This is a genomic window from Methylobacterium sp. D54C (assembly GCF_053345595.1).
On the sequence record NZ_JBKFAK010000024.1, the window covers coordinates 1 to 53815 of the forward strand.

The 53815-nt window shown below is 73.7% G+C and carries 60 protein-coding genes (1 of these 60 cut by a window edge); 24 read left to right on the forward strand and 36 right to left on the reverse strand.

The features are described from left to right. Window positions 1-88 precede the first annotated feature (88 nt). The gene (locus tag ACLBYB_RS27330) at window positions 89-289 is read right to left on the reverse strand and encodes a hypothetical protein (RefSeq protein ID WP_447700653.1); all 201 of its coding nucleotides are present in this window, start codon (window positions 287-289) and stop codon (window positions 89-91) included. Window positions 290-725: 436 nt separating this feature from the next. Here ACLBYB_RS27330 and ACLBYB_RS27335 point away from each other — a divergent pair, with 436 nt between their 5' ends. Then, complete coding sequence (locus ACLBYB_RS27335) at window positions 726-953, forward strand: hypothetical protein (RefSeq protein ID WP_091925947.1); 228 nt, start codon at window positions 726-728, stop codon at window positions 951-953. A gap of 27 nt (window positions 954-980) precedes the next feature. Here the strand turns inward: ACLBYB_RS27335 and ACLBYB_RS27340 are convergent, their stop codons facing one another. The 3 genes from ACLBYB_RS27340 to ACLBYB_RS27350 all read right to left on the reverse strand — a co-directional run bounded on the left by ACLBYB_RS27340 (window position 981) and on the right by ACLBYB_RS27350 (window position 2850). Beyond that, window positions 981-1337, reverse strand: coding sequence for a hypothetical protein (locus ACLBYB_RS27340; RefSeq protein ID WP_091980280.1), 357 nt, complete (start codon window positions 1335-1337; stop codon window positions 981-983). Window positions 1338-1499: 162 nt separating this feature from the next. Continuing rightward, window positions 1500-1748, reverse strand: a complete 249-nt coding sequence (locus ACLBYB_RS27345) for a hypothetical protein (RefSeq protein WP_020095196.1) — start codon at window positions 1746-1748, stop codon at window positions 1500-1502. A gap of 79 nt (window positions 1749-1827) precedes the next feature. Then, a complete protein-coding gene (locus ACLBYB_RS27350; RefSeq protein ID WP_447700654.1) occupies window positions 1828-2850 on the reverse strand; it encodes a hypothetical protein in 1023 nt (340 codons plus the stop codon). A gap of 199 nt (window positions 2851-3049) precedes the next feature. Here ACLBYB_RS27350 and ACLBYB_RS27355 point away from each other — a divergent pair, with 199 nt between their 5' ends. From ACLBYB_RS27355 to ACLBYB_RS27370, 4 genes are all read left to right on the forward strand, one after another. Further along, a complete protein-coding gene (locus ACLBYB_RS27355; RefSeq protein WP_447700655.1) occupies window positions 3050-5065 on the forward strand; it encodes a hypothetical protein in 2016 nt (671 codons plus the stop codon). Between the two features lie 97 nt (window positions 5066-5162). Beyond that, window positions 5163-5432 (forward strand): hypothetical protein, encoded by a 270-nt coding sequence (locus ACLBYB_RS27360; RefSeq protein ID WP_447700656.1) that lies wholly within the window; start codon window positions 5163-5165, stop codon window positions 5430-5432. A gap of 84 nt (window positions 5433-5516) precedes the next feature. After that, window positions 5517-5717, forward strand: coding sequence for a hypothetical protein (locus tag ACLBYB_RS27365; protein WP_020095200.1), 201 nt, complete (start codon window positions 5517-5519; stop codon window positions 5715-5717). A gap of 76 nt (window positions 5718-5793) precedes the next feature. Next, entirely contained in the window at window positions 5794-6507 is a 714-nt protein-coding gene (locus ACLBYB_RS27370) for a YidB family protein (RefSeq protein WP_447700657.1), read from the forward strand. A 7-nt stretch (window positions 6508-6514) separates the two neighbouring features. On the opposite strand, the gene ACLBYB_RS27375 is transcribed toward ACLBYB_RS27370, so the two are convergent. The 6 genes from ACLBYB_RS27375 to fabD form a co-directional block, all read right to left on the reverse strand. Next, window positions 6515-6856 (reverse strand): DUF6883 domain-containing protein, encoded by a 342-nt coding sequence (locus tag ACLBYB_RS27375; RefSeq protein WP_447700658.1) that lies wholly within the window; start codon window positions 6854-6856, stop codon window positions 6515-6517. Next, window positions 6853-7104, reverse strand: coding sequence for a DUF4926 domain-containing protein (locus tag ACLBYB_RS27380; RefSeq protein WP_447700659.1), 252 nt, complete (start codon window positions 7102-7104; stop codon window positions 6853-6855). Before ACLBYB_RS27380 ends, ACLBYB_RS27375 begins: the two co-directional genes overlap by 4 nt. A gap of 346 nt (window positions 7105-7450) precedes the next feature. After that, a complete protein-coding gene (fabF, locus tag ACLBYB_RS27385; RefSeq protein ID WP_447700660.1) occupies window positions 7451-8713 on the reverse strand; it encodes a beta-ketoacyl-ACP synthase II in 1263 nt (420 codons plus the stop codon). Window positions 8714-8896: 183 nt separating this feature from the next. Next, window positions 8897-9136, reverse strand: coding sequence for an acyl carrier protein (locus ACLBYB_RS27390; RefSeq protein ID WP_007559070.1), 240 nt, complete (start codon window positions 9134-9136; stop codon window positions 8897-8899). A gap of 332 nt (window positions 9137-9468) precedes the next feature. Beyond that, the gene (gene fabG, locus ACLBYB_RS27395; protein ID WP_447696861.1) at window positions 9469-10206 is read right to left on the reverse strand and encodes a 3-oxoacyl-[acyl-carrier-protein] reductase; all 738 of its coding nucleotides are present in this window, start codon (window positions 10204-10206) and stop codon (window positions 9469-9471) included. Between the two features lie 30 nt (window positions 10207-10236). Then, window positions 10237-11181: an ACP S-malonyltransferase gene (gene fabD / locus ACLBYB_RS27400; RefSeq protein WP_091682547.1), complete on the reverse strand. Its 945-nt coding sequence runs from the start codon at window positions 11179-11181 to the stop codon at window positions 10237-10239. 329 nt (window positions 11182-11510) lie between these two features. On the opposite strand from fabD, the gene rpoZ reads away from it, so the two are divergent. From rpoZ to ACLBYB_RS27415, 3 genes are all read left to right on the forward strand, one after another. Next, window positions 11511-11921, forward strand: a complete 411-nt coding sequence (gene rpoZ, locus ACLBYB_RS27405; RefSeq protein ID WP_010685409.1) for a DNA-directed RNA polymerase subunit omega — start codon at window positions 11511-11513, stop codon at window positions 11919-11921. A 205-nt stretch (window positions 11922-12126) separates the two neighbouring features. Continuing rightward, window positions 12127-14400 (forward strand): RelA/SpoT family protein, encoded by a 2274-nt coding sequence (locus ACLBYB_RS27410; RefSeq protein WP_091682570.1) that lies wholly within the window; start codon window positions 12127-12129, stop codon window positions 14398-14400. A gap of 361 nt (window positions 14401-14761) precedes the next feature. Next, window positions 14762-15403, forward strand: a complete 642-nt coding sequence (locus ACLBYB_RS27415) for a LabA-like NYN domain-containing protein (RefSeq protein WP_447700661.1) — start codon at window positions 14762-14764, stop codon at window positions 15401-15403. 4 nt (window positions 15404-15407) lie between these two features. Here the strand turns inward: ACLBYB_RS27415 and ACLBYB_RS27420 are convergent, their stop codons facing one another. From ACLBYB_RS27420 to dapA, 3 genes are all read right to left on the reverse strand, one after another. After that, window positions 15408-15977, reverse strand: a complete 570-nt coding sequence (locus ACLBYB_RS27420; protein ID WP_091925962.1) for a peroxiredoxin — start codon at window positions 15975-15977, stop codon at window positions 15408-15410. Between the two features lie 220 nt (window positions 15978-16197). Beyond that, on the reverse strand, window positions 16198-16671 hold the full coding sequence (smpB, locus tag ACLBYB_RS27425) for an SsrA-binding protein SmpB (RefSeq protein ID WP_020095208.1): 474 nt from the start codon (window positions 16669-16671) through the stop codon (window positions 16198-16200). Between the two features lie 15 nt (window positions 16672-16686). Next, entirely contained in the window at window positions 16687-17586 is a 900-nt protein-coding gene (gene dapA, locus ACLBYB_RS27430; protein WP_447700662.1) for a 4-hydroxy-tetrahydrodipicolinate synthase, read from the reverse strand. 200 nt (window positions 17587-17786) lie between these two features. Here dapA and ACLBYB_RS27435 point away from each other — a divergent pair, with 200 nt between their 5' ends. Together ACLBYB_RS27435 and ACLBYB_RS27440 are read left to right on the forward strand one after the other, a co-directional pair. After that, window positions 17787-20156 carry a transglycosylase SLT domain-containing protein gene (locus ACLBYB_RS27435; protein WP_447700663.1) on the forward strand — a complete coding sequence of 790 codons (2370 nt, stop codon included), beginning with the start codon at window positions 17787-17789 and terminating at the stop codon, window positions 20154-20156. Between the two features lie 197 nt (window positions 20157-20353). Then, complete coding sequence (locus ACLBYB_RS27440) at window positions 20354-21340, forward strand: catalase family peroxidase (RefSeq protein ID WP_056523911.1); 987 nt, start codon at window positions 20354-20356, stop codon at window positions 21338-21340. A gap of 59 nt (window positions 21341-21399) precedes the next feature. Here ACLBYB_RS27440 and ACLBYB_RS27445 read toward each other — a convergent pair whose 3' ends face one another. Beyond that, window positions 21400-21654 (reverse strand): hypothetical protein, encoded by a 255-nt coding sequence (locus ACLBYB_RS27445; protein ID WP_447700664.1) that lies wholly within the window; start codon window positions 21652-21654, stop codon window positions 21400-21402. A gap of 168 nt (window positions 21655-21822) precedes the next feature. Then, window positions 21823-22320 carry a thermonuclease family protein gene (locus ACLBYB_RS27450; RefSeq protein WP_447700665.1) on the reverse strand — a complete coding sequence of 166 codons (498 nt, stop codon included), beginning with the start codon at window positions 22318-22320 and terminating at the stop codon, window positions 21823-21825. 112 nt (window positions 22321-22432) lie between these two features. Between ACLBYB_RS27450 and ACLBYB_RS27455 the strand changes: the two genes are divergently transcribed. Genes ACLBYB_RS27455 through ACLBYB_RS27465 form a run of 3 tightly spaced genes read left to right on the forward strand, consistent with a single transcriptional unit; the run spans window position 22433 to window position 24783 of the window. Continuing rightward, window positions 22433-22750, forward strand: coding sequence for a PepSY domain-containing protein (locus ACLBYB_RS27455; RefSeq protein ID WP_447700666.1), 318 nt, complete (start codon window positions 22433-22435; stop codon window positions 22748-22750). Window positions 22751-22762: 12 nt separating this feature from the next. Continuing rightward, window positions 22763-23431 (forward strand): response regulator transcription factor, encoded by a 669-nt coding sequence (locus tag ACLBYB_RS27460; protein WP_447700667.1) that lies wholly within the window; start codon window positions 22763-22765, stop codon window positions 23429-23431. Continuing rightward, on the forward strand, window positions 23428-24783 hold the full coding sequence (locus ACLBYB_RS27465; RefSeq protein WP_447700668.1) for an ATP-binding protein: 1356 nt from the start codon (window positions 23428-23430) through the stop codon (window positions 24781-24783). The genes ACLBYB_RS27460 and ACLBYB_RS27465 overlap by 4 nt, the downstream gene beginning before the upstream one ends. Before the next feature lie 196 nt (window positions 24784-24979). On the opposite strand, the gene cysC is transcribed toward ACLBYB_RS27465, so the two are convergent. From cysC to ACLBYB_RS27500, 7 genes are all read right to left on the reverse strand, one after another. Continuing rightward, window positions 24980-25639: an adenylyl-sulfate kinase gene (gene cysC, locus ACLBYB_RS27470; protein ID WP_100252015.1), complete on the reverse strand. Its 660-nt coding sequence runs from the start codon at window positions 25637-25639 to the stop codon at window positions 24980-24982. A gap of 91 nt (window positions 25640-25730) precedes the next feature. Then, on the reverse strand, window positions 25731-26825 hold the full coding sequence (locus ACLBYB_RS27475; protein ID WP_447700669.1) for a hypothetical protein: 1095 nt from the start codon (window positions 26823-26825) through the stop codon (window positions 25731-25733). Window positions 26826-27403: 578 nt separating this feature from the next. Beyond that, the gene (metW, locus tag ACLBYB_RS27480; RefSeq protein WP_447700696.1) at window positions 27404-28123 is read right to left on the reverse strand and encodes a methionine biosynthesis protein MetW; all 720 of its coding nucleotides are present in this window, start codon (window positions 28121-28123) and stop codon (window positions 27404-27406) included. 29 nt (window positions 28124-28152) lie between these two features. Further along, a complete protein-coding gene (gene metX / locus ACLBYB_RS27485; protein ID WP_447700670.1) occupies window positions 28153-29358 on the reverse strand; it encodes a homoserine O-acetyltransferase MetX in 1206 nt (401 codons plus the stop codon). A gap of 162 nt (window positions 29359-29520) precedes the next feature. Continuing rightward, entirely contained in the window at window positions 29521-29700 is a 180-nt protein-coding gene (locus tag ACLBYB_RS27490; protein ID WP_020095221.1) for a hypothetical protein, read from the reverse strand. 121 nt (window positions 29701-29821) lie between these two features. After that, window positions 29822-29989 carry a hypothetical protein gene (locus tag ACLBYB_RS27495; RefSeq protein ID WP_020095222.1) on the reverse strand — a complete coding sequence of 56 codons (168 nt, stop codon included), beginning with the start codon at window positions 29987-29989 and terminating at the stop codon, window positions 29822-29824. A gap of 170 nt (window positions 29990-30159) precedes the next feature. Further along, the gene (locus tag ACLBYB_RS27500) at window positions 30160-30453 is read right to left on the reverse strand and encodes a hypothetical protein (RefSeq protein ID WP_056523934.1); all 294 of its coding nucleotides are present in this window, start codon (window positions 30451-30453) and stop codon (window positions 30160-30162) included. A gap of 191 nt (window positions 30454-30644) precedes the next feature. Here ACLBYB_RS27500 and ACLBYB_RS27505 point away from each other — a divergent pair, with 191 nt between their 5' ends. After that, the gene (locus ACLBYB_RS27505; protein ID WP_091682520.1) at window positions 30645-31760 is read left to right on the forward strand and encodes a pyridoxal phosphate-dependent aminotransferase; all 1116 of its coding nucleotides are present in this window, start codon (window positions 30645-30647) and stop codon (window positions 31758-31760) included. Beyond that, the gene (locus tag ACLBYB_RS27510; protein WP_447700671.1) at window positions 31753-32712 is read left to right on the forward strand and encodes a prephenate/arogenate dehydrogenase family protein; all 960 of its coding nucleotides are present in this window, start codon (window positions 31753-31755) and stop codon (window positions 32710-32712) included. The genes ACLBYB_RS27505 and ACLBYB_RS27510 overlap by 8 nt, the downstream gene beginning before the upstream one ends. A 147-nt stretch (window positions 32713-32859) precedes the next feature. Here the strand turns inward: ACLBYB_RS27510 and msrA are convergent, their stop codons facing one another. Continuing rightward, the gene (gene msrA, locus ACLBYB_RS27515; protein ID WP_447700672.1) at window positions 32860-33588 is read right to left on the reverse strand and encodes a peptide-methionine (S)-S-oxide reductase MsrA; all 729 of its coding nucleotides are present in this window, start codon (window positions 33586-33588) and stop codon (window positions 32860-32862) included. A 142-nt stretch (window positions 33589-33730) separates the two neighbouring features. Between msrA and trpB the strand changes: the two genes are divergently transcribed. After that, window positions 33731-34972, forward strand: a complete 1242-nt coding sequence (trpB, locus tag ACLBYB_RS27520) for a tryptophan synthase subunit beta (RefSeq protein WP_447683188.1) — start codon at window positions 33731-33733, stop codon at window positions 34970-34972. Window positions 34973-34981: 9 nt separating this feature from the next. Here the strand turns inward: trpB and ACLBYB_RS27525 are convergent, their stop codons facing one another. The 3 genes from ACLBYB_RS27525 to ACLBYB_RS27535 all read right to left on the reverse strand — a co-directional run bounded on the left by ACLBYB_RS27525 (window position 34982) and on the right by ACLBYB_RS27535 (window position 35981). Beyond that, window positions 34982-35389 carry a type II toxin-antitoxin system HicB family antitoxin gene (locus ACLBYB_RS27525; protein WP_447700673.1) on the reverse strand — a complete coding sequence of 136 codons (408 nt, stop codon included), beginning with the start codon at window positions 35387-35389 and terminating at the stop codon, window positions 34982-34984. Between the two features lie 11 nt (window positions 35390-35400). Continuing rightward, window positions 35401-35595, reverse strand: coding sequence for a type II toxin-antitoxin system HicA family toxin (locus ACLBYB_RS27530; RefSeq protein WP_447700674.1), 195 nt, complete (start codon window positions 35593-35595; stop codon window positions 35401-35403). Window positions 35596-35669: 74 nt separating this feature from the next. Further along, on the reverse strand, window positions 35670-35981 hold the full coding sequence (locus ACLBYB_RS27535) for a helix-hairpin-helix domain-containing protein (RefSeq protein WP_427508057.1): 312 nt from the start codon (window positions 35979-35981) through the stop codon (window positions 35670-35672). Between the two features lie 473 nt (window positions 35982-36454). Between ACLBYB_RS27535 and ACLBYB_RS27540 the strand changes: the two genes are divergently transcribed. After that, window positions 36455-38278: an ABC transporter ATP-binding protein gene (locus ACLBYB_RS27540; protein ID WP_447700675.1), complete on the forward strand. Its 1824-nt coding sequence runs from the start codon at window positions 36455-36457 to the stop codon at window positions 38276-38278. 85 nt (window positions 38279-38363) lie between these two features. Beyond that, a complete protein-coding gene (locus tag ACLBYB_RS27545; RefSeq protein WP_091682508.1) occupies window positions 38364-39263 on the forward strand; it encodes a cell envelope integrity EipB family protein in 900 nt (299 codons plus the stop codon). A 9-nt stretch (window positions 39264-39272) separates the two neighbouring features. Here ACLBYB_RS27545 and ACLBYB_RS27550 read toward each other — a convergent pair whose 3' ends face one another. Next, the gene (locus tag ACLBYB_RS27550; RefSeq protein WP_307188484.1) at window positions 39273-39575 is read right to left on the reverse strand and encodes a DUF3572 domain-containing protein; all 303 of its coding nucleotides are present in this window, start codon (window positions 39573-39575) and stop codon (window positions 39273-39275) included. Between the two features lie 74 nt (window positions 39576-39649). Between ACLBYB_RS27550 and ACLBYB_RS27555 the strand changes: the two genes are divergently transcribed. The 5 genes from ACLBYB_RS27555 to ACLBYB_RS27575 all read left to right on the forward strand — a co-directional run bounded on the left by ACLBYB_RS27555 (window position 39650) and on the right by ACLBYB_RS27575 (window position 44722). After that, window positions 39650-40021, forward strand: coding sequence for a response regulator (locus tag ACLBYB_RS27555; protein ID WP_007560977.1), 372 nt, complete (start codon window positions 39650-39652; stop codon window positions 40019-40021). Window positions 40022-40191: 170 nt separating this feature from the next. Then, window positions 40192-41565, forward strand: coding sequence for a PleD family two-component system response regulator (locus tag ACLBYB_RS27560; RefSeq protein WP_091682506.1), 1374 nt, complete (start codon window positions 40192-40194; stop codon window positions 41563-41565). 130 nt (window positions 41566-41695) lie between these two features. Beyond that, window positions 41696-42904, forward strand: a complete 1209-nt coding sequence (locus tag ACLBYB_RS27565) for a DUF2252 family protein (protein ID WP_447700676.1) — start codon at window positions 41696-41698, stop codon at window positions 42902-42904. A gap of 127 nt (window positions 42905-43031) precedes the next feature. Beyond that, window positions 43032-43994 carry an acetyl-CoA carboxylase carboxyltransferase subunit alpha gene (locus tag ACLBYB_RS27570; RefSeq protein WP_447700677.1) on the forward strand — a complete coding sequence of 321 codons (963 nt, stop codon included), beginning with the start codon at window positions 43032-43034 and terminating at the stop codon, window positions 43992-43994. Then, entirely contained in the window at window positions 43991-44722 is a 732-nt protein-coding gene (locus ACLBYB_RS27575) for a papain-like cysteine peptidase (RefSeq protein ID WP_447700678.1), read from the forward strand. Before ACLBYB_RS27570 ends, ACLBYB_RS27575 begins: the two co-directional genes overlap by 4 nt. Before the next feature lie 57 nt (window positions 44723-44779). On the opposite strand, the gene ACLBYB_RS27580 is transcribed toward ACLBYB_RS27575, so the two are convergent. Further along, complete coding sequence (locus tag ACLBYB_RS27580) at window positions 44780-45031, reverse strand: DUF1640 domain-containing protein (protein WP_447700679.1); 252 nt, start codon at window positions 45029-45031, stop codon at window positions 44780-44782. Window positions 45032-45472: 441 nt separating this feature from the next. Here ACLBYB_RS27580 and ACLBYB_RS27585 point away from each other — a divergent pair, with 441 nt between their 5' ends. Continuing rightward, entirely contained in the window at window positions 45473-46999 is a 1527-nt protein-coding gene (locus tag ACLBYB_RS27585; RefSeq protein ID WP_447700680.1) for a L,D-transpeptidase family protein, read from the forward strand. Window positions 47000-47003: 4 nt separating this feature from the next. Here the strand turns inward: ACLBYB_RS27585 and ACLBYB_RS27590 are convergent, their stop codons facing one another. The 8 genes from ACLBYB_RS27590 to ppsR form a co-directional block, all read right to left on the reverse strand. Next, window positions 47004-47177, reverse strand: a complete 174-nt coding sequence (locus ACLBYB_RS27590; protein ID WP_012318839.1) for a YqaE/Pmp3 family membrane protein — start codon at window positions 47175-47177, stop codon at window positions 47004-47006. A gap of 125 nt (window positions 47178-47302) precedes the next feature. After that, complete coding sequence (locus ACLBYB_RS27595) at window positions 47303-48919, reverse strand: cytochrome c (protein WP_447700681.1); 1617 nt, start codon at window positions 48917-48919, stop codon at window positions 47303-47305. A gap of 21 nt (window positions 48920-48940) precedes the next feature. Beyond that, window positions 48941-49312 (reverse strand): hypothetical protein, encoded by a 372-nt coding sequence (locus ACLBYB_RS27600; RefSeq protein WP_020095241.1) that lies wholly within the window; start codon window positions 49310-49312, stop codon window positions 48941-48943. Next, window positions 49312-49809 (reverse strand): TspO/MBR family protein, encoded by a 498-nt coding sequence (locus ACLBYB_RS27605; protein ID WP_447700682.1) that lies wholly within the window; start codon window positions 49807-49809, stop codon window positions 49312-49314. Before ACLBYB_RS27605 ends, ACLBYB_RS27600 begins: the two co-directional genes overlap by 1 nt. Beyond that, window positions 49806-51032 carry a geranylgeranyl diphosphate reductase gene (locus ACLBYB_RS27610; RefSeq protein WP_020095243.1) on the reverse strand — a complete coding sequence of 409 codons (1227 nt, stop codon included), beginning with the start codon at window positions 51030-51032 and terminating at the stop codon, window positions 49806-49808. The genes ACLBYB_RS27605 and ACLBYB_RS27610 overlap by 4 nt, the downstream gene beginning before the upstream one ends. Before the next feature lie 4 nt (window positions 51033-51036). Next, on the reverse strand, window positions 51037-52368 hold the full coding sequence (locus tag ACLBYB_RS27615) for a BCD family MFS transporter (RefSeq protein WP_020095244.1): 1332 nt from the start codon (window positions 52366-52368) through the stop codon (window positions 51037-51039). Next, a complete protein-coding gene (gene chlG, locus ACLBYB_RS27620; RefSeq protein WP_091682495.1) occupies window positions 52368-53252 on the reverse strand; it encodes a chlorophyll synthase ChlG in 885 nt (294 codons plus the stop codon). Before chlG ends, ACLBYB_RS27615 begins: the two co-directional genes overlap by 1 nt. 348 nt (window positions 53253-53600) lie before the next feature. Continuing rightward, on the reverse strand, window positions 53601-53815 hold the end of the coding sequence (ppsR, locus tag ACLBYB_RS27625) for a transcriptional regulator PpsR (protein WP_020095246.1). 1231 nt of this gene lie beyond the right edge of the window; only the last 215 of its 1446 coding nucleotides appear in the window; the start codon falls outside the window, past its right edge; it ends in the stop codon at window positions 53601-53603.

Here is a 53815-nt window from a genome sequence, read left to right on the forward strand (position 1 = left end):
GGCCCTCCGCGGATCGTCCGTCCGCTCAAGAGCCTGATCTTCGTTCCTGATCATCTCGACCTCCTCGCTCTTCGAGGGGGTCAGGTCCTCATGGCGTCAGGGGGTCAGTTTGCCGTGTCGCCCGACAGGGCGTGGTGGTCAGATCGTGGATCGCGCGGATCTGCTGGGCGGGCCGGGCCTGATCGCGATAGAGCGGCGGCGTCAGGTGCAGGCGGTCGTCGGCGGCGGCGAGGCCCGTGAAGGCCGCCGAGGTGAGCGCGGCCGACGCGAGGATGAGGATCGTGCGCATGGTGCGTCTCCGGTTCGATCGCGGTGTCGACCGCGGGATGCGATCGACCAGCGCATGAGACCACGGATTTGTGCGTCGCGGCATGCATTTATCGCATTGCACCATATCGCCATGGCGGCACGGTATTGCAGTGTTTCCTGGGAATTCTCAGCCGTGAATTCAGGCGTCGATCCCGAGCGGCATGCATTCGATGCAAATGAACTAAACTTCCACCGACGCGTTCTCAAATCAAACTTGAGGAGCGGGTGATTTGTTTTTCGCGCGCGCCCCCGGACCGATCGAAACCGCCGGGCGAGCGCGCGCGTTGCTGGCGTCGCGGCCCGTGGCGCGAATCGGAGACCGCGGCGCCAGATCCGCGTCACACAGGCACGCACACAGGCACGGTAGAACGCCCACATCCCGCCGAAGCACCCTGCGAAGCACCACGAGAGCGCCGATGACGCCCTCCGACCTCGACAGACGAGCCGAACTGACCATCTGGCCCAAGGGCACACCGGCCCGCGCCGCGGAGGGGCGGCCGTTCGCGACCCTGCGCGAGGCCCTCGCCGTCGCGATCGCGGCGATGGAATCCGGAGAGGCCCAGCCCTGGATCATCACCGAGGCCGGCGACATCCTCTCGCCGCGCTGGATCCAGGCGAATTCCCGAGCGCGGGCGCCGCACTAACCGGCGCCGCGCCGGAGGCGGATCGGATCAGCAGCCGATGCAGATGTCGCGGACCACGTGCTGGTGACGCTGGCCGGTGCGCTGGTTCGGGAGCTGCCCGTCGATCGACGAGAGCCCGCTGCCCAGGCCCCGGAACCGGCGCTCGACCGCCGGAACGGAGGCCGCCCTGACCGGAGCGGGCGGCTCCGCGGCCGCGGCGGGGGTCGGTGCCGCCGTCGGAGCGGGCGCGGGCGCCCCGTTGGCCATGCCGGGATCGGGCAGGGTCAGGGCCATGCCCGGCACCGGCGGGACCTGCGCGAACTCGCCCGCGCGCCCCGGCAGGGGCGCGACGACCAGAAGCGCGACGGCCGGGATCGCGACGACGCGCCGGTTCAGCGGATGCATCACACTCTCCTGCCTCGGGAGCCGGCACGCCACGGACCCCGTGCCTCTGGGCCATCGCCGGATCGGCGCCCGCTCCGATGACGGAACGGGGCCGGCCCCGGTTGTGCGCGGCGGAGCAGGGCGCCGCCACTCATCCATTCGGCGGAGCGTGCGCCGGGCGGCTCAGTAGGCCCGACCGTAGAAGGGCTGCGAGACCGGGCGATAGCGGTCGCTCACCGGCCACGTATAGGGCTGCTCCTTGCCGGTGCGCAGGTCCGAGCGGAATTTCGGCTCGTTGAAGCCGATCCCGTGCAGGCCGGCCGTGCCCTTGGCGCCGTGGGCCTTCGGCCCGGCATCGCGCGCCAGGGCAGCGCCCGAGACGCCGATCACGAGAGCGGCCGCGAGCGAGACGCGGCCCAGCATGACGTTCATCTCTGTCTCCTGTCCCGGCCGAGGTGCCGGCACAGAAGGAACGGCAGCGGTTCGGCGCGGTTCCGGCCCCTGAGGCCGCTCAGAACTCCTGGCCGAGGCAGGCTTCGGCGAAGGGCCCGCCGCAGGTGTCGCCGGTCCGGACCGTCGCGGCCGCAGCGCCGCCGATCCCGGCACCGCCGATCGCCCCGCCGCCGGTCGGCAGGGTGCGGGCCGCCTGGGCGGGATCGTCCGCGGGCAGCCCGGGCGTCCCGGCGATCCCGGCGCCGCCCGTGCCGGCGCCGCCCGTCCCGGAAACCGTCGCGGCCGTGGCCCCGCTCGCGGCCGTTCCGGTCCCGAGCCCGAACAGTCCGAACAGCCCGAACAGACCGCCGGGGGACAGGGTGGCGCCCGTCGCGCCGATGCCCGACGCGGCCACGCCGCTGCCGAGACCGGCCGACGCGACGCCGGACGAGCCGGTCGCGAGCGAGGAGCCGAGGCTTCCGGCAGCGTTGAGGCGCGTGCCGACACCTACTCCAACGCCTGCGCCGGCACCTGCGCCGACACCTGCGCCGACACCTGCGCCGAGGCCGGCTCCCGAGAGCCCGGTGCCCAGGCCGGGGGACAGGCCCGACCCACCCCCGAGACCGCCCGTTCCGAGGGTCGGTGTCAGGAGGCTCCCCGCGGTCGAGCCCAGGCCCGTGCGGGACGCGCCGCTGAGGCCGCTGCGGGCACCGGTGGCGCCGATCGTCCCGCCGGTCCCGAGGGTCGTGCCGGTGACGCCGGCACCGCCGGTCGCGGTGGATCCCAGGCCACCGAGCTGGCCCGCCCCGCCCGAACCGGCGGTCGTGGCGCCGAGCGTCGTCCCGGCCGAGAGGCCGCCCGACGCGCCGATGCGGCCGCCGCCACCGCCGCCGCCCCCGCCGAAGCTCAGCTGGCCGGCATTCACGAGGCCGCCGGTCTGCGCCGAGACGGTCGGGAACGGCCCGGTGGTGGAACTGCCGCCGAGGCTCAGCTGGCCCGGATTGGCGACAGGGGTGATCGGCTCCAGCGATGCCGACAGGCTCTGGGCCCCGGCCGGGACGGCGATCGCCGGCAGGAGGGCGGCGGCGAGGATGGATCGCATGGCACGCTCCTCAGCGGGGACGGGGTCTGGCTCGGAAACCGGAGGGCGTCCGGCCGGTTCCGGCGGCGCGGGGACGCGGCGCGGCGCTGACCCGTGGGAGAAAGGAGGCCGCCGGCCTTCATGCTGCCGGAAAGACGGTGTGCTCTCGGCACCGGATCCGCCTGCCCCCACGTCCCGACCCGCGCCCGAACCTGCGACCGTGCCGTTGCCCGAAACTCTCGCCCAAGGCCTGCGCGGCGCCGGCTGGCTCGCCGGCCTTCCGGCCCTCGCGCTGATCTGGGCGAGCGCGACCCTCTACGCCGCCCCGCGGATCGCCGACGGCCTCGCGGCGGAGGGCGCGGCGATCGCCGCCGGCACGGCCACCGCCACCGGCGAGCCGTGGCTGCGCCTGGAGGCCGTCGGGCGCGACCTCGTGGCCGCCGGCGAGGCGCCGGACGTCGCCGAGCGCGCCACCGTGCTGTCCCGCCTCGCGGCCCTCGACGGCCCGCGCCGCATCGTCTCCGAACTCGGCATCGTGGAGACCGCCGCGCCCTTCCAGTGGGCGGCGATCCGCACGGGTCAGAACCGGATCGCCCTCGAAGGCAGCCGCCCGGTGGAGATCGGCCGGCGGGCCCTGGAGGCGCGGATCGCCAGCGCCCTCGATCCCGGCACCGGCCTCGACGACACCGCCCGGGCCGCCCGGGGCGCGCCGCCGGATTTCGCCGGCGCGGCCGCGTTCCTGGCGGCCCGGCTCTCCGGTCTCGCCAAGGGCGGGCGGGCGGCGCTCAGCGACACCGTGCTCAGCCTGTCGGGCGAGGCCCTCGACGTGCCGGCCTACGAGGCCCTGCGGGCCGCCCTGTCGGACCCGCCGGAGGGGTTCAGCGTCGGGCGGGTCGAGATCCTGCCCCCGAAGGTGGCCGCGTACCGGTTCGCCGTGGAGAAATCGGGCCGGGGCATCGTCCTCGACGGCTTCGCCCCCTCGGCGGCCGACCGCGAGGCCGCCCTGCGCGCCGCCACCGAGGCCGCCGCGGGCGGTACCGTGGAGGACCGGCTCCTGGCCGCCCGGGGGCTCGACCCGGCGATCGACCCGAAGAGCCTCATCGCCTTCGCGTTCAAGCTCGCCGAGCTGATCCAGTCCGGGCAGGTCGTGTTCCGGGACGGGGCGGTCTCGGTGACCGGCGACGCCATCGACGGGCAGGCGCTCCCCGACGCCGAGGCGCTGATGCGCGAGGGCCGGCCCGCCGGCGTGGCGGCCGGGCGGGTGGCGCTCACGGCGCGGCCGCTCTCGCCCTACCGGGTGGCGATCCGCCGGACCGCCGACGCCGTGACCCTCACCGGCCACCTGCCGGACGCCGCGACCCGGGAGCGGGTACTGGCCGCCCTGCGCCCGCGCCTGTTCCGGGAGCCGGTCATCGACCGCACCCGCCTCGCCGACGGCGCCCCGCCGGATCTCGGGGACGCGCTGGCCGCCGCCGCCCCGCTGGTGACGAACCTCGCGGACGGGACCGTCGCGGTCTCGGACCGCGCCGTGACGCTCACCGGCGAGAGCCTCTACCGGGAGGGCGCCGCGCGCACCCCCGACCGGCTCGCCGAGGCGCTGCCCCCGGGCTGGACCGGTCAGGCCAGCGTCACGGCCCGGGACGCGGCGGAGCGGCGCGACCCCGCCACCTGCCGCGCCGACTTCACCGCCGCCCTGGCGGGGGCGGACCTGCACTTCCCCGCGGGCGGCGCCGTGCTGACGCCCGCCTTCTACCCGACCCTCGACGCGCTGGCCGCCCTGGCGAAGACCTGCCCGTCGCTGCGCGTCGCGGTCTCCGGCCCCGCCGACCCGGCGAAGCCGCCCGCGACCCCGGCCGCCGGACCGGCACCGGGGGAGGGCGCGACCGCCGAGCCGACCCGGGTCGCCGACGCCGCCAAGCCGGCCACCCCCGCGCCGCCGGCCCCGGCGCCCAAGGAAGCCGCGACGCACGCGGCCAAAATCGCGGCCAAGGACGCGGCCAAGGACGCGACGAAGGATCGGAGCAAGGCGGGCGCGGCCAGGAAGGAGCCGGCCGGGCCCGGCAAGGCGGCGGCGAAGAAGCCCGCCGAGGCCCCCGATGAGCCGCCGGTCGACCTGCCGCGCCTGCGCGCCCAGGCGGTGGTGGAGTACCTCCTCCAGGCCGGAGCCCGGCCGGAGCAGGTCACGGCCGGGCCGGACGGGCCGGCCGGCCCCGTCGTCTTCGCGCTGCTGCCGTGAGGGAGATCCGCTCCGCCGCGCGTCCGCCAGCCGGGCCGCGCCCATCCGCGCGCCCGGCCGCGCGCCACCATCGCGCCCGCAGGGAGGCCGAACGGCCGTGACGCTGCTGCTCGCCGGATTCTGGCCCGGGCTCGCCGGGGCGGCCGCGCTCGGCCTCGTGGTCGGCGCGCTGGTCGGCTGGCCGGACCGCCTCGCCGCCTCGCTGGGGCTCTGCGTGGTCGCGGGGTTCGTGGCCGCGGCGGCGATCGCCGGGTTCGTGCCCGGGCTGCCCGGCCTGTGGCTCGACGGCGCGGCCCTGATGCTGCCGGTCTACTGCGCGGCCTGCCTGCTCGGGGCGCTGGGACGCCGCCTCGCCGGCCGGACCTGACGGCGCGGGAACCTCTCCGCCCCCCGACGGCGTTTTTCCGGCAGAAAGGGCCCCAGGGCCCGCCCCGAACCCGGAGAGGCCGCGATGCCCAGGACCGTCGACCGTCCCCATCCCGCGCGACGCCGCGCCGTTCGCCTGCCGCGCCCCCGCGCCGGCGCCGCCGCCACCGGCCTGTTCCTGGCCGGACTGATCCTCTCGGCCGCGACGGTGCCGCTGGTCGAGCCCGCCGACGCCACGACCGGTGGCGGCACCGCGCAGGCGGCGCTCGCGACACCGGCCCGCTGAGCGAGGCAACCCCCGCCCGCCCCGGAATGTTGTTCGCCCGGGCCCGTCCGGCCCGGGCCTACGGGGGGAGACGCGCATGGGACTGCTCGAATCGGCGATCGGCGGCGTGCTCGGTCAGGTGTTCGGCGGGCAGAAGCAGGGGGCCGGGGGCATGTCGCCCCTGGTCAAGGCACTCCTGATGCTCCTGCTGGCCAAGGGCGCCAGCGGCGGCTTCGGCGACATCTTCGGCCGCGGGCGCCAGGGCGAGCCCGGCCCCGAGGCCGACCGCTCCGGCGGCGCCGGACCCTACGGGCGCGATCCCGGCCAGCACCCCGCCGATGCCGGCGGGCGCCGTCCTCCGGAAGAGGGCGGCGATATCGGCGGCTGGGACCAGTACGGCGGCCGCCGCGACGGCGGCCCGGGCGGCCCGTCGGACCCGTCCCTGCCGCCCGGCGACTTCTCGGACCTTTCCGGCATGCTCGACGGCCCCGGCGACGCCCCGCCGCCGAGCCGCGCCGCCCCGGACGGGCAGGGGGATCTCGGCGGCCTCGACGGGCTGGTCGACCGCTTCCGCCAGGGCGGCCTCGGCGACGTGATGGAATCCTGGATCGGCCACGGCACCAACCGCCCGGTGGCCCCGGACCAGCTCGCCCGGGCGCTCGGCCCCGACACGGTGGACACCCTCCAGCAGCAGACCGGGATGGACCGCGAGACGCTGCTGTCGCAGCTCGCCCAGGCGCTGCCGGAGGTGGTGCACGCGCTCACCCCGCAGGGGCGGGTGCCGGGGGAGGCCGAGCGGCGGGGGTGGTAGCGCGCCTTCAGGGCTTCCACGGATAGGCCGTGAGGAAGCGCAGTTGCACGGGCGCGGTCTCCTCCCACACGCCGCGTAGCGACATGGAGCGGCCGTCCGGCGCTCTCACGGGTCCTTCGAAGATCAGGCGCGGTTGCCCGATCGGGGGCAGTATCCGGCGCCCGGGCCAGTGGGCGACGGCGTGGCTCACCAGATCGTCGGCCAGCCGCTCGGGTGCATTGACCGTGTAGCCGAACGCGAGAAGATATTTTGTCTTGGAGGCGCCGTCCGTGTGTGCGGGATTGAGCAGATAGCCGACGATCTTGGACCGCTCGACGGTCCAGGCAACGGCCGCGACGTCAGTCGTCACATCGGCGCGCGTTCGATGCGCTTCAGGTCGCCGGGCCGAACCGTCGCCAGGGCGCCGAGCGGATTGGGAAACTCGACGACGTAGGCCTCCCCGTCGCGATAGACGCTGACGATGGTGCCCTCCGTGCCGGGTGGGAGCGCGTCGCCGTCGTCGCTGACCACGGCGACCGTCAGCGCGACGCGATCCAGATCCCGAAGGTCCGATCGCGGGTCGTCGTGGCGGAACTGATAGGCACGAGCCAACACCATGGTGGGAGGATATGTGCCGGCCTCGGGTTTGCAAGCGTTCGTGGATCCGGAAACCGGCGCGCGCTCTGGCTCAGGCGATTGATGGTGCTGTCCGTCGGCGGCCTCGACGGGCTGATCGACCGGTTCCGCCCGGGCGGCCTCGGCGACGTGATCGAGCCCTTGATCGGCCGCGGCACCTACCGCCCGGTGGCCCCGGACCGGCTCGCCCGTGCGCTCGGCCGCGCACGGTGGACAGGATCACGCCGAAGGGGCGGGTGCCGGGGTAGCCGGACACGGGGTCGGGGCGGCGCGCGGTCAAATCCTGCGGAAGACCCGGGCCGCGAAGCGGAGCGAGACGGCGACGCGCCTACGCGACCCGCCGCATCACCAGCGACGCATTCGTCCCGCCGAACCCGAACGAGTTCGACAGCACCACGTCGACCTGCTTCCGCTTCGCCTCGAACGGCACGAGGTCGATCTTGGTCTGGACGGAGGGGTTGTCGAGGTTGAGCGTCGGCGGGATGACGTTGTCGCGCAGGACGAGGATGGAGAAGATCGCCTCGACCGAGCCGGCGGCGCCCAGCAGGTGGCCGACCGAGCTCTTGGTGGACGACATGGTCGCGTTCGCGGCGGCGTCGCCCAGGAGGCGCTCCACGGCCTTCAGCTCCAGCTCGTCGCCCATGGGCGTCGAGGTGCCGTGAGCGTTGATGTAGCCGATCTCGGACGGCGAGATCCCGGCGCGCTTCACCGCGGCGGTCATGCAGCGGAAGGCGCCGTCGCCGTCCGGGGAGGGGGAGGTGATGTGGTAGGCGTCGCCCGAGAGGCCGTAGCCCACCACCTCGGCGTAGATCTTCGCGCCGCGGGCCTTGGCGTGCTCGTATTCCTCCAGCACCACGATGCCGGCACCCTCGCCCATGAGGAAGCCGTCGCGGTCGCGGTCGTAGGGACGCGACGCCTTCTCGGGCGTGTCGTTGAAGCCCGTGGTCAGCGCCCGGCAGGCGGAGAAGCCCGCGATCGACAGGCGGTTCACCGGCGACTCGGCGCCGCCCGCCACCATCACGTCGGCGTCGCCGAGCGCGATCAGGCGGCTCGCGTCGCCGATGGCGTGGGCGCCCGTGGAGCAGGCCGTCACCACGGCGTTGTTCGGTCCCTTGAGGCCGTACGCGATCGAGACCTGGCCGGAGGCGAGGTTGATGATCCGGCCCGGGATGAAGAACGGCGAGATCCGGCGCGGGCCCTTCTCGTGCAGGGTCACGGAGGCGTCGTAGATGCCGCCGATGCCGCCGATGCCGGAGCCGATCAGCACGCCGGTGGCGCACTGGTCCTCGTGGCTCTTAGGAAGCCAGCCGGCATCCTTCAGCGCCTCGTCGGCCGCCGCCATCGCGTAGACGATGAACGGGTCGACCTTGCGCTGCTCCTTCACCTCCATCACGAGGTCGGGGTTGAAGGTGCCGTCGGTGCCGTCGCCGAACGGGACCTGCGCGGCGATCCGGCAGGGCAGGTCGGCGGATTCGAAGCCGCGGATCGGGCCGGCGCCGCTGTCGCCCGCGATCAGCCGGCTCCAGGTGTGCTCCACCCCGCTGCCCAGCGGCGTGACCATCCCCAGACCCGTGACCACCACCCGCCGCATGTGCCCTGTCCCGTCTTGAGGCGCCGCCCCGCCTGTACCGCCGCGGTCGCGCATCGTCCTAACTCGCTCGGAGGCAGAATCGGTCCCTGCGGGACCCGTCACCACGCCGAGCCTTGAAACGCATAACGGCGCGGGGGCTGTTTCGCCTCACCCGCGCCGCGGTAACCCCGGTCCCCGGCGCCTTTAGGCGGCGGAGTTCTTCTCCAGGAACTTCACGGCGTCGCCGACCGTCTGGATCGTCTCGGCAGCGTCGTCCGGGATCTCGACGTTGAATTCCTCCTCGAAGGCCATGACCAGCTCGACGGTGTCGAGGCTGTCGGCACCGAGGTCGTCGATGAAGTTGGCGCTCTCGACCACCTTCTCGGGCTCCACGCCCAGGTGCTCGACGACGATCTTCTTCACGCGCTCAGCGATATCGCTCATCGGTCTTCCGTCCTCGTCCTTCTGGTCTGTCAGTCTTCTCGGGGTGGTGCCGTGGCCGCGTCGCGCCCCTGCGGGCTTGTTGTGACGGGCCGGTGTCCGATCGCGCGTGCTTCTGAGGTGAACCGGCGCGTGAGCCGGGACGCCCCCGCCGGAGGGCCTTGGACTGAAAACCCGCTGAACCGTCAACCCCCTGTACGGCTGCGGGGCGTGGTAGCACAGGGTTCCAGCCCTGGCGAGGGCCCGTTCAGAAAGCCTTCATGGGTGTGGCACTTGCGTGTCGGCGGGGGTGATTCGCGCGCCGTTCCCGCCGGCCGGGAACCGGTATACGCGCTCTAGTACATGGCCATCCCGCCATTCACGTGCAGCGTGTGGCCGGTGACGTAGCCCGCCTCCGCGGAGGCGAGGTAGAGGCAGGCCGCCGCGACCTCCGACCCCTCGCCGAGCCGCCCGGCGGGCACGCGGGCGAGGATGCCCTCGCGCTGCTTCTCGTTGAGGGCGTCGGTCATGGGCGAGCTGATGAAGCCCGGCGCGATGCAGTTGACGGTGATTCCCCGCGAGGCGACCTCGGCGGCGAGCGCCTTGGTCATGCCGACGAGCCCCGCCTTGGCGGCGGCGTAGTTGCCCTGGCCGGGATTGCCGGTGCTGCCGACCACCGAGCCGATGTTGACGATCCGCCCGGAGCGGCGGCGCATCATGCCCTTCACGGCGGCCCGCGACAGGCGGAAGGCGGCGGTGAGGTTGACGGCGATCACCTGCTCCCACTCCTCGTCCTTCATCCGCATGAAGAGGTTGTCGCGGGTGATGCCGGCATTGTTCACGAGGATGTCGAGCGGGCCGATCGCGGCCTCGGCGGCCGGGACGAGGCCCTCGACCGAGTCCCTGTCGGACAGGTCGGCCGCGACGGGGCTGGCGCGCTCGCCGAGCTCGGCGGCGAGCGCCTCCAGGGCCGCGGGCCGCGTGCCCGAGAGCGCCACGGTGGCGCCCTGCGCGTGCAGGGCCCGGGCGATCGCCTGGCCGAGGCCGCCGGTCGCGCCGGTGACGAGGGCCTTGCGGCCGGTTAGATCGAACATGCGGGACTCCGTCGGATCAGAGCGCGCGGGTCAGAGCGCGAAGGCGGCGACGTCGGCGGGGGTGCCGATTGCGGCGGCGCTCGCCTGGGGGGCGACGCGCTTGACGAGGCCGGTCAGCACCTTCCCGGCGCCGAGCTCGTAGAACCGGTCGACGCCGGAGGCCGCCATGGCGGCGACGCTCTCGCGCCAGCGCACGGTGCCGGTGACCTGCTCGACCAGGGCCGCGCGGATCGCCTCCGGATCGGTGACCGGGGCGGCCGCGACGTTGGCGTAGAGGGTGACGCGCGGGGCCGCCAGCGCGACCTCGGCGAGCGCCCGGGCCATGGCCTCGGCGGCCGGGGCCATCAGGCGGCAGTGGAACGGCGCCGAGACGTTGAGCATCACGGCGCGCTTGATCCCGCGGCCGGTGGCGATGCCGACAGCGCGCTCCACGGCCGCGCGGTCGCCAGAGAGCACCACCTGGCCGCCGCCGTTGTCGTTGGCGACGTCGCAGACCGCGCCGTCGCCGGCCTCATCGGCGGCCGCCTCGGCGACGGACCGGGCAGCCTCGAGATCGGTGCCGATCAGCGCCGCCATGGCGCCGGCGCCCGGCGCGACGGCCGCCTGCATGGCCTCGCCGCGCAGGCGCAGCAGCCTGGCGGCGTCCGCGACGGTGAGGCTGCCCGCGGCCGCGAGCGCGGCGTACTCGCCGAGCGAGTGGCCGGCCACGCAGGCGACGTCGCGCCCGAGGTCGAGGCCGCGCTCGGCCTCCAGCACGCGCAGCACCGCGAGGCTCGCCGCCATCAGAGCCGGCTGGGCGTTGGTCGTGAGGGTCAGCGCCTCGACCGGCCCCTCGAACATCAGCCGCGACAGGTTCTCGCCTAGGGCGGCGTCGACCTCGTCGAGCACGGCCCGGGCCTGCGGGAAGGCCTCGGCGAGGTCCCGCGCCATGCCGACCGCCTGGCTGCCCTGGCCCGGAAAGATGAGTGCGCGCATGTTGCGTCCTGGTCGCCGGCGCCGCGCGGCGCGCGAACGCCGCCCGTGTCGGCCGAAACTCTGGAATGGCGCGCGCACTCGCACCCGCGGCGCTGGGTGTCAACAATGCGCCGCACCATGATGCCGCAGCGACGCGATCCTCCGGCCCCTCGGCGTCTGGCCCCTCGGCGTCCGGCCCGACCGGACCGGCACGCTCGCCGGACGCGCGCCGGGTTCGCGCCGGACGCGCGCCCCGCGCAACCCGCTGTGCTTGTTGCACAACGGCATCCGGTGTAGAGTGGCGCCATACCCGACATCACCCGTCGCTCAAGCCCAAGGAGCCGCCCCGCATGGCGCGCGTCACCGTCGAAGACTGCATCGAGAAGGTCGAGAACCGCTTCGAGCTGGTGCTGCTGGCGAGCCACCGGGCCCGCCTCCTGGCCGCCGGCGCCCCGCTGACCATCGACCGCGACCGCGACAAGAACCCGGTCGTGGCCCTGCGCGAGATCGGCGACGAGACCATCACGGCCGACGACCTCAAGGAGCAGCTGATCCACTCGATGCAGAAGTACGTCGAGGTGGACGAGCCCGAGGCCGAGACCGTGCCGCTGCTGTCGAGCTCGCCGGCCGCCGCCGCGGTGGCGCCGCAATCCTCCAGCGACGACGCGGCGGTCCAGTTCGACCGCATGAGCGAGGAGGACCTGCTGCGCGGCCTCGAGAACCTCGCCCCGCCGGTCGAGACCGACGACGAGGGCGAGTGAGCCTGGACACGTGGGCCTGGATGGGCGCGACCTGACAGAGACCGGACCCGGCGGAGACGCCGGGTTCTCTCGTTCCGTGGCCGGCCCGCCGGCATCCGGCGCGGCCCCGCCGCCGGGGGCTGGCGCCGTCCCGGCGGTTGCGGAACAATCGCGCGTGATCCAGACCCCGCGCACGCCCCCGGACGCGCCGGCCCCGTCCCGGCGGATGATGCGCCAGTACGAGCTCGTCGAGCGGGTCAAGCGCTACAACCCGGCCGCCGACGAGGCGCTGCTCAACCGCGCCTACGTGTACGCCATGCAGGCGCACGGCACGCAGAAGCGCGCCTCGGGCGATCCGTTCTTCGCCCACCCCCTCGAGGTGGCGGCGATCCTCACGGACCTCCACCTCGACGACGCCACCATCGTGGCCGCGGTGCTGCACGACACCGTCGAGGACACCGAGGCGACGCTCGAGGAGATCCGCCGGCTGTTCGGGCCGGAGATCGGCGCCCTGGTCGACGGCCTGACCAAGCTCAAGCGCCTCGACCTCGTCTCCAAGCAGGCCGCGCAGGGCGAGAACTTCCGCAAGCTGCTGCTCGCGGTCGCGGCGGATGTCCGGGTGCTGCTGGTCAAGCTCGCCGACCGCCTGCACAACATGCGGACTCTCCAGCACATGCGCGACGACAAGCGTCGCCGCATCGCGCAGGAGACCCTGGACATCTACGCGCCGCTCGCCGGCCGCATGGGCATGCAGGAGCTGCGCGAGGAGCTGGAGGATCTGGCCTTCCGCAACCTGGAGCCGGAGGTCTACGCCACCATCACCCAGCGCCTGACGCGGCTCTCCGCCAAGTCCGAGACCGTCGTCGAGACCATCGCGCAGGTGCTCACCGAGAAGCTCGGCGCGCAGGGGATCACCGCCGAGGTCAGCGGCCGGCAGAAGCGCCCGTTCTCGATCTGGTCGAAGATGGAGCGCAAGTCCGTCGCCTTCGAGCAGCTCTCCGACATCTTCGGCTTCCGCGTGGTCGTCGACACCGTGCAGGATTGCTACGCGGCGCTCGGCATCGTCCACACCAGCTGGCCGATGGTTCCAGGCCGGTACAAGGACTACGTCTCGACCCCGAAGCAGAACGATTACCGCTCGATCCACACCACGGTGATCGGGCCGAAGAGCCAGCGCGTCGAGCTGCAGATCCGCACCCGCGCCATGGACGACATCGCCGAGTACGGCATCGCCGCGCATGCCCACTACAAGGAGATCGGCACCGAGCTGGTGAAGGACCCGGCCCGCGCCGAGGGCAGCGTGCATCCGCGGCTCGCCGCGGAGAGCGGCGCCTACCAGTGGCTGCGCCGGACCATCGAGCTCCTCGCCGAGGGCGACAGCCCCGAGGAGTTCCTGGAGCACACCAAGCTGGAGCTGTTCCAGGACCAGGTGTTCTGCTTCACCCCGAAGGGCCGGCTGATCGCCCTGCCGCGCGGCGCGACGCCGATCGACTTCGCCTACGCGGTCCACACCGACGTCGGCAACACCGCGGTGGGCGCCAAGATCAACGGCCGGATGGCGCCGCTGCTGCACGAACTCGCCAACGGCGACGAGGTCGAGATCAGCCGCTCCGACGGGGCCTCGCCCCCGGCGGCCTGGGAATCCCTCGTGGTGACCGGCAAGGCCCGCGCGGCGATCCGGCGGGCGACCCGCACCGCCGTGCGGCGGCAATATGCCGGCCTCGGACGGCAGATCCTGGACCGGGCCTTCGAGCGCGCCGCCAAGACCTTCTCGGAGGACAAGCTCCGGGGCGCCCTGCCGCGGCTCGCCCGCGCGACGACCGAGGACGTGTTCGCCGCCGTGGGGCGGGGCGAGATGTTCTCGGGCGACGTCGTCCGCGCCGTCTATCCCGACCATCGCGACGAGCGCCGGCCCTCCGCCGCGCAGGGCGCCGCCAGCGGCGCCGGCCGGCTCGTGCGCTCCTCCGACCAGACCATGCGGCTGACCTTCCCGGGCGCCGAGGGCGGCAAGGAAGGCGGCAAGGAGGGGGAGGACGCGGATCGCAGCGATGCCATCCCGATCCGCGGCCTCGCGGGCGACCTGCCGGTCACCTTCGCGCCGAACGGCGGCGCGGTCCCGGGCGACCGGATCGTCGGCATCCTGACCCCCGGCGTCGGCGTGACGGTCTACCCGATCCAGTCGGCGGCACTCGCGGCCTTCGACAACGAGCCGGAGCGCTGGCTCGACGTCCGCTGGGACACGGAGGCGCTCGGCGGCGAGCGCTTCCCCGCCCGGCTGGCGCTCAAGTCGATCAACGAGCCCGGGGTGTTCGCCCAGATCGCCCAGGTGATCGCCGACCACGACGGCAACATCGACAACATCTCGATGAAGCGGCGAACCCAGGACTTCACCGACATCACCATCGACCTGTCGGTCTGGGATCTCCAGCATCTCAACGCGATCATCGCCGAACTGCGCGGCAAGCGCCCGGTCAACAGCGTCGAGCGCGTGAACGGCTGAGGTCGAGGGGCGGGGCGCGCGGCGCATCTGAGGTTTACAGGATCAACTTACGTAAACCACCGTTTTCACGACGAAGCCCTGTCGTGGTCAATTAATCCGCCCCGAGAGTTCAGTTTTTCACGACCGCACAATCCCGTGCTCTGCTTGACACGGACCCGTTTGAAACGAATGGTCCGGCGGACGGGGCGTCGGTGGCGCGGGTCATCGACCGCGCCGGTCCACCCCGGTTTGCAGAGCGCGGCGGCCGCGATCGCGGCGCACCGTCCCGGCCACGCGCCCCGGCCTTTCGCCCCGGGCGAACCCTGACCGATTGTTCAGACGATTTCCTGTCACCCACGATTTTTCGGGACCTGACCTGTTCATGCCAGTCACCCAGCGCAGCGCCATCTTCATCGACGGCGCCAACCTCTACGCCACCACCAAGGCCCTCGGTTTCGACATCGACTACAAGAAGCTGCTCAAAGAATTTCAGTCGCGGGAGAACCTCCTCCGGGCATTCTACTACACGGCTATGATCGAGGATCAGGAATACTCCTCGATCCGGCCGCTGATCGACTGGCTCGACTACAACGGCTACCGCGTCGTGACCAAGCCCGTGAAGGAGTTCACGGACTCGATGGGGCGCCGGAAGTACAAGGGCAACATGGACATCGAGCTGGCGATCGACGCCCTCGAGCTCAGCCCGCACATCGACCACATGATCCTGTTCTCCGGCGACGGCGATTTCCGTTCCCTCGTCGAGGCGATGCAGCGGCGCGGCGTGAAGGTGACGGTGATCTCCACGATCCAGACCCAGCCGGCGATGATCTCCGACGAGCTGCGGCGGCAGGCCGACGAGTTCGTCGACCTCGCGAGCCTCGCGGGCCGGATCGGGCGCGAGCCCGGCGAGCGCCCAGCGCGGGCCTCCGGCGAGGCGCCGACCCGCTACCGCGGGGAGGGAAGGGCCAATCCGGGCCTGGAGAACCGCTACGGCATCCGCCAGCCGGAGGTCGAGGAGGAGTAGCGCCTCAGGCGCTGCCCCCGTCGAGCCAGTCGAGGACCTGCCGGGCGCTCCGGTCCGGCGGGAAGACCGGGTAGAACAGCTCGCTCACGACGCCGTCGTCGATCACCAGGGTGAGGCGGCGCAGCAGCACCTGGCCGCCGGCCTCGAAGGTGGGCAGGCGCGCCGCCATCGCGAAGGCCCGGTGCGGATCGGCCAGCAGCGGGAAGGGCAGGCGCAGGCGCTCGGCCGCCTCCCGCTGGTAGGCGCTCGTCTGGGTCGAGAGGCCGAAGACCTGGGCGACGCCTCGGGCCGTCAGCGCGGCGTGGTGATCGCGGAAATCGCAGGCCTGCGGCGTGCAGCCCCGGGCGCCGGGGATCGCGTCCCAGTCGGGCGTCAGGCCCGGCTGGCCCGGCTCGCCGGTGCGCGGGTAGGCGTAGGCCACGGTGCGGCCCGGCAGCCGCGCCAGCGAGACCGTGCGGCCGTCCGTGGCGGTGAGCGCCACGTCGGGCAGGCGCATCCCGCGCAGGTGATCGGCCGCGCCGTCGTCGACGGGGACCGGCAGGTCGTCGGGCAGGGTATCGTGGGTGGAGGGCATGGGTCGCTCCGCAGGATCGCAGGCTCGGGACGCCGCACCGGCTAATCCGGGATCTTGTGACATCGCGCGGTCAGCGCAAGGCGAGCGCATCACGGCCTGCACGCGCCCCCTGTCGGAACGATCGTCTTTGCGAGCGGAGCGAAGCAATCCAGCGGCACCACGCCCGCGGACGTCGCGCTGCCCTGGGTCGCTTCGCTGCGCTCGCGATGACGGCCCGGCCTCAGCCCCGGTCGCGCAGCAGCCGCGCCCGGTCGCGCTGCCAGTCGCGCTCCTTGACCGCCTCGCGCTTGTCGTGGGCCTGCTTGCCCTTGCCGAGGCCGAGCTCGACCTTCGCCCGCCCCTTGTCGTTGAAGTAGATCTTCAGCGGCACCACCGTGTAGCCCTGGCGCTGGGTCGCGCCGATCAGCTTGTTGATCTGGCGGCGGTGCAGCAGCAGGCGGCGCGGGCGCTTGGTGTCGTGGTTGAAGCGGTTCGCCTCCAGGTATTCCGGGATGTAGGCGTTGAACAGCATCAGGTCGTTGCCGGAGGGTCCGGCATAGGCCTCGCCGATCGTCGCCTTGCCGCCGCGCAGGGATTTCACCTCGGTGCCGGTCAGCGCGATGCCGGCCTCGAGCGTGTCCTCGATCGTGTAGTGATAGCGCGCGGCGCGGTTGTCGGCGACGATGCGCCGACTGGGCTCCGGTTTCGGGGCCATGATGCGTGACTTCCCTCAGTCGACCAGAAGGCCGGCGTGACGCAGGGCGTCGTCGACGATGCGCTTGGTGGGCTCGGTCACCGGCACCAGCGGCAGGCGCAGCTCGTCGGTCATGTAGCCGAGCCGCGACAGCGCGTACTTCACCGGCGCCGGGTTGGCCTCGGCGAACAGGCCCGTCTGCAGGGGGAACAGCTTGTCCTGAAGGGTCAGCGCCTTGGCGTAGTCGCCGGCGAGCGTCGCCTCCTGCAGGTCGGCGCAGAGGCGCGGGGCGACGTTCGCCACCACCGAGATGCAGCCGTGGCCGCCGTGGGCGTTGTAGCCGAGCGCCGTCGCATCTTCGCCCGAAAGCTGGACGAAGCTCGCGCCCATGGCCTGACGCTGCTGGCTGACGCGGTCGATCTTGGCGGTCGCGTCCTTCACGCCGGCGATGTTCTTCAACTCGAAGAGCCGGGCCATCGTCTCGACACTCATGTCGACGACGGAGCGCGGCGGGATGTTGTAGATGATGATCGGGATGCCGACCGCGTCGTTGACGGCCTTGAAGTGGGCGTAGAGGCCCGCCTGCGTCGGCTTGTTGTAGTACGGCGTCACAACCAAGACGGCGTCGGCGCCCGCGCGCTCGGCGTGCTGCGCCCGCTCGACCGCCTCGGCGGTGGAGTTGGAGCCCGCGCCCGCCACGACCGGCACGCGCCCGCCCGCCTCGTCGATGCAGGCCTCGACCACCCGGTCGTGCTCGGAATGGGTCAGGGTCGGGCTCTCGCCGGTGGTGCCGGTTGGCACGAGGCCGTGGCTGCCCTGCTCGATCTGCCAGCGCACGAACTTCCGGAAGGCGGCCTCGTCGAAGGCCCCGTCGCGGAAGGGCGTCACAAGCGCGGTGAGCGAGCCCCGCAGGCGGCTCCCGGTCATCTCGGTCATCTCAGGCGTCCCAAAGGGTCCCAGCTGGGATTTCGGCGGTCTCGGCGCCGCGCGTGGTCCGCATCGTACGGGCACGGACCGGCAGACATAGGCGGTCGCGTCACGGCGCGCAAACAGATCGTGGGGACGGTTAACGCGATCTTAATGGTCACGGCCCGATCCTCGACCTTTCCCGCTCCGGTGATCAGTAGGGGGGAATCGTGATCCGACCCGCGGCCTCGCATCCGGCCCCGAAGCGCACGTCCCTCACCGCCGCCGCGCTCGTCGCCACCGTCGGCGTGGCGCTCGCCGGCCCGGCCGGCCAAGCCGGCCAAGCCGGCCAAGCCGGCATCGACGCGCCCACGACGCCGCCGGCCACGCAGCCAGCGACACAGCCCGCGCCGCCGGCGAGCGACGCTGCCCTCTCGACCGCCCAGGTCCGGGGCGCGCAGGCCGTGAAGGCGAGCGACCCTGTCGCGGCCGACGCCCTGAAGCTCGACCCGGTCCACGCCTCGAGCGGCGACGACAAGGGCGAGGAGCCCGCCCGGACGCTGCCGGCCGCGGCCTCGGCCTACGCCTCCGCTGACCCCGACGCCCCGGTGGCCTTCCCGCTGCCGGACGCCGCGGTCACCCCGGCGGCCCCGGTGCCCGAGGTGCCGGATCCCGCGCGCCCGAAGGTCTCCGGCGACACCGACCCGACGCTGCTGCGCGGCGCCATCGACCTCTACCGCAAGGGCCGGGTCGCCGACGGCGACCGGATGCGCGACGGCTTCACCGACCCGGCCGCGAAGGCGCTTCTCGAGTGGGTGGCGATCCGCGCGGGCGCCGGGATCGGCTTCAACCGCACCGTGGCCTTCGTCCGGGCCAATCCGGACTGGCCGGCCGGTCCGCTGCTGCGCCGCCGGGCCGAGGAGGCGCTGCTCTCCGAGAAGAAGGCGCCCGCGACGGTCCGGGCCTACTTCGCCACGGCGAAGCCGGTGAGCGCGCCGGGCAAGTTCGCCCTGGCGCTGGCCCTGCGCGCCGACGGCTGCGACGCCGACGCCGCCGAGATGGTCCGCGACCTCTGGCGCACCGAGAGCTTCGGGCGGAGCCTGGAAGCGAAGGTGCTCGACGCCTTCCCGGACGCGCTGACCCGGGTCGACCACCGCTACCGGATGGAGCGGGCGCTCCTGAAGGACGACTGGGAGAGCGCCGGCCGGGCCGCCGGCTACGCGGGCGGCGCCTATGCCAGCCTCGTGCGCGCCCGCCGGGCCGTGGAGGACAAGTCCTCCGGCGCCGCTTCCGCGCTCGCCGCGGTGCCGCCGTCGCTGCGCAGCGACGCGTCCTACATCTTCTCCCGGGCGCAGTATTTCCGCCGGGCCGACAAGCCCGAGGCGGCCGCCGCCGTGCTCGCGACGGCGCCGAGCAACCCGGACGTGCTGGTCGACGGCGACGAGTGGTGGATCGAGCGCCGGATCGTGGCGCGCAAGCTCCTCGACCTCGGCGATGCCAAGACCGCCTACGTGGTGGCGAGCCAGCCGGCGGCGCGCTCGCCCGAGAAGCGCATCGAGGCCGAGTTCCACGCCGGCTGGATCGCGCTCCGCTTCGCCGGCGATCCCGCCGCCGCCGCGCAGCATTTCGCCCGGGTGGCGGCGATCGCCGAGAGCCCGATCTCGGTGGCGCGGGCCGCCTACTGGCAGGGACGGGCGGCCGAGGCGCTCGGCCAGTCGGAGGAGGCGAAGCGCTTCTACGAGCGCGCCGCCCTGCAGCCGATCGCCTATTACGGCCAGGTGGCCCGGGCCCGGCTCGGCCAGACCAGCCTGCCCCTGCGGGCGCCGGCCGACCTCGAGGGCGCGGAGCGCCAGGCCTTCGACGGGCGGCTCTCCATCCGCGCCCTGCGCCTGCTCGGCGAGGCCGGGATCAAGGAGCTGGCCCTGCCGCTCTACATCGACGCCGCCCGGGACCTCTCGGACCCGCGCGAGCTCCAGGCGCTCGGCGACCTCGCCACCGACATGAAGGACGCCCGCGCCCTGGTGGCGATCGGCAAGCTCGCGGTCCAGCGCGGCCTGCCGCTCGACGCCCACGCCTACCCGACGATCGGCATTCCCACCTACGAGACCTTCACGGCGGTCCCGCAGGTCGAGCGGGCCATGGTCTACGCCATCGCCCGCCAGGAGAGCCAGTTCGACCCGCGCGCCCAGTCGGGCGTCGGCGCAAGGGGGCTGATGCAGATGATGCCGGCCACCGCCCAGCGCACCGCCCGCCGGGTCTCGACCGCCTTCGACGTCGACCGCCTGACCAGCGACCCCGCCTACTGCGCGAGGCTCGGCCAGGCCCATCTCGGCGAGCTGATGGAGGATTGGCGCGGCTCCTACGTGCTCGCCTTCGCCTCCTACAACGCGGGCGGCGGCAACGTGAAGAAGTGGATCGACGCCTACGGCGACCCGCGCAAGGGCGACGTCGACGTGATCGACTGGGTGGAGCGCATCCCCTTCACGGAGACGCGCAACTACGTGCAGCGGGTCATGGAGAACCTGCAGGTCTACCGCTCGCGGCTCGACAGCCGCAGCGCCCTGCTGATCGAGGGCGACCTCCACCGCGGCGCGCGGTAGCGGGCTCCGCACCGTCTTTGCGAGCGGAGCGAAGCGGAGACGAAGTTCTCGATCTGCGGCCTGCCGCCGCGACGTAACCCACACCCCAGCTCCGCCGCGGCATAGCTTTTGGTTGTGCCCTCGCTGCCTCGCTCCCTAGAAGATGGGCCGGTCCGCATTGACCGGCTCCCGAGAGCCCGCGCTGCCGAGAGGTTCCCATGCTGCGTTCGAGATCGGGTTTCGCCCTCCTGCTGAGCACCGCGCTCGCGGCCGCCGCCCCGGCCCTGGCCCAGGAGGCCTCCACCGCCGAGCAGACGATCGACGTGATGAACACGCTGTTCGGCAAGCATCCGGGCGCCCGGGCCAACCACGCCAAGGGCGTGGTCGCCGAGGGCAGCTTCACCCCGTCGCCAGAGGCGGCGAAGATCAGCAAGGCCTCCCTGTTCCAGGGGCCGGCGGTGCCGGTGACGATCCGGTTCTCGGACGCCACCGGCGTCCCGACCATCCCGGACGGCGCGGCCGACGCCAACCCGCACGGCCTCGCTCTCAAGTTCAAGCTGAGCGACGGCTCCGAGATGGACGTCGTCACGAACTCGCTGAAGTACTTCCCGGTCGCCACGGGCGAGGAGTTCCGCGACCTCCTGAAGGCCGCCGCCGAGAGCGGCCCGAAGGCCGCGCATCCGACCGCGCTGGAGCGCTTCGCCGCCGCCCACCCGGCCGCCGCCACCGCGGGCGGGACCGCCAGGACCCCGTCGAGCCTCGCCCGGCAGACCTACAACGGCGTCAACGCCTTCATCCTGGTGGACGCGGCCGGCAAGCGGCAGCCGTTCCGGTTCCGCTTCGTGCCGGTGGAGGGCGAGGAGATCCTCCCACCCGAGGAGGCGGCCAAGCGCGACCCGAACTTCCTGATGGCCGAGATCGGCCCGCGGGTCGCCAAGACTCCGGCGAGGTTCCGGATGCTGGCCCAACTCGCCGAGCCGGGTGACCCGACCAACGACGCCACCAAGCCCTGGCCAGACGACCGGAAGACGGTCGATCTCGGCACCGTGACGGTGAGCAAGGTCGTGCCCGACAGCGCCGAGGCCGAGAAGGCGCTGCTGTTCATGCCCAACAACCTGACCGACGGGATCGAGGTCTCGGACGACCCGCTGATCGACGCCCGCGTCCAGGCCTACGCGGTCTCGTTCAGCCGCCGCTCGCAGTAGCGCGGCCCGGCCGGACGGAGTCTCCGACCCGTCGCCTCATCCCGCGGTGCCGGAGCGGATCAGCGGCCCGTCCCGGCCTTCGGGGCGGAGGTCGGCTTCGCGCCGCCCGGCTGCCCCTTGCTCTCGACCGAGCCCGTGCGGGCGCCGTCCCGGGTGGCGCCGGTGCCGCTGAGGCCGCCCGCGCCCATGCTGGTCGTGGGCGCGCCGGCATCCTTGCGTCCCTCGGCCTTGCCCCGGCCCTCGGCGGCACCCGCGGCCCCCGCCGCGCAGGTGAGCAGGGCGGCGAGCAGCATCGTACGGTTCAGGAACCTCATGGGGCCTCCGCGAGTCCTCGTGCGCCCCGGACGGGCTTGCCGGTCCAACCGGGTGTGCCCGGCAGCGTTCCCGCTGACGACCGGCCTGTCACCCGGCGGCGCCGAGCGCGGCGGCGGCGCGGCGGCCCCGCCGCTCGGCGGGATCCTGGAACACCCCCGACCACAGGCCTAGGCGGCGCCCCCAGGCCCGGTCGCCGCGGGCGCGTAGTCCGGCGCGAGGTCCCGGTCGGGCAGGGCGAGGCCCTGCGCCACCATCCAGGCCCCGAGATCCGCCTCGCCGACTCGGCAGAGCGCCGCGCCCGCCTCGCCCCGCGGCTCGCAGGCGACGGCCGCCCCGCCGATCCGGTCGGCGAGCGCCCGGGCGGCGTCGCGGCCGCACGGGTAGGGCCGGTCCCGGGCGTCCGCGCAGGTCGCGTCGGCCTCCGGCGCGGCGATCCCGAACAGGCTCACCGGCCGTCCGCCGACGCGCAGCGTCCCGCCGTCGATCACCTGGGCGGGGCCGCGCAGGATCTCGCCGGCCCGGGCGGGGGCGTGCCAGGACAGGCCGCCGATCAGGAGCGCAGCGAGGAGCGGCAGGCGCGAGCGGCCGCCCCTGTCGTCCGGGCAGAGGAGGGTGCCGGCGAGGCCGGCCGCGCAGGCGAGGAGGATACCGACGTAGAGCGACATGGTCTCAGGTCTCCGGAAGGGCTATGGCGGCCCTTGTGCCGAAGCCCCGCCCCGCGATCCTGACGCCGGCTGTCAGCGTCCCGTCAGGCGGCGCGGCCTAGCCTGCGCCCGCATGAGCCCGTTCCCGCCCCGCCGCGCCCTCGTTCTCGCCCTCGGCCTGCTGGCCACCCTCGCGGGCGGGCCCCTGCACGCCTCCGAGGATGCCGACCGGGCCCGCCGGGCGCTGGAGAGCGGCGAGATCCGCCCCCTCGACGCGGTGCTGGCGGCGGCCCGGGCGGCGGTGCCGGGGGACGTCGTGTCGGTCGACCTCAAGCGCGACGACGGGCACTGGCTGTACAAGCTGCGCATCCTCGGGCCCGACGGGAAGCGCCGGACCGTGAAGGTCGATGCCGGCACGCTGAAGATCCTGGACGAGGACGACGATGATTGAGGAGGCCGGCCCGTGCGCGTCCTGATCGTCGAGGACGAGCCGCGCATCGCGGCGGACATCCGGCAGGGGCTGGAGAGGGCCGGCTACGTCGCCGACGTGGTGGCGGACGGCGAGGCGGCGTGGTTCCGCGCCGAGACCGAGCCTTACGACGCCATGGTGCTGGATCTCGGCCTGCCGCGCCTCGACGGGCTCGGCGTGCTGCGCCGCCTGCGCGCCGCCGACATCGCCCTGCCGGTCCTGATCCTGACCGCCCGGGACGGCTGGCGCGAGCGCGTCGAGGGCATCGACGCCGGCGCCGACGACTACCTCGCCAAGCCGTTCCGCATGGAGGAGCTGGTCGCGCGGCTCCGGGCGATCCTGCGGCGCACCGCCGGCCACGCCGCGCCGGTGCTGCGCGCCGGCGCGGTGGAGCTCGACACCCGCACCCGCGCGGTCAGCGTCGACGGACGGCCCGCCGAGCTGACCGCCCTGGAATACCGGCTGCTGGCCTTCCTGCTGCACCGGCCGGGGCAGGTCGTGCCGGCGGGCGAGCTGCTCGACCACCTCCACGGCGTCGGGACCGAGCGCGAGGCCAACGCCCTGGAGGCGCTCCTGACGCGCCTGCGCCGCAAGATCGGGCCCGGGGTGATCGAGACCCGCCGCGGCCAGGGCTACCTGATCGCCGGACCGGACGGGCCGTGAGGCGCGACTCCCTCCGCCTGCGGCTCGGCCTCGCGGCGGCCGCGCTGATCGCGCTGGCGCTGGTGCTCGCCGGGATCGGCCTCACGGTGATCCTCGACCGGGTGCTCGACGCCCGCACCGTCGCGGATCTGGACCGGACCGCCAAGCTCATCGCCGGCCGGGTGGGCCTCGCGCCGGACGGGACGCCGACCCTGTCCCGGGACCTGCCGGACCCGCGCTTCGCCACGCCCTACGGCGGCCTGTACTGGCAGGTCGAGGCGGGATCGCGCGCGCTGCGCTCGCGCTCCCTCTGGGACAGGAGCCTCGATCTGGGACCGGCCGGGGCGGGCGCGCAGGTCCCCGCGACCCTCGACACGACCGGGCCCGACGGCGGCCGGCTCATCGCGGTGGTGCGGCCGCTGCAGATCGGCGCGCCGGGCGCCGAGACCGCGCTGCGGGTCGCGGTGGCGGAGGACCGGCGCGGCCTCGCGGCGAGCCGGACCACGTTCCTGCGCCTGCTCGTCCCGGCGCTCGTCGCCCTGTTCGTCGTCCTGACCCTGGCGATGGGCCTGTTCGTGCACCGGGCGCTCGGCCCGTTCCGGGTGCTGCAGGCGGAGCTCCTGGCGGTCCATGCCGGGCGGCGGGCGCGGCTGCCGGAGCAGTTCCCCGACGAGGTCCGGCCGCTGGTCACCGATCTCAACCGGCTGCTCGACGCGCAGGAGCGCGCCCTGGTCCGCGCCCGCGACGCCGCCGCCGACATGGCCCACGGCCTCAAGACGCCGCTGGCGGTGCTGGACGCGCTGGCGCGCCGGACCGGGCCGGCCGACCCGGCGCTGGCGGCCGAGATCGCCGAGCAGGCGCGGGCCATGGGCGGGCAGGTGGAGCGGGCGCTGGCCCGGGCGCGGGTCGCGGCCGCGGGCGACCTGCGGCGGCGGTCCTGCCCGGTCGCCCCGGTGGCGGAGCGCCTCGTCGCGACCCTGCGGCGGCTGCCGGAGGGCGGGTCCCTCGACTGGGCCGTGGCGGTGCCCGGGACCCTCGCCTATCCGGGCGAGGAGGGCGAGCTGATGGAGGTGCTGGGCAACCTCCTCGACAATGCCCGGAAGTGGGCGCACCGGCGGGTCCGGATCACCGGGACGGAAGCCGGGACGGACGCCGGCCAGCCGGGTCTCTCCGTCGAGGATGACGGCCCCGGCATGAGCGCCGCGGCCATCGCGGGAATCGGGCGCGGCCAGCGCTGGGACGAGAGCCGGCCGGGCACCGGCTTCGGCATCGCCATCGCCCGCGACGTCGCCGAGGCCGCCGGCGCCCGGCTCGATTTCGGCCGCTCGGAGCTGGGCGGCCTGCGGGCGGAGCTGCGCTGGCCGGGCGGGTAGGGCGAGCCGGGCGCCTCCCAATTCGCGCCCTCATCCTGAGGTGCCGGCTGAGGTGCCGGAGCGAAGCGCAGGCCTCGAAGGCGGGCTCCAGGGATCGCGCGGCCGGCTGGAACCCTCCTTCGAGCCCCGCTTCGCGGTCACCTCAGGATGAGGGGATGGCTGGGAGGACCCGGTGTGCGCGTCGGGAACCACACGCTCACCGCCCCGGCTTCGCACCCGCGCCCGCCCGGCTCAGCCGCATCAGCCGCGCGCTCAGGGCGCGGGCGCAGGCCGCGGTGCCGCGGCCCTCGGTGGCGATCGTCAGGTCCGGCCGCTCCGGCGCCTCGTAGGGCGCCGAGATGCCGGTGAAGCCCGGGATGCGGCCGGCGCGGGCCAGCCGGTAGAGGCCCTTCGGGTCCCGGGCCTCGCACAGGCCCAGCGGCGTGTCGACGAACACCTCCAGGAACGGGATGTCGCCGGCGATCCGGCGCGCCAGCGCCCGGTCGGCCCGGTAGGGCGAGATCAGCGAGACGATCACCACCGTCCCCGCCTCGGCCATCAGCCGCGCCACCTCGGCGGTGCGCCGGACGTTCTCGGCGCGGTCCTCCGGCGAGAAGGCGAGGTCGGCGTTGAGCCCGTGGCGCAGGTTGTCGCCGTCGAGGACCGCGCTGTGCCGGCCGCCCGCGACCAGGGTCCGGTCGGCCTCCGCCGCCAGCGTCGACTTCCCGGCTCCCGACAGGCCGGTCAGCCACGCGATCACCGGCACCTGGCCGAGGCGCGCCCAGCGCGCCTCCCGCGCCTGGAGGGGGTGCCAGGTCACGGGGCCCGGAGGGAGGCCGGCCGGAACCGTCTGCGGGATCTTCTGCACGACGCACATGTCCACCGCCTGGTCCACCGCCTGGTCACACGCCTGGGGCGGCGTCCGCGGGGGCGGCCGCCGGTTCTCGGACATCGACACGCGCGGGCCCCTACGGCACGCGCCAGACCGGGTAGCCGACGGCCTCGCCGAGGCGCTCCCGGCACTCCTCCAGGATGTGGGCCGTCCGCCGCCGCCACGCGGGCGGGGACCGGAAGGCGGCCCGCGCCGCCGCCGCCCGCACCAGCGCCTCGACCGCGGCCTCCGTCTCGGGCGCGACCGGCCCGGCGGCGAGCTCGTTCGGCGGGGCGGCGGGCGCGGCCGCGATCACCGCGTCCCAGCTCTGCCCCCAGCAGGCGGCGGCGAAGCGCGCGTTCCCGGCCGCGTAGCGCGCCGCGACGCGGGCCAGCCCCTCCGGCGCGTCGCCGCGGAACCGCTCCGCGTCGAGCCCCCGCGCCCAGGCCCAGTCGTCGAGGACGTGGCCGAGCAGCCGGCGATGCCCGGTCACCTGCCGGTGCACGCCGAGCCGGTACAGGCGGCGCGACGCCTCGACCGCGACCGGCCCGGAACTCCGGTTGGTGCGGTAGGCGAGGTCGGCCGGGCCGAGGAGCGATGAGAGGCGCTCGCCCAGCCCGAGCCCGTCGACCAGCCGCGCCAGCAGCGGCGCGTCGGACCGCCGGTCGCGGTACGGCAGGGCGGTGACGCGCCCCGCGGCGGCGCGGCGCCAGGGCTCGAGCCGGTCCGCGTAGTCGTAGCGCCGGGACCCGCCCTCGGAGCGCAGGAAGCCGCGGAACGTGCGGCCCTCAGCGACGACCTGCGCCCGCAGGGCGTAGGCCGAGGCCAGCTGCTCGGCCTGCGGCTTGACCACGAGCGCCGCCTCCAGGGCGAAGCCGCGGCGCGCGAACAGGTCGGACAGGATCTCGGGAACGCGCCAGAACGGGCGCTGAACGGAGAAGTCCTCGTAGGAGAGCAGGACCGTGTCGGCCGGCGTGGCGGCCAGGATCGCGTCGAGCCGCGCGAGGGCCTCCCGGCGCTCCGCGGCGCCGCGGCGCCGGTCCAGCGCCTGGCCGAGCCGGTGGTGGTTGACGTCGTCGCTGCCGGGGGCGCCCGGCGGGGCGAGGTTCGGGTAGCAGATCCCGGCCGCGGCGAGGCGGGGGCGCAGGCGGGCCAGCACCTCCTGGAACGCGGTGGAGCCGGTTCGGGGCATCCCGATGTGAACGATCGCGCGGCGCACGTGTCCTGTCGACCCTGCTGGAATTCGCGGTTGCGGCAAGTCTTCCGCGCAGCCGGGCACAGTCCACGACCCCTCGTGGACGCGCACGTCTCGGGATGAACGCCGGACGAATCCGTAATCACGGTCCGATCACGGGAACGCGACCAGAAATAGCCAAGCTCCGTTTCTGCTCTATTTCAGACGGATTGCGGAATCGCCGGGCCGGGGCGCCGCGGGTGCGCCCGGGAGAGACAGCGCCGCGCGGCGACCCTCGAGCGCCGGACAACAGCGGCGCGATGCTGGGGCCGCTTCCGATCGTGTTGCAACGGTTGGGTAGGACGACGACCCCGGTCGAGACATCCGCGCCACGCCCCCTCTCCCGTGCGGGAGAGGGTTGGGGTGAGGGACAAGACGCTTCGAGGTCGAGCGAGCCATCACGGCGCGACGGGGGTGTGCCTCGTCCGGACGGAGCTGATCCCTCACCCTGCCCCTCTCCCGCACGGGAGAGGGGACCCGCGCCTCGTCCGGCACGGGCTCGACGCGCCACCGCCTCGCCTTGCTCGGGAGCGGCGCTAGGGCCCGGCATCCTCGCGCCGCAGCAGGAACACGCCCTGCGCGCCGAACAGGTTCCAGACCCACCAGGGCATGGAGAACCGCATCGGCCGGCCGCGGGCGTCCAGCGCCGTGGCGTGCTCGATCCGCGCGCCGATCAGGCGGCAGAGACCGACGAAGTCGCGGATCGTGCAGTGGTGGATGTTGGGCGTCTCCCACCACGCGTCCGGCATGATCTCGGTGACCGGCATCCGCCCGCGGAAGGCCAGCTCGGAGCGCACCCGCCAGTGCCCGAAATTCGGGAACGAGATGATCACCTGCCGGCCGATGCGCAGCAGGTGCTCCAGCACCACCCGGGGATTGCGGGTCGCCTGGATGGTCTGGGACAGGACCACGACGTCGAAGGCGCCGTCCGGGTAGTTGGCGAGGTCGGTGTCGGCGTCGCCCTGGATCACCGACAGGCCCCGGGCGAGGCAGGCGTTCACGCCCTCGCGGGACAACTCGATCCCGCGCCCGTCGATGCCGCGGCGGTCGCGCAGGAGCGCCAGCAGCGAGCCGTCGCCGCAGCCGATGTCGAGCACCCGGGCGCCGGCCGGGACGAGGCCGAGCACGACGAGGTGGTCGACGCGGGCGCCGCCGCCCTCGGCCGCGTGGGGGAGGGCGTCCGCGCCCTCCCAGGGGGCGCCGTGGCGGACCTTGCCCAAGGAGATCTTGCCCAGGGGCAGCTTGCCGAAGGTCATCTTGCCGGGCCCGCCGCTCGCCATCCGCGTCACAGCCCGCGCGCCCGGGCGGCGGCGTCGATGAAGCCGCGGGCCGCGGAGAACATCGCCGGCTCGTCGAGCAGGAAGGCGTCGTGGCCCTTGTCGCTCTCGACCTCCACGAAGGCCACCGGCGCCGCAGCGGCGTTGAGCGCGTGGACGATCGCCCGGGAGTCGCGGGTCGGGAACAGCCAGTCCGAGGTGAACGAGATCACGCAGAAGCGGGTCTTGGTGCCCCGGAAGGCGTTGGCGAGCACGCCGCCGTGGTCCTCGGCGAGGTCGAAATAGTCCATCGCCCGGGTCAGGTAGAGGTAAGCGTTGGCGTCGAACCGCTCGACGAAGCTCAGGCCCTGGTGGCGCAGGTAGCTCTCGATCTGGAAATCGGCGTTGAACGAGAAGGTCGGCGCCGTGCCGCCCTGGAAGCGCCGGCCGAACTTCCGGTGGAGCGCCGGCTCGGACAGGTAGGTGATGTGCGCGCCCATCCGGGCGACGCCGAGCCCCTTGGCGGGCCGGGTGCCCGCCTCGAGGTAGCGCCCGTCCGCCCAGGCGGGGTCGGCCATGATCGCCTGCCGGCCGACCTCGTGGAAGGCGATGTTCTGCGCCGAGTGGCGGGCGCCGGTGGCGATCGGCATCGCGGCGAAGACGCGCTCGGGATAGAGCGCCGCCCATTGCAGCACCTGCATCCCGCCCATCGAGCCGCCGATGCACAGGAACAGGTCCCGGATGCCGAGATGCTCCAGCAGCATTGCCTGGGCCCGGACCATGTCGCGGATCGTCACCAGCGGGAAGTTCAGCCCGTAGGGCCGCCCCGTCGCCGGGTCGATCGAGGCCGGGCCGGTGGAGCCCATGCACGAGCCGATGACGTTCGAGCAGACGACGAAGTAGCGGTCCGTGTCGATCGGCTTGCCGGGGCCGACCAGCGTCTCCCACCAGCCGGGCTTGCCGGTCACCGGGTGGGTGTGGGCGAAGTACTGGTCGCCGGTCAGCGCGTGGCAGATCAGAACCGCGTTCGAGCGCGCGGCGTTGAGCGTGCCGGCGGTCTGGTAGGCGATCTGGAAGGGCGTGAGCTCGACGCCCGCGTCGGTGAGCAGGGGCGTGTCGGCGGCGAAGCGCGCCACCGGGCTCCGCGGGTCGAGCGCCTGCGAGCGCTCGGACGCGCGCCGCGCCGGCTCGTCGATCGGGTCCGGCCTCAGGGCCGTGTCCGTTTGGGTATCCATGGCGGGTCTTGACGACCGTGTATCGGTTCGGATCCGAACCGGGAGAGCACGGGATCGCCTGACGCGCCGCACTCGCCCGACGCGGCCAGCCCCGCCGAGGTAATGCGCGGGGGGCCGAGCGTCAACGCGGGCGGGCCAGTCGGTCAGGCCCGGTCGGGTCGCTCACGCGATCGGGGCGGCCATCACGGCGAGCCCCAGGGCGGGCAGGCCGAGCGCGAGGGCGGCCCGGGCATCCAGACGGTCCGCGCGGACGCCCGCCCGCCAGTGCCGGCTCGCCGCGCTCTCGATCAGCATGCCGGCGAGCACGAGACCGCAGCCGATCAGGGCCTGCATCGAAACCATGGGAACCTCGCCCGGACAGCCGCGCGACCGCGGGCGTCGCGCGTCTCGGCGCGCCCCCGGTTGCCGCTGGGAAAGTCCGTCCGGTGTCTGACGGTTCCTCGCCGACGCCTCAGCCGGCGCCTCAGCGCATGGCGGCCGCGCAGGCCGCGAAGACCAGGGCGGCGCCCGCGGCCGTGATGCAGCCGTTGGCCCAGGGCGCCGCCTCGGCGCGGCGCAGGCGGCAATCCGCGGCGACCGAAACGAGGATCCCGATCAGGAAGAGGCTGCAGGGGATCAGGTCACCGGGCATCGTCGATCCATCCAGGGGTTGCGGGTCGGGGCACGCCCGACGCGCCCCTGTTCTCCCGGTTCAACAGGCCGAAACGTGGCGAGTGCCCCGCGGCATTTGCGCGTCGCCGATTTGCCGCGGCGCCCCGGATGGATCGCGCTGGTTGAAGTCCGCCGATGAAGTCCCGCCGATCAGGTCCTGGCCGAGGCCGGCCGGGTGTCGAAATCCTCCGGGCCCAGATCGAGGAGGTCGTTGGGGGTCTCGGTGCGGTCGTAGGCCTGGCTCGCCGCGGCCTCGATCACCGCCTGATTGCGGGCGAACAGCTCCAGGGGGGCGAGATCGGCGCCGCCGAACTGCTGGCGCAGCACGGGAACCGGGACCTCGACCGCGATCACCCGCTGGCCGTTCGTCATGGCGAAGCGGATCAGCGAGTCGTCGGCGGGGAGGATGTGGGCGCCGCCGTCCAGGTAGCGTTCGAGGGGCATGCGGGAATCCTTCGTGTTGGGCGCCTGTCGGCGGAGCGCCGGCATACAGGCACGACTCCGTGGGGCCGGACAAGTCGCCCCGGCCGGGTCGGGCCGCCACCTCCGGAGTCGGCCCCGGGTTCACCGGCCGAGGAAATGCTGTAGACGGGCGCGGAACCGACCGAACCCCGCGCATCCCGAGTCGCACCGCAATGTCCGCCCCCCGACCCGCCCGTCCGGAACCGCGTCCCGGCGTCCTGGCGATCGACACCTACGTGCCCGGCAAGAGCGGGCGGCCCGGGGGCGGCAAGGTCTACAAGCTGTCCTCCAACGAGACGCCCCTCGGCCCGAGCCCGGCGGCGCTGGCCGCCCTCCACGCGGCGACCGCCAAGCTCGAGACCTACCCGGACGGGCGCGCCACGGTGCTGCGCACCGCCATCGCCCGGCGCTACGGGCTCGATCCCGAGCGGATCGTCTGCGGCGCGGGCTCGGACGAGCTCCTGTCGCTGCTGGCCTACGCGTATGGCGGGCCGGGCACCGAGGGGATCTACTCGGAGCACGGATTCCTCGTCTACCGGATCGCCATCCTGGCCTCGGGCGGCGAGCCCGTGGTCGCGCCCGAGCGCGACCTCACCGTCGACGTCGACGCGATCCTGGCCCGGGTCACCGACCGGACCCGGATCGTCTACGTCACGAACCCCAACAACCCGACCGGCACCTACCTGCCCTTCGACGAGATCCGCCGCCTCCACGCCGGCCTGCCGCCGCACGTGCTGCTGGTGATCGATGGCGCCTACGCCGAGTACGTCCGCGCGAACGACTACTCGGCCGGGCTCGAGCTGGCCCTCGAGGCCGAGAACGTCGTGATGACCCGCACCTTCTCGAAGATCCACGGCCTCGCCTCCGTGCGGATCGGCTGGATGGTCGCGCCGGCGCACGTGGCGGACGCGGTCAACCGGATCCGGGGCCCGTTCAACGTCTCGGGCCCGGCGATCGCCGCGGGCTCGGCCGCCATCGCCGACGAGGCGCACATGGCCGCCGCCGCCGCCCACAATGCCGAGTGGCTGCCGAAGCTCACCGAGGGCGCCCGCGCGCTCGGCCTGGAGGTCACGCCGAGCGTCGCGAACTTCCTGCTGATCCACTTCCCCGACGCGCCGGGCCGCTCGGCGGAGGACGCGGACGCGTTCCTGACCGAGCGCGGCCTCATCACCCGGCGGGTCACCGCCTACGGCCTGCCCAACGCCCTGCGGGTGACGGTGGCGGGCGCCGAGGCGAACGAAGCCTTCCTGGCCGCGCTCGGCGACTTCGTGCGGGGCCGGCATGGCTGAGACGTCCGTGGCCGGGACGCCCGGGACCGAGGCGCCCGCCGTCGGCCGCCTCGCCATCGTCGGCCTCGGGCTGATCGGCTCCTCGATCGCCCGGGCGGCGCGCCGCTACGGCCTCGCCCGGACCATCGTGGCGGTGGACCGCGACGCGGCCGTGCGCGCCCGGGTGCGCGAGCTCGGCATCGCCGACGTCGTCACGGGCGACCCGGCGGAGGGCGCCGCCGGCACCGACCTCGTCATCCTGTGCGTGCCGGTGGGCGCGATCGGGGCGGCGGCGGCCGAGATGGCGCCGCATCTCAAGCCCGGCGCGATCGTGTCGGATGTCGGCTCGGTGAAGGGCGCCGTGGTGGCGGCGGTCCGGCCGCACCTGCCCGAGGGCGTCGCGCTGGTCCCCGGGCACCCGATCGCCGGGACCGAGTTCTCGGGGCCGGACGCGGGCTTCGCGACCCTGTTCCAGGGCCGCTGGTGCATCCTGACCCCGCCCGAGGGCACCGATCCGGCGGCGATCGAGACCGTCCGCGCCCTGTGGGCGGGGATGGGCGCCGACGTCGAGACGATGAGCGCCGAGCACCACGACCACGTGCTCGCCATCACCAGCCACCTGCCGCACCTGATCGCCTACAACATCGTGGGCACCGCGGCCGACCTCGAGGCGGCGACGCAGTCCGAGGTGATCAAGTTCTCGGCGAGCGGGTTCCGCGACTTCACCCGCATCGCGGCGTCCGACCCGACCATGTGGCGCGACATCTTCCTCAACAACCGCGAGGCGGTGCTGGAGATGCTCGGCCGGTTCAACGAGGACCTGTCGGCGCTCGCCAAGGCGGTGCGCTGGGGCGACGGCGACGCGCTCCACGCGATGTTCACCCGCACCCGGGCGATCCGGCGCAGCATCGTGGCGCAGGGCCAGGAGACCGCGGCCCCGGATTTCGGCCGGCCGCGTCCGCCGGAGGAATAGGGAAGGCGGCGGACCGACCCTCACACGGACTGGGTCCCTCAGCGCCGTCTTTGCGAGCGCAGCGAAGCAATCCAGGGTGGCTCTACGCTGTGGGGGATGTCGCGCTGCCCTGGGTCGCTTCGCTGCGCTCGCGATGACGGGGGGCGCTCAAGCCGGCGGGCGGTTGACCAGCACCGGCTGCGGCGCCGTCCGCTCCGGGAACAGGGTCCGCAGCGCCTCGAGCTTCGGCGCGTCGTTGGCGGCGATGTACGGGTGGCCGGGGTGCAGGGCCATGAAGTCCTGGTGGTAGCCTTCCGCCGGGTAGAACGCGGCGCCCGGCTCGATCCGGGTGGCGACCGGCCGCGCGTAGGCCTGGGCCGCGTCGAGCTGGGCGATGTAGGCCCCGGCCACCCGCGCCTGGTCGGCGTCCTGCGGGAACAGGGCCGAGCGGTACTGGCGCCCGGCATCGGGTCCCTGGCGATCCACCTGGGTCGGGTCGAGGGCCACCGAGAAGAAGATCCGCAGCAGCTCGTCGTAGCGGATGACCGACGGGTCGTAGGTGACCGACACGGCCTCGGCGTGGCCGGTCCCGCCGCCGCTCACGGTGCGGTAATCGGCCTCCGCGCGGGTGCCGCCGGCGTAGCCCGACACCGCGCCGCTCACCCCGCGCACGTGCTGGAACACCCCCTGCACGCCCCAGAAGCAGCCGCCGGCGAAGACGGCCACGCGCGGCCCCGGCGGCTCGGCGGAGCGGGTCACGGCCTCTGGCAGGCGCCGGGGCGCCTCCTCGGCGAAGGCCGGGAGCCGGGGGAGCAGGACGGCGCCCGCGAGCCCGAGCCCGAGCCCCGCCCCGAGGATCGGGCGGGAGAGGGTGCGGAACGTGTCGCGAAGGGCCATGGTCAACCTCCTGCCGGATGCTGACAGCCCGTTCGCGCCGGCGCCTGATCCGGTTACGCGCGCGGCTGGCCGCATTGCGGTGACGGCGACATGGGTCTAGGCACCCGGCAACAGATCGACACGCGCGCGCAGGATCCGTCCCGTGACCATCGCCCCCGAGCCCAACTCCTTCCGCACCGGCCCCGACGAGCGCGGCCGCTTCGGCATCTTCGGCGGCCGCTTCGTCGCCGAGACCCTGATGCCGCTGATCCTCGAGCTGGAGGCGGCCTACGACGCGGCCAAGCAGGACCCGACCTTCCAGGCCGAGATGGAGAGCTACGGCACCCACTATATCGGCCGGCCGAGCCCGCTCTACTACGCCGAGCGCCTCACCGAGCACCTGCGCGCCAAGGCGCCGGCGGGGCAGGGCGCCAAGGTCTATTTCAAGCGCGAGGAGCTGAACCATACCGGCTCCCACAAGGTGAACAACGTCCTGGGCCAGATCCTGCTGGCCCGCCGCATGGGCAAGCCGCGGATCATCGCCGAGACCGGCGCCGGCCAGCACGGCGTCGCCACCGCGACGCTGTGCGCGCGCTTCGGCCTCAAGTGCGTCGTCTACATGGGCGCGGTCGACGTCGCCCGGCAGGCGCCCAACGTCTTCCGCATGAAGATGCTCGGCGCCGAGGTGATCCCGGTGGAATCCGGCACCAAGACCCTCAAGGACGCCATGAACGAGGCGCTGCGCGACTGGGTCACCAACGTCGCCGACACGTTCTACTGCATCGGCACGGTGGCGGGCCCGCACCCGTACCCGGCCATGGTCCGCGACTTCCAGTCGGTGATCGGCCGCGAGACCCGCGAGCAGATGATCGCCCAGGAGGGCCGGATCCCGGATTCCCTCGTCGCCTGCATCGGCGGCGGCTCGAACGCCATGGGGCTGTTCCACCCGTTCCTGGACGACCGCGAGGTCGAGATCTTCGGCGTCGAGGCCGCGGGACACGGCGTCCAGTCGGGCCTGCACGCGGCCTCGCTGACCGGCGGCAAGCCGGGCGTGCTGCACGGCAACCGCACCTACCTGCTGATGGACGGCGACGGCCAGATCGCCGACGCCCACTCGATCTCGGCGGGCCTCGACTATCCGGGCATCGGCCCCGAGCACGCGTGGCTGCACGAGATGGGCCGGGTCACGTACCTGTCGGCGACCGATTCCGAGACGCTGGAGGCGTTCAAGCTCTGCTCGATGCTGGAGGGGATCATCCCGGCCCTGGAGCCGGCCCACGCCCTGTCCAAGATCCTGGAGCTCGCGCCGCAGCGCCCGGCCGAGCACCTCATGGTGCTCAACATGTCGGGCCGCGGCGACAAGGACATCCCGCAGGTGGCCGAGATCTTCGGCACGAAGCTCTGAGGACGCGGCTCAACCTTCGGCCTGGATCTTGTCCCGCGCGGCCGAGACGAGGAAGGCCGACCGGGTGAGGCCCCGCGCCCGCGCCGCGGAATCGATCTCAGCGAGGGCCGCGGCATCCAGCGAGACGTTGACCCGCACCGGCCGGCCGGAGTCGAGGAGAAGGGGAACGAGGCCGAGCGTCGCCTCTTCCAGAGCCTCGGCCAGCGCCGGGTCAGCCCGGACCGCGTCGGGCGCGCGCGGAGCCGGTGGCGCGAGGCCCGCCGCGATGCGATCCCCCATCCACTCGCTGAGGGCGGCGGTGGCGTTCGCCATCGCCTCATCGATGGTCGCACCCATCGCGGTGCAACCGGGGCAATCAGGCACCGCGACGCCGTAAGCGCCGGCCGCCCCATCGATCAACACCGTATAGCGGGACATCCGCATCCTCCTCAGATCCAGCCCGCCGCTGCGCCGATGTTGCGTGCGACACCCGGCGAGAGCACGCGGTGACGCGGCACCATGATCTTGATTCCCGGTCGGTCAGGGTGCGCGAACTTCTCGTGCTTGGCGCCGCCTTCGCCGATCCACCCCTCCTGACGGAGGCGGTTCACGATAGTCTTGCGATCGGTTTGGACCCGCGGCATCGCAGCCTCCGGCGGAGTGTGTATTTATTGGCACACTCCCTGGAAAGCCAGCGGTCCATCGACCGGAGCTAGCCTCACCGCACAGTCACCTGATCCTTGATCTTCTCGTAGACCGGCCGGCTGAGCACGCGCTTCGACAGCAGTTGCTCCACCGACGTGTAGGGCCGCTTGGCGACGATCGCCCGGCCGATGGCGCCGCCGCCGCGCAGGTGATTGAGATCCGCCACCGAGGCGGTGTTGAGATCGAGGATGGCCAGGGCCCGGGGACCGGCGCTGTCCTCCGCCCGGTCCACCTCGGCCTGACCGGCCGCCTCCTGCGCCGACGGATCGGGCTGCGCCTCCCGCGGGAGCGGCTCGGCGGGGAAGGCCGTCGCGTCGGAGGGCATCCGCGTCGGCGCCGGAGCGCCACCGGGCGGGGCGGGGGCGGGCTCGACCGCCGCCGCGGGCGGGGCGGCCGGGGCGGGCGGCGCCGCGGGAGCCACTGGAGCCGCAGGAGGCGGCTCGACGCGCCGGACCGTCGCCGAGGGCTGGGGGGCCGCCGGTGTTTCCGGAGCGGACGCGGGCGGAATCGCCGGTCCGGGCGCGGGGCTCGGCAGCAGGGCCTGCACCACCGCCGCGAGGATGCCGGCAATGATGAGGAGAACCGAAACTCTGAGGATTGCAGGACCGCTGAGCACGCACCACTCGACGAGGATTAAAACTATATGCATCTACAGTTAATGATGTCCTTGCGCCTCGTCCAATCCATGCCCGAAACCCGGCGGGTCATCCCCAGGGGATGAGCGGGCCCGCGCCGCGGCCGGGGGCGGGCCCGCGTCGGCGACTCGGCGAGCGACTCGGCGAGCGCCTGGGCGATCGCATGGGCGAGCGTGTCGGCGCCCTGCGCTACCTGCCGACCCTGTTCCGGGAGATCGCCGCCGCGAGCCCGCGCCTGCTGGCGGCGAGCCTGTCGCTGCGCCTCGTGGCGGCCTGCCTGCCGGTCCTGACCCTCTACCTCGCCAAGCTGATCCTCGACGGGATCGTGGCCGAGCACGCCCGGCCGGCGCCGGAGGCGGGGCTCGCTTCGTGGCTCGCCGATCCCGGCCGGGCGCGGCTCGCCGGCCTCGTCGCCGCCGAGTTCGGCCTCGCCCTGCTCTCGGACCTGACCGGCCGGCTCTCGAGCCTCGTCGAGACCCTGATCGGCGACCTCTACGCCAACGCGGCCTCCCTGCGGCTGATGGCGCACGCCGCCGAGCTCGACCTCGCCCAGTTCGAGGACAGCGCCCAGCAGGACCGGCTGGAGCGGGCCCGCCGGCAGGTCAGCGGCCGCACCGGCCTTATCGGCACGGTGTTCGGCCAGCTGCAGGGCCTCCTGACCCTCGCGACCCTGGCGGTCGGGGTCGCGGCCTTCACGCCCTGGCTCGTGGTGCTGATCGCCGCCGCCCTGGTCCCGGCGGTGCTCAACGAGTGGCACTTCACCAAGGCCGGCTACCGCCTCGCCTGGATCCGCAGCCCCGAGCGGCGGCGGATCGACTACCTGCGCTACCTCGGCGCCAGCGTCGAGACCGCCAAGGAGATCAAGCTCTTCGGCCTCGCGGGCTACGTCACCGGGCTCTACGCCGCGGTGGCGGGGCGGCTGCTCGCCGAGAACCGCGGCCTCGCGGTCGCCCGGGCCGGCTGGGGCTTCGCCTTCGCGAGCCTCGGAACGCTCGCCTACTACGCCGCCTACGCGGTGATCGTCTGGCGCACGGTGGCGGGCGCCTTCTCGGTGGGCGACCTCGCCTTCCTGGCCGGCGCGTTCCAGCGGCTGCGCGGCGGCCTGGAGGGGCTGCTCCTCGGGCTGACCCAGATCACCGGCCAGGCGCAGTACCTCGAGGACTTCTACGCCTTCTTCGCGATCCGGCCGCAGATCCGCTCGCCCGCGCGGCCCGCGCCGGTGCCGAGCCCGATCCGCGCGGGGCTGGTCTTCGAGGGGGTCGGCTACCGCTACCCGGGCACGCAGGTCTGGGCGCTGCGCGACCTCTCCTTCGCCGTCCGGGCCGGGGAGACGGTGGCGCTGGTCGGCGGCAACGGCGCCGGCAAGACCACGATCGTCAAGCTGATGACCCGGCTGTACGACCCGCACGAGGGCCGCGTGCTCCTCGACGGCGTGCCGCTGGCCGCCTACGACCTCGACGACCTGCGGGCGCGGATCGGGGCGATCTTCCAGGACTTCGTCCGCTTCGACCTCACCGCCGGGGAGAACGTCGCGGTCGGCCGGATCGCGGCCGCCGACGACGCGGACCGCATCGCGGCCGCGGCGGCAAGGGGGCTCGCGGCCCCGGTGATCGAGCGCCTGCCCGGGGGCTACGCTCAGCCGCTGGGCAAGCGCTTCGCCGGCGGCCTCGACCTCTCCGGGGGCGAGTGGCAGAAGGTCGCGCTGTCCCGGGCCTACATGCGCGAGGCCGAGATCCTGATCCTGGACGAGCCGACCGCCGCCCTCGACGCCCGGGCCGAGCACGACGTCTTCGCCCGGTTCCGGGAATTGTCGGTCGGGCGGACGACGGTGCTGATCTCGCACCGCTTCTGCACCGTGCGCATGGCCGACCGCATCCTCGTCCTGGAGGGCGGCCGGGTCCTGGAGGAGGGCAGCCACGCCGCCCTCATGGCGCGGGGCGGCCGCTACGCCGAGCTGTTCGCCCTCCAGGCCGAGGGCTACCGGTAGGCCGGCCGGCGCGTCGCCGGGGCGGTCCAAGCATTGCCCGATTCCCTGAGCCTGCTATCTGCGGCGGACCGAACCGGGGTTGTCCATGCGCCTGCGCCTCTTCCCACTGCTGACGGCCGGTCTTCTCGTCTGCGCCGGGCCCGCCCGCGCGGCCCCGCCCGCCGCGCCCGAACCGGAGGCCAAGCCGCCGGCGCCCGAGATCGTGCTCGCCAACCACCGCGCGGTCTACGACCTGTCGCTGGCCGAGGGCGGCGGCACCCGCTCGGTGGAGAGCGCCCGCGGGCGCATCGTCATCGACTTCCGGGGCGACGCCTGCCGCGGCTACACGATGCAGACCCGGCAAGTGACGGAGCTGTCCTCCGGCGAGACCGGCGCGCGCCTGTCCGACATGCGCAGCACCACCTTCGAGGGCGGGCAGGGGCGCGAGTTCCGGTTCAAGACGACGACGCTCACCAACAACAAGCCCGCCGCCCCCGTGGACGGGACCGCCTCCGAGCAGGGCGACGCCCTGACGGTGAAGCTGAAGGGCGGCCCTAAGCCGTTCACCGTGGAGGGGCCGGTCCTGTTCCCGAGCGAGCATATGCGCCGCCTGATCGAGGCGGCGCGGGCCGGCCAGTCGACCCTCGCGGTCAAGGTCTTCGACGGCTCGGACGACGGCCGGAAGGTCTACGACACCTTCGCGGTGATCGGCCACGCCGCGACCGGCCCGGCCCCGGCCTCCGGCTCGACCCGCGACAAGCCCCTGCGCGACGGGTCGCTGGCCACCATGCCGCGCTGGCCGGTCCGCCTCAGCTACTACACCGAGGGCGCCGGGGAGCGGACGCCGATCTACACCCTCGGCTTCGACCTCTACGAGAACGGCGTCAGCGGCGCGCTCAAGCTCGATTACGGCGACTTCGCCATCCTGGGCGACATGACCGCCCTCGACATCGACGCCAAGGCGGGGCGGGCCGACAGGGAGGCGGGGAAGGGCTGCACGCCCTGAGGCCCCGCCTCACGCCCATGCGTCGTCCGGCCGCGGCGAGAGCGCCTGCCAGGCCGCGGCGATCCGCTCCGGCTTGATCCCGAGGCCGTTCGCGCAGGCGACCAGCACGTTCTCGTCGCCCATCACGTGGTCGAGGACGCCGACCAGGAAGGCCGGCTCCCGGGCGCTCGCGCGGAGCGTGTCGGGGCTCAGGCCGCTCGCCGCCAGGAAGGGCAGGAGACGGTCGTCGTCCCCAGCGATCCACAACAGAACGTCCAGGGCGAGCCGTTCGGCCGACTCATGCCCTTGAAGAGGTTTGCCATTCATCAACATGTGAACGCTACAAAGGTGACGGAGGGGCTTCACGGCCCGCTAATCATGATCGGCGCGCACCGGGACAACGGATCATGAAGAAGACGGTGCTGATCGTCGAGGACAACGAGTTGAACATGAAGCTGTTCAACGATCTCCTGGAGGCGAACGGCTACGCGACGCTCAAGACCGCCCACGGCATCGAGGCGATCGAGCTGGCGCGCGCCCATCACCCCGACCTGATCCTCATGGACATCCAGCTCCCCGAGGTCTCCGGCCTCGAGGTGACGAAGTGGCTCAAGGAGGACGACGACCTCAAGAGCATCCCGGTGATCGCCATCACGGCCTTCGCCATGAAGGGCGACGAGGAGCGGATCCGCGAGGGCGGCTGCGAGGCCTACCTGTCGAAGCCGATCTCGGTCGCGAAGTTTTTGGCAACGGTTCGGGCCTATCTTGAACCGCGTTGACGCCGGCGAGGCGTGCCGTTGAACCGGACCCCCGGCCGCGCCGGGCCGGGTGACCGGTTCAACCGTCCGTCCCGTCGTGTCCGCCCCGGCCCCGGCGGCCGACCGGCGGCGCGCCCCCACGGCACACGGCGCCCGGTCCGGGCCGCTCACCCGCGCCCGCACGAGGAACCATGTCGGCCCGTGTCCTGATCGTCGACGATCTGTTCCCGAACGTCAGGCTTCTGGAGACGAAGCTCGGCCTGGAATATTTCGACACGCTCGCGGCCATGAACGGCCGGGACGCGATCGCGATCTGCGAGAAGGGCCTCTGCGACCTCGTCCTGCTCGACGTGATGATGCCCGGCATGGACGGGTTCGAGGTCTGCCGGCACCTCAAGAACAACCCGCTCACGGCCCACATCCCGGTGGTGATGGTCACGGCCCTCGACCAACCCGCGGACCGCCTGCGCGGCCTCGACGCCGGGGCCGACGACTTCCTGACCAAGCCGGTGGACGACACCGCCCTGTTCACCCGGGTGCGCAGCCTCGTGCGGCTCAAGGCCGTGACGGACGAGCTGCGCCAGCGCGCGCTCGCCTCCCGGGAGTTCGGGATCGGCGATCCCCTGGCGCTCGCCACCGCCGAGACCGGCCTCGACGCCCGGATCCTGCTGATCGAGGACCGGCCCGGCTCGGCCGAGCGCCTCGCCGGGGCCCTGCGCCAGCACCACGTGGTCACGGTCGAGCCCGACCCGCAGGAGGCCCTCCGCCTCGCCGCCGAGGAGTCCTTCGACCTCGCCCTCGTGAGCCTCGACCTCACCGGCTTCGACGGCCTGCGCCTGTGCAGCCAGCTCCGGTCCCTCGACCGGACCCGGGCGATGCCGCTGATCATGCTCGCCGAGGAGTACGACCGCGCCCGGGTGGTCCGCGGGCTCGATTTCGGCGTGCACGACTTCCTGATGCGGCCGGTCGACCGCAACGAGCTGATGGCCCGGGTCCGCACCCAGGTGAAGCGCAAGCGCTTCACCGACGCGCTCCGGGGGGCGATGCAGGCCTCCCTGCAGATGGCCGTGACCGACGCGCTCACCGGCCTGCACAACCGGCGCTACCTCGACAGCCACCTCGGCACCCTGTTCGGCGACGAGGCCGCCCGCCGGGCGAGCCTCGCCGCGCTGATCCTCGACATCGACCACTTCAAGGGGATCAACGACAGCTTCGGCCACGAGGCCGGCGACGAGGTGCTGCGCGGCTTCGCCGAGCGGGTCCGCCAGCACACGCGGCCGATCGACATCGTGGCGCGCTACGGCGGCGAGGAGGTGGTGGTGATCCTGCCGGAGGCGGGCCTCGTCGAGGCGCAGGGCATCGCCGAGCGCATCCGCGAGCGCGTCGAGGCGGTGCCGTTCACCGTGCAGGGGGCGACCCGGACCGTGTCGGTGACGGTCTCGATCGGCGTCGCCGTGCGCCGCGGCGAGGATCTCGGCCCCGCCGACATGCTCCGCCGGGCCGACCTCGCCCTCTACCGGGCCAAGGCGGCGGGCCGGAACCGGGTCGAGTCGCAAGCGGCCTGACCGGCGGCCTGACAGGCGTCCCCGCGTCAATACGCGCGCCCGCGCGCGCGGATGAAAAGGCCGGCCTCGCCGTGTTATCGGATTCGGCCGGCCCGTCGAGGCCGGCGGAGCGGCGCGCGGGACCGAACCCATGGACATGCAGGTACCGGCACGATCCGGCCGCGACGCGAGCGTGCTGAACCACCGCCGCCTGTGCAAGATCGCGTCCTCGCCGCACGCCTACGTCCGCGGCAGCACGGCGCGGTTCTACGAGCTGCTCGCCGGGATGCCGGCCGGCACCCTGCCCGAGGGGCCGCCCGTCTGGATCTGCGGCGACGCGCATCTCGGCAATCTCGGCGCGCTCGCCGGCCCGGACGGCGGGATCGACATCCAGATCCGCGACCTCGACCAGACCGTGGTGGCGAACCCGGCCTTCGACCTCGTCCGGCTCGCGCTCTCCCTGGTCACCGCGGCGCTCAACGCGACCCTGCCGGGCATCGTCACCGCCCGGATGATGGACGCCATGGCGGACGGCTACGCCGAAGGGATCGCCGATCCCGAGGGGGCCGAGCGGGGCGTCGACCCGTCCGAGATCGTCGTCACGACGAAGCGGCGGGCGCTCGGCCGGCGCTGGCGCCACCTCTCGCGCGAGCGCCTGAAGGGCAAGGCCGCCCGGCTCCCGCGGGGCAGCCGGTTCTTCGACCTCGACGCCGACGAGCAGGACTCGCTGACGGCGCTGATCCGCGATCCGGAGATCCGCCGCCTCGTCCTGGCGCTCGGCAGCGCGGCCGACGACGCCGAGATCCGGCTGCTCGACGCCGCCTACTGGATCAAGGGCTGCAGCTCCCTCGGGCGCCTGCGCTACGCCGCCCTGGTGGAGGTGCTGGGCGGCGACCGCCCGAACCTCGCCCTCCTCGACGTCAAGGAGGCGGTGCCGCACCTCGCGCCGGCCGCCGCCGGGATCGCGGTGCCGCCCGACCACGCCGCGCGGGTCGTCGCGGGGGCGCGGGCGCTGTCGCCCAACCTCGGCGACCGGATGGTCGCCGGCCACATCGGCGGCACGCCCGTCACGGTCCGCGAGCTGCTGCCGCAGGATCTCAAGATCGACGCCGAGCAGTTCTCCCGCGGCGAGGCGGTCCGCGTCTCCCGGCACCTCGCCGCCATCCTGGGCCGGGCCCACGGCCGCCAGATGGGCGCGGCCGACCGCCGGGCCTGGATCGACGCCGTGCGGGCGCCGGGCCCGGGCCCCGACGCCCCCGGCTGGCTCTGGTCGGTGGTCACCGACCTGATGGGCGCGCACCAGCGCGGCTACCTGGAGCATTGCCGCCGGATCGCCCGGGAGGCGCTGGACGCGGCCTGACGCGGCCCTCACCGGCCCGGACCCGGGGCGCTTCCGCCACGCCGCCGGTTGACACCATCCCCGCCATCGCCAACACCTCGCGCCCGCCGCCTCTCGCGCGGCGGACCCCGGGAAGACCTGTGATACGATGGCGGTGACGCGCACCTACCTCGACTTCGAGAAGCCGGTGGCCGAGCTGGAGGCCAAGCTCGAGGAGCTGCGCGCCGTGAGCGCGCGCGACGGCGCGGTCTCCATCGCCGAGGAGGTCGGCCGGCTCGAGGCCAAGGCCGGCCAGGCGCTCGCCGAGATCTACGCGAATCTGACCCCCTGGCAGAAGACCCAGGTGGCCCGCCACCCGCAGCGGCCGCACTTCGTGGACTATCGCGACGGGCTCATCACCGAGTTCACCCCGCTGGCCGGCGACCGCAGCTTCGGCGAGGACGAGGCGATCCTGGGCGGGTTCGGCCGGTTCCGCGGCCGGCCGGTCCTGGTGCTCGGCCAGGAGAAGGGCGCCACGACCGAGGCGCGGCTGCGCCACAATTTCGGGATGGCCCGGCCCGAGGGCTACCGCAAGGCGGTCCGGCTCATGGAGACCGCCGACCGGTTCGGTCTGCCGGTCCTCGCCTTCGTGGACACCGCCGGCGCCTATCCGGGCATCGAGGCGGAGGAGCGCGGCCAGGCCGAGGCCATCGCCCGCTCGACCGAGGCCTGCCTCGCGCTCGGCGTGCCCAACGTCGCCGTGGTGATCGGGGAGGGCGGCTCGGGCGGCGCGATCGCGCTCGCCACCGCCAACCGGGTGCTGATGCTGGAGCACGCGATCTACGGGGTGATCTCGCCGGAGGGCGCCGCCTCGATCCTGTGGCGCGACCAGGGCCGCGCGTCGGACGCCGCGACCGCCATGAAGATCACCGCCCAGGACCTGCTGCGGCTCGGCGTCATCGACACGATCATCCCGGAGGCCACCGGCGGGGCGCACCGCGACCGCGAGGCGGCGATCCGGGCCGCGGGCGACGCCATCGCCGACGCCCTCGCGCAGTTCGACGGCCTCTCGCCCGTCGAGATCCGCGACCGGCGCGCCGAGAAGTTCCTGGCGATCGGCCGGACCCTGTGAGCGAGCCCGGGGCGACGGGGGGCCTGTTCGGCGCGATCGGCCGGCTGCTCGGCCGGCGCGACGCGCGGGAGCCGGGCCGGCACAACCACGTCTCCCTGGGCTGCAATTGCCAGATGGCGCACGTCCTCAAGACGCTCGACCTGCGCCAGTGGTCGGGGCCCCTCGACTGGATCTTCTCCATGCCCGGCATGGCCCGGGACTGCCTCGCCGACGACTTCGCCGCGCTCGTCGACCGGGGCCAGCTGGAGAGCATCCCGGAGGCCGAGCGGCGCGGCCCCGGCATCTGGCGGGGGCGCCACCGCCTCTACCGGGAGCGGCACGGCCTCGAGTGCGTGTTCAACCACCACGACCCGGCGACGAGCGAGGCGGACTACGCCTTCCTCACCGAGGGCGTGCGCCGGCTGCGCCGGGCCCTCGACACGCCGGGCACCGACAACCGCCTCTGGATGATGACCCATCTGCACACGCCCCGCGACGTGGTCGAGGCGATCGACGACCTGCTCGGGCAGCGCGCCAGCCGCAACCACCTGACCTTCGTGCAGCTCGAGACCGGGCACCCGCGCATGGCGGTGGTCGAGGCGCTCGACCTGCGGCCCACCCTGCGCTGGCTCACCGTGCAGACGCCCTCGGAGCCGGTCGGCCTGCGGCTCGCCGAGCCGGCCGACGACGCGGCGCTGGTGGCGATCATCCGCGCCGAGGCGGCGCGGCGGCCGGACCTGTTCGCCTGAGCGGGCGCCCGGGGGCGACGTTGCGGGGCGGCGGCCGGTCGGCTCCCGGGGCGGCCGTCAATGCGCGGCGCGCGACAGGGCAACGATCGCGCCGACGATGACGATCGTCTGGAAGCCGATCGAGCCGATCACCCATTTCATGATGTCGAACTTCGCTTCGGCCAGATCGGTCTTGGTGACGAGGTTCGTCAGATCGGAATCCCGACTCTCGCGGATCGCCGCGGTGATCGCCTCGGCCTGATCCTCGGACAGGCCGGTCGCCCGCAGGCGACGGACGAGGGCGTGCGTGTCGAGCGAGAGGGCCGCCATGGGCGACGTTCGCGTGTTCGAGCCGTCCGGGTCGATCGGCCGAATCCGGATGGCAGCCTCCGCGAACGTGGCGCCTTCATCCCGCCGAGGCAAGCAGCGCAAAGTTGGGCGCCCGGCGCGGTCGCACGCGTCCGCGCCGCCAGGGAGTCCACCGGTCCGCGCACCGGGCCGGCAGGCCGGACCGCGGGCGGGACCGCGCACGAGCACAGCATGGATCGCCGCGCGGCCCTGCGGCTCGAACGGCGCCGTCCCGCGACCCCGCCGCGGCGCGCTGTGGATAGCGCGCATGCGCGGGCTCTCCACACCCGAGAACAATCCAGTGTTGCAGCCGGGTCCTTGCGGTAAGGAAGGCGCAAGCTTAACGAGCCTATTGGGTTGGGGAGTGGCACCCGACGCGGCCAGCAAGGCCCGCGGGCGCGCGTAAGACGATCGAGGTTCCCCATGACGGCGCGTCTCGCGACCGCGCGACTGCTGGCGGCGGCGTCCCTGCTGGCCCTGTCGCTCGCCGCCTGCCAGGACGGTTCCGGGATCAACGGCCCGAGCGCGCGCAGCCTCGCGCCGATCGCCCCCCAGACCGTCGCGTTGATGCAGTCCAAGGGGATGCAGCCCTCCGACCCGATCCTGATCCGCACCTTCAAGAAGGAGGCGGAGATGGAGATCTGGAAGCGGGGGAGCGACGGCCGCTACGCCCTCATGAAGACCTACCCGATCTGCCGCTGGTCCGGCCAGCTCGGGCCGAAGACCCGGGAAGGGGACCGGCAGGCGCCCGAGGGCTTCTACACGATCACCCCGGGCCTGATGAACCCGAACTCGTCGTACTATCTCTCGTTCGACACGGGCTTCCCGAACGCCGTCGACCGGGCCAACGGGCGCACCGGCAAGTACCTGATGGTGCACGGCACCTGCTCGTCGGCGGGCTGCTTCGCCATGACCGACGCCACCATCGCGGAGATCTACGCCGTCGCCCGCGACGCGTTCATTGGCGGCCAGCGCAGCTTCCAGTTCCAGTCCTACCCGTTCCGGATGACGGCCGAGAACATGGCCAAGTTCCGCAACGACCCGAACATCGCCTTCTGGCAGAACCTCAAGGAGGGGTCCGACTATTTCGAGGCCCTGCACGAGGAGCCGAAGATCGGCCAGTGCGGGACCAAGTACGTGTTCGGCGGGGCCGACGCGGCCGCCGGCTCGTGCAAGCCGCGGGTCGACCCGCTGGTCGCCGAGAAGAGCGCGCGCGACACGCACGCGGTCGCCGACCTCGTCGCCAAGGGCACGCCGGCGGTGCGGGTCGTGTACCAGGACGGCGGCCAGAACCCGGTCTTCCGCCCGCAGAACGCCAGCGCCTTCGCGAGCCTCGGCGGCACCGAGACGGTCCTGCCCTACGACGCCAAGGAGTACGGCCGGCACAATCTCGGCGACGTGAGCCGGCCCGAGACCCTGGCGGCCGGCCCGCAGGAGATCGAGCTCGCGCCGAAGGGCCAGCCCACGATGCTGGCCGGCGCCGAGCCGGCGGCCGCGACCCGCGCGGCGAAGGCCGGCGGCAAGGGGCACGGGCGGGAGCCAGCGGCGCCCACGACGCCCACGACGCCCACGACGCTCATGGCGAACCGCGCCGATCCCGGCGCGCAGGTCGAGACCACGGCGGCCCTGCCCGACAAGCCCGCCCGCATCGCGGTGGCGGACGCGGACGGCGACGCGAGCAGCTACCAGAAGCTGTTCGGCCAGCTCTTCGCCAAGGACAAGCCGGCCCCGGCGGCGCCCGCGGCCCCGGCGGCCGACGCCGCGGTCGTGCCCGCGGCGGCGCCGGAGCCGGCGAAGGTCGCCCACGCCGCCGAGACGGTCGCGCCGAAGGCCGCCAGGGCCCACGCGGTGAAGACCGCGAAGGTCGAGGGCAAGGGTGAGTCGAAGGCCGACGCGAAGGCGGAGAAGCCCGCCCTCCGGAAGGGCGAGCCCGAGGGCCGGAAGCCCTGACGGCTCAGACCAGCGGCCGGTCGCGGTTCATCAGCCACAGGGCGTGGACCGTGCCGGGCAGCCAGCCCAGGATCCACAGCAGGATGTTCAGCAGGAACTGAAGGCCGAAGCCCGTGGTGACGAGCACGGCGATCGGCGGGAAGAAGATCGCGAGCAGGATTCGGACGAGGCTGGACACGGGGACTCCGGGCGTGAGGTCGGCACGTCCCGGCTCCAACGAAACACGGTTTTATCCGTTCCGCCCGATCTGACCCCGAACCGGCCCCGAAGACCCCGGCAGGCCGGGGCCGCGGGGGCGGCGCCTCAGTTCTTCGCCGGCGGCGTGGTGGCGGAGGGGACGTTGGCGGCCTGCTTCTCCGGGTGCTTCACCTGGCTGTAGGCGACGTTCGCGAAGGTGCCGATCACCGCGGGCCAGCTCGGGTTGCCGTATTGCGGGTCGTCGCGGCCGACCTTGCAGAAGGCCGTGGTCAGGCCGTTGACGATGTCGTCGTCGGTGACCCCGGTCGGCTCCGCCTTCACCTGCTGCACCAGCCGGGCGAGGGTCGGGACGAAGTCCTGCTGCTTCAGGCCCTTCAGGCTCGCCTGCAGCCCGATCTTGTCGAAGGCGGCCTTGAGCTTGTCCTGCTCGATCTCCGCGCAGGGCGCCGTGCCGGCCAGCATGGTCTTGGTGGCGGCGCGCGCCTCCGAGGCCTTCTCGCCGGTCACGACCGGCGCCTTGTTGCCCCAGGAATTGCGGATGTAGTCGGTGACGTTCTTCACCTCGACGTCGGTCATCTGCTGACCGATCGCCACCATCGGGGCGAGCCCACTCTGGGCGCCGAGCCCGCCGTAGATCACCCGCAGCACCGTCTCGGGGCCCTCGGACTGGACCGAGGTGTTGCCGGCGAGCGCCGGGACCGCGCCCTCGATGCCCTTGCCGTCGGGCTGGTGGCAGGAGGAGCAGTAGGTCAGGTAGGTGGAGGCGCCGGGCGCGTCGGGCGTGTCGAAGGCCGCGAGGTCCTTCGGCTTGTAGGTCTGCTTGGCCGGCACGGTGCGCAGGTACGCCACCATGGCCTTCAGGTCCTCCTCCTTCACCTTGGAGAGGGATTCCATGATGGTCTGGCGCATCGGCCCGGCGGCGACGCCCGGCCGGTCGCCCGGGGCGGTGCCGGTCTTGAGGTAGGTCACCACCTGCTCGTCGGTCCAGGCGCCGATGCCCTGGTGGCCGTCCGGGGTGATGTTGGGGGCGTACCAGCCGTCGATCACGCCGCCGCCGAACCGGCCCGCGAAGCTCGAGTTGCCGACGAGCTTGTTCTCGTTGTGGCACATGGCGCAGTGGCCGAGCCCCTCCACGAGGTAGCCGCCGCGGTTCACCTCGGCGCTGGCCTTCGGGTCGGGCTTGAAGCGCTCCTCGGTGAAGAAGGCCGTCCGCCACGTCACCAGCGCCGTGCGGACGCTGAACGGGAACGGGATCTGGCTCTCCTTCCGCTTCTCGTTCACGGCCGGGACCGACTGGAGGTAGGCCCAGATCGCCTTGGTGTCCTCGTCGGTGACCTTGGTGAACCACGCGAACGGGAAGGCCGGGTACAGGTAGCCGACGTTCTTGCTGTAGCCGTGCCGGAACGCCTGGTCGAAGTCGGCGTAGCTCCAGTTGCCGAGGCCCGTCTCCTTGTCGGGAGTGAGGTTGGGGGTCATGATCACGCCGAAGGGCATGTTCAGCGCGTAGTTGCCGGCGAGGTACTTGCCGCCCGGCGCCGTGTGGCAGGCCGCGCAGTCGCCCATCGTCACGAGGTACTTGCCGCGCTCGATCTGGTCGGCCGAGCCGTCCTGCGCCAGCGCCGGCGCGGCCAGGAGCAGGCCCGCGAGGAAGGGGGCGGCCCGCATCGGGGCCAGCCGCGTCGGGGCCGCGCGGCCGGAGGAGAGGGCTCTCGTGCGCTGCATGCCGCGTCTCCCATCCCGATTTTAGAGCTGTTTGAAACTTGTGACGCGCGTGAACGCGGCCGTCGCGGGCGTTGTTCCGGCCGGCGCCGCGCTGCGGCGTTGTGCCGTGGCCGCCCGGACCCGCAGGCCGAGGTCGGCGAGATGGGCGACGAGCCCGGCGAGCATCCACCCGGCGACCGCGACCCAGCCGGCCCCCACGAGCGCCGCCCGCAGGGCCAGCATCAGCGCGGCGCCGGAGGCGAGGTTGGCCAGCAGGGACGGCAGCGGCGGGCCGCCCCGGCGGGCGAGCCACGCGAGGGCGAGCGCCTCCAGGGCGACGAGCAGCAGGATCCCGTCGACGATCCGGCCCGACGCGAAGGCGGGGCCGAGGACCGGGTCGAGGAGCGCCCCCATCAGGCGGGCTCCGCGAACGGCCCGTTGAGGCGGACGATCCGCAGGTTCAGGCAGGCGGCGACGCTGACCCAGGCGAGGTAGGGCAGGTTCATGAGCCCCGCCGCGCCCGAGACCCGGCCGGTCACCAGCACCAGCACGGCGATGGACAGCCACAGGACCGCGACCTCGGCCAGCGCCCAGTCGGGCCGGCGGAACCGGAAGAACAGCACGCTCCAGGCGATGTTGAGCACCCCGTTCACCGCGTAGGCGGCCAGCAGGACGCCCCGGGCGACGGGGTCGGCGTCGCCGTTCCAGGCCAGCACGCCGGCCGTGGTGGTGAGCGCGAAGATCACCGCCCAGACCGGGCCGAAGGCCCAGTCCGGCGGCTTCCAGGCCGGGACCCGCAGGCGCCGGTACCACGTGTCCGTCGTGGTCGCGAGGCCGCCGGCCACGGCCACCAGCACGGCGGCGACCGCCGCCACCACGGGCGGTCCCAGATCGGCGGCGGCGAGGCTCACGGCGAGACCCAGCGGAACAGGTGCGCGAGGTCCTTGAAGAAGATCCGCGCGTGGGCGGCCGGCTTCGCGCGGACCAGCTCCTTGTTCATGTAGCTGTCCCAGGTGAGCTGCTGGACGTCCTTGTCCCGGCAGATCGAGACGAAGCGCTCGCGCAGGCCGTCGCTGCGGTACCAGACCCACTGCATCATCCCGAGGATCCAGAACACGCGCCCGTGCAGCTTCATGAACTGCTTCCGCGCGCCCGCGAGGGCGCGCGCGTCCCCGGTCCGCAGGAAGGCGGCGGCGGCCTCGGCCGACAGCCGGCCGCCGAGCATCGCGTAGTAGATCCCCTCGCCGGAGGCCGGCGCGACGACGCCCGCGGCGTCGCCCGCGAGCAGCACGTCCCGGCCGTTGTCCCAGCGCTTCAGGGGCTTCAGCGGCAGCGGCGCCCCCTCGCGGCGGACGGTCTCGGCGTGGTCGAGGCCGGTGGCGGCGCGCAGGGCCCGGATCGAGGAGCGCAGCGAGAACCCCTTCCGCGCGCTGCCGGTGCCGATGCTCAGCGTGTCCCCGTGGGGGAAGATCCAGCTGTAGAAGTCCGGCGAGTGGCGGCCCTGGTAGTAGACGTCGCAGCGGGTGGCGTCGACCGACCCGGCCCCGGGGGCGCCGGCCTCCGGGACCCGCAGGATCTCGTGATAGGCGAAGACCTGCCGCATCCTGGCGTGGCCCGGCACCTCCGCGCGGCCGACCGGCGAGCAGGCGCCGTCGGCGCCGAGGACGAGGCGGGCCCGGACGGCGTGGCGGGCGAGGCCGGCCCCCGCGCCGGTGGTGAAGTGGACCAGCGGCGGCCCGTCGTCGGGCCGGGTGATCCGGTCGTAGGCCGCCGCGCGCAGGTCGGCGCCGGCCGCCGCGGCCCGCTCGCGCAGCCACGGGTCGAAGTGCTCGCGGTCGACCATGCCGACGAAGCCCTCGCCCACCGGCATGTCGACGGCCTTGCCGCTCGGCGCCACCATCCGGGCGGACCGGATCTTCGCCACCAGGAGCGCGTCCGGGATCGCGAAGTCCCGGATCAGCCGGGGCGGGATCGCGCCGCCGCAGGGCTTGATCCGGCCGGGCTTGTCGAGGAGCAGCACCGCGTGGCCGGCCCGGGCGAGGTCGGTCGCCGCCGTGGCGCCGGCCGGCCCGCCGCCGACCACGACGACGTCGTAGCTGTCGCGGCCGGGGCCGCCATCGTCCAACCGGGCCATGGCCTCACCTCGCGCTGAAGGCAGGATCGAGCGGCACCGTGTCCGGTGCCGGAGCGGGTTCGAGCCGCGCCGCCAGGACGACCGCGACGAGGAACAGCAGCCCTTCCGCGGCGAAGACCGCCGCGTAGGCCTGGACGGGTTCGGCGGTGACCAGCCGGACGGCGTCGACCGCCACGGCCCCGAGGAAGCCGCCGGCCCCGAAGGCGACGCCCTGCGCGGCGCCCCAGACGCCCATGCGGGTTCCGCGCTCCCGCGCGTCGCCGCGGCCGGCGAGCGCCATCATCGAGCCGATGGCGGCGACCGCGTAGGCGCCGTTGGCCACCCCGAGGGCGAAGACCGTCGCGCGCAGGGGGAAGTCCGATCCCGCCGCCGCGCCGCTCGCCAGGGCGAAGAGGGCGGCGGCCGAGCCGGCGCAGCCGATCCCGATCCAGAGCCGCAGGGAGGCGAGGACGGTGCCGCGGGCGAGGAGCGTCACCGCCGCCACCAGCAGCATGCCGGCGAGCACGCCGCCGTGCTGGAGGCCGGCGAGCTTGGTGGTGGCGCCGGGGCTCATCGCGAAGACGAGGCCGGCATAGGGCTCCAGGATCAGCTCCTGGGCGCTGTAGGCCAGCATCGACACGAAGACGAAGATCGTGAAGGTCCGGCTCACGGGGTCGGCCAGCACGTGGGCCAGCACGGTGAAGAACGGGCGGCGCGCCTCCGCGGGCTCGGGCGCCCGGACCGGCAGGCGGCGCTCGACGCCGGCGACCGCGAGCGCCGCCACGCAGAAGGCGACGAGCGAGACCGTGCCCGACACCGCCGCGAGGCGCGGGCCGGAGAACGGGTCGAGGAAGTGCCCGGCGAGCGGCGCCGTGACGGCGAAGCCGACGATCATCATCACCCAGACGACGGTGGCGGCCGCGCCCCGCCGGGCCGGCGCGACGCCGCCCGAGAGCAGGACGAGGAGGGAGGTCCCGGCCGCGCCGACGCCCATGCCGACGCACAGGAACGAGAGGGCGGCGAGCGCCAGCCCCAGGGCGAGGCTCTCGGCCGCCAGCGCGGTGCCGCAGGCGGCGCCGAACCCGCCGAGGCAGAGGGCCGCCATGCCGCCGACGATCCAGGGGGTGCGCCGGCCGCTGCGGTCGGAGCCGTAGCCCCAGCGCGGGCGCAGGACCTGCACGGCGTAGTGCAGGGCGACCAGCAGGCCCGGCACGAGGGCGGGCAGCGCCAATTCCACCACCATGACCCGGTTGAGGGTGGCGGTCATCAGCACGACGACGCTGCCCAGCGCGGTCTGGACGAGGCCGAGGCGGACGATCTGGGGCCAGCCGAGGCCCGTGCCGGGGTCCGGTGCCATCACGCCCCTCCCACCAGCGGGCGCAGCGCGAAGGCCGAGACCAGCATGCCGAGGACGTAGAGGGTGGTGCCGGTGCCGTTGTACCAGATCGCCCGCTCCCGGGGATTCTCCAGGAACCGGGCCATCAGGGCGAACTGCCCGGCGAGCAGCGCGGCGACGAGGCCGGCGTGCCAGTAGCGCTCCCAGCCGACGAGGAGCGCGATCACCGCCACCTGCGGCAGGGCCATGACCAGGCAGGCGAAGCGCGCGGCGCGCTCGGAGCCCATCTGCACCGGCAGCGACAGCAGCCCCATCCGGCGGTCGCCCTCCACGGACTTGAAGTCGTTGAGGGTCATGATGCCGTGGGCCCCGGCCGCGTAGAGCAGCGCCACCAGGAGCACCCGCCGGTCGGGCAGGGCGGCGGCCATGACGGCGGCGCCGGTGAACCAGGGCAGCCCCTCGTAGCAGAGCGCCACCGCGGCGTTGCCCCACCAGCCGTTCCGCTTCAGCCGCACCGGCGGCGCCGAGTAGATCCAGGCCAGGACCAGCCCGAACAGCGCGGCCCCGAGGATCCAGGGCCCGAGCGCGGCGGCCACCGCCAGCGACAGCGCCGTCCAGGCGAGCGCGAGGTAGAGCCCCCAGCGGCCCGGGATCCGCCCGGAGGGGATCGGCCGGTTCGGCTCGTTGATCGCGTCGACGTGGCGGTCGAACCAGTCGTTGGCGGCCTGGCTGGTGGCGCAGACCAGCGGGCCGGCCAGCAGGATGCCGGCGGCGATCACCGGCCACTGGCCGCTGGCCGGCTGGCCCGAGGAGATCACCCCGCAGGCGAAGGCCCACATCGGCGCGAACCACGTGAGCGGCTTCAGCAGCTCGATGACTGCGCTCGGGGCGGGCGTAGCGGTCATGACGGGAGGCTACCGGCGCCCGGCGGGGTGTCAAGCCAGATTTACACCGCGCGCCAGCATGTGCGCGACGTTTGTCGAATAAATGCAGCGGCGGACCAGAAATACATTATCCGGAACACCGAAAAACCGTGCCGGCGGGACCGCCCGCGCGGGCGCTTTCCGGCGCTCCGGCGGCGCCCCGGGCGCTCCCGGCGACCCCCGTCCGCGAGGACGATTCCGGGATCTTCGAGGCCTTCGGTGCCGGGATCCGAGGGGGTCCGGCGGGCCCCGCCGCGCGCACCTTCGGGGGATGGGAAAGGATGGGATGGGATGGGATTGGATGGGACGGGTCCCGCCGCGTCCGGATCCTCAGATGTCCTCGACCGGGCCGTCCAGGTCGCCGACGCCGTAGCGCCGCATCTTGGCGTAGAGGCCCTGCCGGCTCAGGCCGAGCATCTCGGCCGCCGAGGCCCGGTTGTCCCGGGTGATCCGCAGGGCCGCCTCGATGCAGAGCTTCTCGATCAGGTCGGTCGTCTCGCGCACCAGGGTCTTCATCGAGACCCGGCCGACCAGCTCGGTCATCT

Coding starts and splice junctions, on each gene's coding strand:
- cysC (WP_100252015.1), bottom strand. CDS start 25,639: ATGTGCGTCGTGCAGAAGATCCCGCAGACGGTTCCGGCCGGCCTCCCT.
- ACLBYB_RS27350 (WP_447700654.1), bottom strand. CDS start 2,850: ATGCGATCCATCCTCGCCGCCGCCCTCCTGCCGGCGATCGCCGTCCCG.
- ACLBYB_RS27475 (WP_447700669.1), bottom strand. CDS start 26,825: ATGCCCCGAACCGGCTCCACCGCGTTCCAGGAGGTGCTGGCCCGCCTG.
- ACLBYB_RS27550 (WP_307188484.1), bottom strand. CDS start 39,575: ATGTTGATGAATGGCAAACCTCTTCAAGGGCATGAGTCGGCCGAACGG.
- ACLBYB_RS27370 (WP_447700657.1), top strand. CDS start 5,794: ATGGGACTGCTCGAATCGGCGATCGGCGGCGTGCTCGGTCAGGTGTTC.
- ACLBYB_RS27390 (WP_007559070.1), bottom strand. CDS start 9,136: ATGAGCGATATCGCTGAGCGCGTGAAGAAGATCGTCGTCGAGCACCTG.
- ACLBYB_RS27570 (WP_447700677.1), top strand. CDS start 43,032: ATGGCGGTGACGCGCACCTACCTCGACTTCGAGAAGCCGGTGGCCGAG.
- ACLBYB_RS27565 (WP_447700676.1), top strand. CDS start 41,696: ATGGACATGCAGGTACCGGCACGATCCGGCCGCGACGCGAGCGTGCTG.
- ACLBYB_RS27410 (WP_091682570.1), top strand. CDS start 12,127: ATGATGCGCCAGTACGAGCTCGTCGAGCGGGTCAAGCGCTACAACCCG.
- ACLBYB_RS27560 (WP_091682506.1), top strand. CDS start 40,192: ATGTCGGCCCGTGTCCTGATCGTCGACGATCTGTTCCCGAACGTCAGG.
- ACLBYB_RS27380 (WP_447700659.1), bottom strand. CDS start 7,104: ATGGTGTTGGCTCGTGCCTATCAGTTCCGCCACGACGACCCGCGATCG.
- ACLBYB_RS27455 (WP_447700666.1), top strand. CDS start 22,433: ATGAGCCCGTTCCCGCCCCGCCGCGCCCTCGTTCTCGCCCTCGGCCTG.
- ACLBYB_RS27490 (WP_020095221.1), bottom strand. CDS start 29,700: ATGGTTTCGATGCAGGCCCTGATCGGCTGCGGTCTCGTGCTCGCCGGC.
- ACLBYB_RS27545 (WP_091682508.1), top strand. CDS start 38,364: ATGCGCCTGCGCCTCTTCCCACTGCTGACGGCCGGTCTTCTCGTCTGC.
- ACLBYB_RS27345 (WP_020095196.1), bottom strand. CDS start 1,748: ATGAACGTCATGCTGGGCCGCGTCTCGCTCGCGGCCGCTCTCGTGATC.
- ACLBYB_RS27440 (WP_056523911.1), top strand. CDS start 20,354: ATGCTGCGTTCGAGATCGGGTTTCGCCCTCCTGCTGAGCACCGCGCTC.
- ACLBYB_RS27595 (WP_447700681.1), bottom strand. CDS start 48,919: ATGCAGCGCACGAGAGCCCTCTCCTCCGGCCGCGCGGCCCCGACGCGG.
- ACLBYB_RS27535 (WP_427508057.1), bottom strand. CDS start 35,981: ATGCCCTCCGACGCGACGGCCTTCCCCGCCGAGCCGCTCCCGCGGGAG.
- msrA (WP_447700672.1), bottom strand. CDS start 33,588: ATGGCCCTTCGCGACACGTTCCGCACCCTCTCCCGCCCGATCCTCGGG.
- ACLBYB_RS27505 (WP_091682520.1), top strand. CDS start 30,645: ATGTCCGCCCCCCGACCCGCCCGTCCGGAACCGCGTCCCGGCGTCCTG.
- ACLBYB_RS27495 (WP_020095222.1), bottom strand. CDS start 29,989: ATGCCCGGTGACCTGATCCCCTGCAGCCTCTTCCTGATCGGGATCCTC.
- ACLBYB_RS27530 (WP_447700674.1), bottom strand. CDS start 35,595: ATGCCGCGGGTCCAAACCGATCGCAAGACTATCGTGAACCGCCTCCGT.
- ACLBYB_RS27330 (WP_447700653.1), bottom strand. CDS start 289: ATGCGCACGATCCTCATCCTCGCGTCGGCCGCGCTCACCTCGGCGGCC.
- metX (WP_447700670.1), bottom strand. CDS start 29,358: ATGGATACCCAAACGGACACGGCCCTGAGGCCGGACCCGATCGACGAG.
- fabF (WP_447700660.1), bottom strand. CDS start 8,713: ATGCGGCGGGTGGTGGTCACGGGTCTGGGGATGGTCACGCCGCTGGGC.
- fabG (WP_447696861.1), bottom strand. CDS start 10,206: ATGTTCGATCTAACCGGCCGCAAGGCCCTCGTCACCGGCGCGACCGGC.
- ACLBYB_RS27340 (WP_091980280.1), bottom strand. CDS start 1,337: ATGCATCCGCTGAACCGGCGCGTCGTCGCGATCCCGGCCGTCGCGCTT.
- ACLBYB_RS27335 (WP_091925947.1), top strand. CDS start 726: ATGACGCCCTCCGACCTCGACAGACGAGCCGAACTGACCATCTGGCCC.
- ACLBYB_RS27500 (WP_056523934.1), bottom strand. CDS start 30,453: ATGCCCCTCGAACGCTACCTGGACGGCGGCGCCCACATCCTCCCCGCC.
- fabD (WP_091682547.1), bottom strand. CDS start 11,181: ATGCGCGCACTCATCTTTCCGGGCCAGGGCAGCCAGGCGGTCGGCATG.
- ACLBYB_RS27585 (WP_447700680.1), top strand. CDS start 45,473: ATGACGGCGCGTCTCGCGACCGCGCGACTGCTGGCGGCGGCGTCCCTG.
- ACLBYB_RS27615 (WP_020095244.1), bottom strand. CDS start 52,368: ATGGCACCGGACCCCGGCACGGGCCTCGGCTGGCCCCAGATCGTCCGC.
- ACLBYB_RS27600 (WP_020095241.1), bottom strand. CDS start 49,312: ATGGGGGCGCTCCTCGACCCGGTCCTCGGCCCCGCCTTCGCGTCGGGC.
- ACLBYB_RS27450 (WP_447700665.1), bottom strand. CDS start 22,320: ATGTCGCTCTACGTCGGTATCCTCCTCGCCTGCGCGGCCGGCCTCGCC.
- ACLBYB_RS27610 (WP_020095243.1), bottom strand. CDS start 51,032: ATGGCCCGGTTGGACGATGGCGGCCCCGGCCGCGACAGCTACGACGTC.
- ACLBYB_RS27365 (WP_020095200.1), top strand. CDS start 5,517: ATGCCCAGGACCGTCGACCGTCCCCATCCCGCGCGACGCCGCGCCGTT.
- ACLBYB_RS27525 (WP_447700673.1), bottom strand. CDS start 35,389: ATGTCCCGCTATACGGTGTTGATCGATGGGGCGGCCGGCGCTTACGGC.
- ACLBYB_RS27510 (WP_447700671.1), top strand. CDS start 31,753: ATGGCTGAGACGTCCGTGGCCGGGACGCCCGGGACCGAGGCGCCCGCC.
- dapA (WP_447700662.1), bottom strand. CDS start 17,586: ATGACCGAGATGACCGGGAGCCGCCTGCGGGGCTCGCTCACCGCGCTT.
- ACLBYB_RS27420 (WP_091925962.1), bottom strand. CDS start 15,977: ATGCCCTCCACCCACGATACCCTGCCCGACGACCTGCCGGTCCCCGTC.
- ACLBYB_RS27555 (WP_007560977.1), top strand. CDS start 39,650: ATGAAGAAGACGGTGCTGATCGTCGAGGACAACGAGTTGAACATGAAG.
- ACLBYB_RS27580 (WP_447700679.1), bottom strand. CDS start 45,031: ATGGCGGCCCTCTCGCTCGACACGCACGCCCTCGTCCGTCGCCTGCGG.
- ACLBYB_RS27415 (WP_447700661.1), top strand. CDS start 14,762: ATGCCAGTCACCCAGCGCAGCGCCATCTTCATCGACGGCGCCAACCTC.
- ACLBYB_RS27540 (WP_447700675.1), top strand. CDS start 36,455: ATGGGCGAGCGTGTCGGCGCCCTGCGCTACCTGCCGACCCTGTTCCGG.
- chlG (WP_091682495.1), bottom strand. CDS start 53,252: ATGACCGCTACGCCCGCCCCGAGCGCAGTCATCGAGCTGCTGAAGCCG.
- rpoZ (WP_010685409.1), top strand. CDS start 11,511: ATGGCGCGCGTCACCGTCGAAGACTGCATCGAGAAGGTCGAGAACCGC.
- metW (WP_447700696.1), bottom strand. CDS start 28,123: ATGACCTTCGGCAAGCTGCCCCTGGGCAAGATCTCCTTGGGCAAGGTC.
- ACLBYB_RS27445 (WP_447700664.1), bottom strand. CDS start 21,654: ATGAGGTTCCTGAACCGTACGATGCTGCTCGCCGCCCTGCTCACCTGC.
- smpB (WP_020095208.1), bottom strand. CDS start 16,671: ATGGCCCCGAAACCGGAGCCCAGTCGGCGCATCGTCGCCGACAACCGC.